Below are 57,671 nucleotides of genomic sequence, written 5' to 3' on the forward strand. Positions count from 1 at the left end.
TCATTGACTACCGCCACCTTGCCGCGGTTGGTCTCGTGAGCGTGAATTTCAAAATGGGTATCGCAACAGATCGCTTCTTGAATTGTCTCTTCGGCCACCAACACAGTGTTATCGGTGCAACCATCACAGGCAATGATCACTTTGAACTTTTTCTTTGGATAATCTAAAGATGCGAGATTACGGATCTTGTCGGCGATCCACTGTTCTTCGTTGTACGCGGGAATCAAAATGGTCACGGTTGCGCATTCTTGATCCGCATTCTGCGTTTTGAAACCACGTGCTTGATGGCGTAGTGCCTTCAGTGGGTGGCTTTTCGAATACCAAGCAAGAATCACGGGGTAGCCCACGTGGTGGTAGACGATCAACAACGCACCAACAGAAAAAATAAGCATTAAAATTGTATCGCTCATGCGCGTTTCTCCTCAGTTAATGCGTTGTAGGCGTGAACCATTTGGCGGATATCATTGTTTGAATGCACAAACGTTCTAGGGCGGGCGATTATGGAGGTTTTTAGTGCCGATTCGATAGCATTCGCGAGAGAGCTGGGATCTTCGCTATCGACCAAAATACCCGATTCAGGGTCTAGGGTTTCGTCTGTCGCACCCACATCGGTGGCCACTGTGATAATGCCGCAAGACTGAGCCTCTAGTGTTGAGAGCGGAAAACCTTCAGAGCGAGAGGGTAAGCAAAACACATCTAGAGCTTGATAAAAGCGGGGCATATCATCGACTAAGCCGAGGAAGGTGACTCGATTTTCCACTCCTAGCGCGCGAGCTTGTTCCTCTAGCGTTTCCCGCTGGCTGCCGTGCCCAGCGATGACTAAATGGATGGAACTCGGCATGTGAGAAAACGCCTCAATCAGTACGTCATGACCTTTGACTGGCTCCAGTCTTCCCGCAGAGCCAATGATCTTGGCGTGTACTGGCAATCCTAGCGATTGGCGAGCGAGCAGCTTAGCACCCGGTTTGAAGCGTTCGCAGTCAACGCCGTTTTTGATGACCGAGAGATCGTTGTAAGCGAAATATTGATGAATTTGATCGCGCACGCGTTTAGCGTCTGCCACTACTTTCGGCTTGGCAATTTTCAACGCTAGACTTTGTAGGAAACGGTGTTTGAACGCCTGCAAGTGCCACGCGTCGTGCTCGGTATGAATTCGAGTATGAACACCAGCCAGCCTTGCGGCTACCGCGCCATAAAGTAATGGACCAATATGGTGGGTATGAACGCAGTGTGGTTTGATCAAGCGAAACAAGGTATGGAGTTGACGAAAAACCTGCCCACTTCGGCCTGCGGGCTTGTCTAGAAACATGAGCTGGTTTTGGTAGCGTGCCAATTTTGGCCAGTGGGCGATGGCCTCTGCTTTGTTTCCTTCTAGGCTTACAATCATAACGCGCTGACTAGGGTTCGAAAATGCCAACATGTTTAGCGCAAGCGCTTCTAAGCCCCCGGGGGCGAGGTGTTGCACGACATGGATAATGAGTTTTTGTTGGATTGCCATTGTGTGACCTCTCTTAAAGCGGGTAGTCAATACCCCAATTTCTCTTATGTCTTTCTAAATAGATGATTTGCATAGGTCGTGCCAACTAAAAATTCTTATATAAACAATGGTTTGTGATTGTTTTTCATATTCCTTTTTCAAATTGGTCAAAATGAAATGCGAAATGATTGGAACTATTTCATTTTGGGTAGGTAGGTCAGCACCGGTGCTTTGGTGATGGTTTCGATCTCTTCGATTCGTCGAATGGAGGAGTTGAAAAGCTCAATAAAGGTCGCAACACCGCCCCCCAAACCTATCCCTGCGACTAAACCAGCAAGGATGAACACAATCACAGGTAAATTAGACGGGTGGCTAGGTGTATAAGGTAAGTCGATGATCTTAACTCGCTTGCTTTGCTCGAATACGCCGAGTGAGCCAGTAAGCTGCGCCATTTCATAGCGTTGAACCAGTTCATCATACAGCTGTCTCTTGAGGTTAACTTCTCGATCAAGTTGATAGAGCGTTCTTGCGCGGTCACCAAATTGATTGGCTGACGTTTCTAGCTCTTCAATCATGGATCTTAGGCTTTTGGTTTCTTCAGTAAGCGATTCATAGCGGCTACGTACGAGTTGTAAATTGTGCAACTGTGTCACCAGTAAGGGTTGGACTTCGCCAAGTTCGGACAAACGTCCGCTGCTTGCGATATCCCACAATTGGTTACTGTCAACGCTGGGTTGCTCAAGATTAATCAGTTGGCTTCTCTCGCTTTCGAGGCGGCGAAGTTCGCGTTCTTTACCTTGAACCGCACTGTGGCTATTGGTGTACTTTGCTTTCAGCAAGGTGAGTGCGCTGCGCGTTTCGATGATCTGCTCCTCGATTTTACCGACAACGGGGTTTGTGCGGGAGAGCTGTTGATCCAAGGAGCCCAAACTGCGTTTCACCCCCGCGAGCTCTGCCTCTTTCTCTGCCAAGCTCTGCTTCAATGAGGCAAGGCGAGAAAGGCTCTGACTTTGCATTTCAGGCGTGACGGATGAAAACTCGTTTTTGAAATTTGCCAGTTTGACCTCAGCGTTTTCCAACGCGGTTTTACGTTCTTCAATGTGGATGGCAAGAAATTCAGCCGAGTCTTTAATCGATGAACGTTCCGGAGCCAGAAGCTGCTCTATAAAGTGATCGCTGATTGACTCCAACAATCCTTTCATACCGTCTGGTCGTGGCGCGGTTAGAGTGATTTTCAAAAAGTCTTTGCCAGGCTGAGTCACGTTCAAACTGGCGGCAAGGCGGTTGATCACGCGATCTTTTTCAAGCGGCGACATGGCGTCATTGATGAGTTGGTGCTCAATGGCCACCGCGGTTAGCACATGGCGACTTTTCAGCAGGGTGCTCAAGGCGTTGAGTCGCTCTTTAAGCATGGTTGAGACGGCAATATCTTCCAGAAACGGGTTCATTTTTGCGGTTTCTTGAATCAACATACTGGTGTGTGACACATAATTGGCGGGCGCCATTTTGCCAATAAAGTAGCCCGCAAAAGGAAAGATCAAGATGGGCAACACAATGATGTATCGCTGTCTCCACGCTGCATTCAGTAACACGATCAGTCGTAGTTTAAGCTCGGTCATATGGCCTCCAACAAGCGAGATAACTCGATACTTCGGCTGTCCCAACTTTCGTCAATGAAATGCATGTGGGTTTGCTTACTGGTTTGCTTCTGGACACGGTCGAGTGCAGCGCTGAACTCGTTGACAGTTTGGGCAAACTGCAGCTGGTTTTGGTATGGATATGCAGCTGGAAAAGGCGATGAAATGACCGCCGAGCCTGCTGCGAGATACTCTTTGAGTTTTAACGGGCTGCAAGCGCGAATTTGATCGTTGAGTAGAAACGGCAGTAAACCGACTGTCCAATGCTGGCTATATTGTGGAAGCTCGTGATGCGCTTTCACGCCCAGATAATGCACATTGGGTAATCTTGGTAGTGGGTTATGCGATAGCTCTAATGGGCCGATAAAAACAAACTCCCAATCAGTACGTTGCTTACATAGTTGATCGAGCATCTTGTAGTCGAGCCAGTTCGATAAGCTGCCATAAAACCCCGCGATAGGCTTTCCGTTGCTGGGCAAATCTAGGGCGCGAGGGTGTGGCTGGGTAAACAAAGAGACATCAACGCCATGGGGCAGAAAATGGGTTTTGGCACGCGGAAACTTGAGGCATAGCTTGTCACTTGCCGCGAGCACAAGATTGGCGTGAGAGACTAAGTCCAGTTCATGTTTGCGAACGACATCATGATCAACACCCGCTAAAGAAGTAAAATCATCGCCGCAGTAGTAGACCACCGCTGACTCGTTGAGGTGGCCACACACATCAGCGGCTGTCGGTAACGAGGTCCAAAGGATCGGCTCTTTAAGCTGCAGCATTTTGATGATGGGTTTTAGTTGGCTGACCATCAGATGTTTCGCTATGGCTCTCGCAAAGGCCGATGAAGGCGCTGGTATGGTTTTAATATTGGCAACATGGATGTTGGGATGCTGCTGCGAAGAGGTTTGGTATCCTTGCTTCGCTTTACCAAGCAATTTATTCCAAGCTCTCCCGATGTCATTTTTGCTCAATCGTGGCTGACGCAAACCAATCGAGTTGACCCAGAGTACGCGGCGGTCATGGGCCAAACGTGTGATGAGGTGTTGGGTGCTAGAAGGCAGTCCGCCAAAGTCTTCACCAAAAACAATAAGATCACGCATCTTAAACCTCCGACTTATCCAGTGAACGAACGACTTTTGCAGGGTTACCGACTGCAACCACAAAGGGCGGTATGTCCTTTGTCACAACACTTCCCGTGCCGATGATGGAACCTTGACCAATGGTGACGTTGGGGCAGATGGTGACGTTGGTGCCGATCCACACGTCTTTCTCCAGGACGATGTCACCAATATCTTGTTCCAAATCGCCATCGCCTTTCGCTCGCAATACAGCATCCATCGAGTGACCGGAATAGCCAAAGAAAAAAGCGCGACCCGCTATGCGAACGTTGTCCTGAATTTCAATTTTCCGGCCAACGGCGAACGTGCTTTGCCAGCCGATATCCACATTGCTGCCAACGATCAATTGAGGACGATGAGTCTGTGGGCGACCGCTGAAGGTGGTTTGTCCGGAAATGCGGCAATCGTCACCGATCGAAATTTCGAGAGGACCAGACACAAAAGGAACGCCCCCAAATAGATACAAACCTCGGCCATACTGGCTAAGGCGCCCTTTAAACGCAGGCGTATGGATCAGTACTCGCAAGACGCTGGCTATGACGCTTTTAAACAGGCTATACATCGCAGCTATCAGAGTGTTGAACCACTTTGGGGTGGGTAGATCACACGCTCTGACCGCTTTCAAAATGAGAAACACTTTGCGAGAGGTTGGGTTGTCACTCTCTTTAAGCCAAATTTTTAATCCGTTGAGTTGTTGCGTTAGCATAAGCCCATCCTCAATTTACGAGTTATGGGTTAGCTATTACACAGAGCGTGCCAGAAAATAACCTGAACAATTACAAATAGTTAAACTGACTTAACTGTCGCTTTCAGCGGTTTTCTCATTTTGAGTTGAATTTTGAGTGATGCGAGAGATAGCAATGCACAGCGCGGCCAAGATATAAATCGGCCAAGTGAAGCCTTGCGTGAGGAAAGTGCCAGAGACAATGGTACCGACAATGCCAGCATAAACCGCCATAGAAGTCGCAACGAAGAGTGGGGAGAAAAGCGCAGGGTTTGAGTCCAGGCTTTTCATGGTTTGCCGACTGGTTTTGAGTAAGCCAATGATTAACCAGATAAACACGAGCAATCCCAAAAAACCCGTTTCCGCTAAGACACCAAACCAAGTGCTGTGTACAGCGTGATTCAATCCGTCCCAATGTGGGCTGTAGAAGAAGTAGTTGACGTAAAAGTTATCGAGTCCAACGCCAGTCAGCGGGTTGCTGACCGCCATTTTGAAAGCTGCTTCCCATGCGTATAAACGCCCCATAGCTGACGCATCAATCCCTTCTTCGGCAGCGCCGCCTGATTGTCTGTCAGAAATACCCGCCGCCAAGAAAAGCGCGGATGCCGCGACAACCCCTAGTGTTATGAGCAACGTTTTCGACTTTATCAATCTAAGCCCGAACATACCAAAGACCGCCAATGAACCGAGCAACCCGCCACGACTTTGAGTAGCCAGTACTGCCCAAATGGCGAGAAGCACCCCAACAATCCCTAATAGCCTAGCCATGCCGATGTTCTTGGTGGTGGCAAAAGAGATGGCAAAGGCCAAAGGGAACATCAACACCAATGAGAGATCATTTGGATCGCCGAGCATAGATCCTAAATGACGGCCTATCGTAACACGCGTTCCTTCGACCAATCCAATACCGTTCAGGGAGTTAAAAATCGCGACCCCAGAAATGAGAACGCCCGAAATGATGATGAGTGTAGCGATTCTTTTCACCGCATCTTCCGTGTCCACCAACCAAGCGATCGCTAGGGTCATTACGATGATCTTCCAGTAGATATTTTTAAAAAATGCAATCGAAATACCCGGGTTGGACGCAAAAACAATCCCAATAATGACAAGCAACCAAAAGGCAGCAAGTTGGGTTAAGTTTGGATGCCAGTAGATTTTTACCTGACGGCTAATAATGGTATGCCACATGAGCGCAGACAACGCTCCGAGTGAGAGCAGCAAAGGGATTTTCAAAGAGTACAGCGCGGGGAAGGCTTCGTGAATTCTGAAAAAAGAGAACAGAACAAACAGGCTGACCAGCCAAAAGGTTTGGTTGAGCACGAACAAGATTCCAAAGGGCACTAAGCAAAGAACGGCAATGAGAGCAGGGTGAGGCGCCAAACTCCAAATGCCAATAAGGAGAAAGCACAGCACTGTCATGCCAATGATAGCGGTTCTTTGCTTATGTGCAGTCACCATTTGAGTGTTCTCCCTACTTTTCACCCGCCGTAGCGGTGGTCGAGAACTGTTTACGGACCTGCTTGATATCAATCAAGTTGACGCGCTGCGCGTAGGCAATCAGTGCTAACGGTTGAAGAACGAACATCAATAGGGTCACGGATTGGGGCTGTTCGAAACTGCCACTGATGACCAACAGCGAGCTCAAAGCGATCAGACCTAGTGTGGCACCAGTATGATAAGGAAGTGGCAACAAACGCTGACTCATGATGAGCGCAAACAGGAATCGGCTGACTTGGCCACACAATAGCGCAACCAAAATGGCGTAGACCCCATATTCAATGGTAAGCACACCGACGATAAACGCTATGACGATAGCAACGAGATTAATCGACAATAACTTAGTGGTTTGCTTGGCATGGAGAATACCAATATTGATCATTTCAGTAAGCTCTTTGAACACCATAACCATAATAGTAATCGCGACCAATTGTGCTGCTTGATGATAGTTTGCTGGCAGCGCTAGCGTGATAAACAACTGGCTCGCCCAAGATAAAGCCACAGCAACCACACAAAGCAACAGCGCGCCCTGTTGAATGGTTTTTGCGACCGCCAAATTGCCTTGAGTTTGTTGTACCTGAAATCGTCTTGGCATCCACCACATGTGAAAGGGTTGAATCATGATGCCCACGCCTAGAGCAAACTTTGCGGCGATGGCGTAAATGCCAAGTGTTTCTAGATCTGTATAGCCCGCGATAAACCAACGTTCTGCGCCGCTTAGTGCAAACGCGACCATTGCTGACAGCATTAAAGGAGAGGAATAGCGCAGATAACTTTGCAGTTGTTCTCGGCTTGGGAGGCGAATGCTAAATGGCAAGTAGACATGCAAAAACAAAAACTGCCCCAGTGTGCAAATGACGTTTGCAGCGAAAATAAGTGTCACGTCTGGGCGATAGAACAAAATCATAACCAGTAAAGCCACTTGCACAATAACGGTGGTGATGCACAGTTTGAAAAACAGCATGGCTTGATTGTGAAGGCGCAACCAAGCAAGCCCAATCGCGAGCGGCGCTTCATAGCAAAGCACAATACCGATTAAAAATGACTGGCTTTCACTGATGCTCTCAATAGGCGCACCGATAAGGTTGTAAAGGGTGAAACACGCTATCCCAAGGCCAGATGAGATCAGCAGCGTTGCGGTATAGAGCTCACTCGCTTTGCGTTTTTGGGTGTCATGGCAATCAATGGTTCCAATGAAACGATAGAGATTCTCATGCATGGCTAAGCCAATGACCATTGAAAAAAAGACCGCTGTTATGCCGATAAACTCAAGCTGACCGAGTTGAGCAGGAGAGAGGTAATGCGCCATTAATGGAAGGGTAAACAGCGAGATGCCTTTCATCAAAAAGAGGCTAACCGCATAAAGGCTCATGTTTTTAAGAGGATTGCTCGCCATGTCCGCCTCCTTAAGCGTGCTGTTCGACAGTTGCCGAATGACGGCATAGGTAACGCGCGAAGGTGTCGTAACGTACCGACGCCTTGTATTGCTGTGCAATATCGAGACCATTTTGGCAACAGCGTTGCATTGCTTGCTTATCATTGAACACGTACAAGAGAGCATCGCACAGTGAGTCAACATCGTTAGGCTGGTATTTGACGCAATTTTCGTTATGAGTCAGGACTTGATCCCAATAAGCATTGTCACTAGGGATAAGCACGCACATCCCAGCCGCAAGAGCTTCAAGAATCGATAAACCAAACGGCTCATTATGGCTGGTCGAGACAAAAATGTTGGACTGGCGACGAATCTCGTCTAGGTCGGTAGGGTCTTGATGCCATTGGGTATGGGGCAGTTCAACAGGCGCGTTTGAGACAGGCATATTGGTGCTTTGTGGTTGAATGTAGCAAATATTGAACGGCAGCGGATGCAGAGTGTGAGCCAATTTTACCGCGTCGATTAAGGTATCGACGCCTTTCCACGTCAATAGCGACGCAGCCCAGAACCCAACAGGAATGTCACGCTGGCATGGAGTGGGCCAGCGTGATTCAGTGATGCCGTTAACCGTCTCAAAATAGTTCTCAGATTGAATGAAAAGCTCAGACAATGCACCTACGTCACCGTTATTCAAGCTAGACCAGAAGTATTGTTCGATGGCGTTTTGAATGCTTCTCTTGGTTGATGGCAAGAAAAAGACCGCATCAGCATTGACGAGGCAGTAACCGATCGAGCGAGAAAGCCCAACATTACCGTGAACCCATTGAATCACGCGTTTGCCGGTCAGCTTCTTGATAAGATAAAGGGGCATGTCGATCCCCGGACCTGAAGCGCCAAGCAGTTGCGAGGTTTGGTAAAACCGCACCATAAAAAAAAGAACAACAACGGTCGCGATCAGTTGTTCAAACCAATAGAGCAACCCGTTGTGATGTTGAGAGGTCCATTTACACAGAGGCAGCGAGCAGATTTTTGCATCATGCAGCTGGTGAAATTCACTTTTTTGCCAGTATTGTTTATCTGCGGTTAACACGATAAACCGCTGCGTTTGAGGGTTACATTGCGCAAGCGCATCACTGGTGGCGACTTTAGAGCCGCCTTTGAACATGATGGGATCATAAATGAGAGTTACAGGGCGCTTATCCATGTTGACCTCCTAATAGACTAAAACGTCTTGCCATCACTGCTTTCAGTGGCTGAAAGGTACCCAAAACACCGATTGAGCGAACAGGTTTGTTTTGCCATAGGTTTAGGTAGACTTTCTCGATCGCGCGACAAGTCACTTCAAGGCCGTGATGAGCGATAATGTGTTCATAGCCTTTGGTCGCCAAGTAGGCGCTCAGTTTCGGATTTGCCATCACGAGGCGCATCGCTTTAGTCATGCTCCGGATGCCCACATTTTTGTACAGAAGCCCTGTTTCACCATGGCGAACAAATTCTGGAATGCCTCCTTCATACGGGGCTATCACAGGAATGTTGGCCAGTGATGCTTCCGCGATCACCAAGCCAAACGCTTCATTGCGGGCTCCGCTGATGAATGCATTACAACCTTTTAGCCATCCGACCACATTGCTCTGTTCCCCGACAAAGTGAATGCAATGAGCGAGTCTAAGTAGCTCTGCTTGGTTCTCTAGGTTACTACGCAGTGGGCCATCGCCAATGACAACTAGGTGGGCATTTGGGTATTCCAACGTTAGATGTCTCAGCGCGGTCATGATTCTGTCAACGCCCTTGCGGTGAATCAAAGAGCCAACGGTGGCGAACACAAAGTCATCGTCAGGGATATTAAGTTGTTGACGGACATCGACCTTGGGTTGGTCAATGAGCGCTTGGGTGTCGATACCGTTATGCACGACGGATAGGTTGGATTTCGGATAGCCATCATCGAGTAACGATTGCGCGGCATGTTTACTGACCGCGATAATATGTGGGCTGGCATTGATGCCAAGCGTCAATCTGTCTCGCGCGATGTAGCTGCAATGCAGTTGCGTAACAAGCGGTATGTGCTTGATCTTGGCAGCGGCTACCATCCATTGGCATGGAGCGGCGCTGTTGACATGAACAAGGTCGATGGACTCTCTTTCAATGATCTTGCAGCCGTATTCGATCAGATTAAGCCAATTTACAGCATCAAAACGAGGGGCTTTCCATCCAAGTAGTAACGGAAACTGATTAACCTCGTTGTCGATGTTCATGATGTCGAGTTGTCGAGACAGGGCTTGATTATTGGTCCAAATAAATGGGTGGTACTGGCGATCGTCGAGATATTTCACCAGATCTAGCAAGCAACGTTCGCTACCACGAATCCAATTATCACCATAATGCACAAACAGTATTTTCTTCGCCATAACGTGTCCTTCCTGTTCCAAATTTGAACGTTACAGAGAATGAGCAAGTTAGGTGCCAAGTTGTACGTTGATTTAAGTTGATGATTAATAATGAATTATCGTTTCCTTGATGACCCATTTTCAAAATGAAAATCAGATTGATAGCACTTAACTTTGGTAGGTGTCTAAAAGTTGCGGGATGACCGCTTGTTGAGAGAAAGCGTCTTGAACGGTTTGTTTGGCATTTTGGCGAATGGATTCGCTATCTTGGTAGGGGAGTTCAATCCAGTGGTGATAAAACTCGGACAATTGGTCAAAGTCATCAAACAGGTAGCCGTTTTGCTGATGATTGAGCAGAGTATCCAAACTGCCAACGTTCACTGCCATGACAATGATTCCTCGCGCCATTGCTTCTAGTGCGGTCATTGGTAATCCTTCAAATCGAGAACAGATAATGAGGACATCAATCTGCTCCCAAACGGCGTTCATATTGGTTTGGTGCCCATGGAACGTGAGGTTCGGCGGCGCGATTTGTTGCAGCTTGCTTTCGTCAGGGCCAGTGCCATAAATATCAAATTGGCGCTGAGGTAGAGACTGAGCAAGCCTGACAAAGCGATCGGCGGCTTTTTCATGACTTAGTCGACCAACAAACGCGGTCTGCGCTCCTAAAGAGGGGTTGACTGGACCATTATCAATGAAGTTGTTAAATCGCTTTGCGGTAACAGGAAGCTTATCACTGATTGGCGAACTGACGGCAATGGAGGTCGATGACATCATTGCAGAGTATCGGTCGAGAAGGTCGTAGAGTTTTACCCAACCAGTTGGCGTTTCCCCTGCATGATAAGTGGAGATTTGGCGGATTCCAGTGAACAGTTTAGTGAGTTTACACAGTAAGCTCGCTTTGTAGCCGTGAGCATGGAGAGCGCTAGGGCGATGACGTTTAACCAGCTTCAATAGGTTCGCGAACGCTTCCCCCTTTTGATTGGCTAAATAGTCACATGGAATATCGAGCGCTACCAGTTTGTCATACAAAGGTGAGGGGCGCTGGTATGCGCGGACTAACCAAACTTTGACGTCGACACCGAAATGTTTCAACCCTTTGGCGAGCTCGATAACGTGACTCTCGATCCCGCCAAAGGTTAAGCTGTCGATGACCAACCAAACACTAGTCGGTGTATTGTTGCTCATCTTCTGCTTCCCATGCTTGCTTCTTGCGGTAAACCGTCGATGGGCTTAACTCCAAAAGAACTGCTGCATTGAGAACATTGCCATCGCAATAATCAATGGCTTGTTGAATGGCTTCTCGTTCAATCTGCCACATTGGACGAATATGCGTTGGCGGATTGTCTGCAACTTGCGATGGGGTATACGTGCTCTCTATTTCATCTATGATCGGTTCAGCAGGGGGCGCTTCAACAGACAATGGCGTCGGTGGCGGCGCAGTTCTGTTATTTTTAGCCGTTGTGGATTGGCGAACCTGCTCTGGCAAATGATCAACCGTGAGCTTAGTATCATCATTTAATACCACAATATTGCGGATGATGTTTTGCAGCTGCCTAACATTGCCCGGCCAGCGGTATCGTTTGAGTAAGGTTTCCGCATCGCGATTGATTGTTCTAAATTGTTTGCCATCTTCTTTGGCGTACAGCTTCAAGAAATGGTTAGCGAGCGTGACAATGTCGTTACCGCGTTCGCGCAGTGGCGGCATGTCGACAGGGACGACATGGACACGGTAATAGAGGTCTTCACGAAAGCGTCCTTCTTCGACTTCAACTAGGGGCTCTCGGTTGGTGGCGCAAATGATGCGGACATCCACTTTGACCTCTCGGCTACCACCGAGTGGTGTAAACGTCCCAGTTTGAAGAAAACGCAGTAACTTCTTCTGCATCTCCAAGTCCATTTCGCAAAGCTCGTCTAAAAATAACGTACCGCCGTGGGCTTGTGATGCCGCGCCTTTTCGGTCTGTCGTTGCGCCCGTGAATGCGCCTTTTACATGGCCGAAAATTTCACTTTCCATCAGATCTTTAGGGATCGCCCCGCAGTTAATCGCAACAAAGGGTTTGTCTGAACGTTTGCTCTCTTTGTGAATGGCTTCCGCGCACACCTCTTTACCCGTGCCACTTTCACCAACGATGAAAACACTCGCGGTGGTCGGTGCGACCGAGTCAATAATTTTGTAAACGCCTTGCATTGGCAAGCTGGAACCGATAAAGCCGTGGAAACGGTTTCGATCAAATTTCGTTTCTATATCTTCCACCAAGTGCTCGAGTTTCACTTGTTGCAAATGAAGGTTGATGGAAGTCTTCAGGCGGTCTGCATTGATGGGTTTTTCAAGGAAGTCTTTCGCCCCTTTTTGCACTAGGCTAACGGCGACATTTACTGAGCCATGTGCGGTAGCGACAATCACGGAAGTGGGGATTTGCTGTTCGTTGATCCAATCCAAGATGTCTTCGCCATCCATATCTGGCAGCTTAAGATCGAGAATAACGAGCTGAGGAACATTTCGTTCAATAAAGGCGATGGCTTCGCGACCCGTTTCAACATGGAACAGGTCATAGGGTTCATCTTTGATGTACTGCTTGTACAAAATAGCGAGCGACGTTGAGTCTTCAATGAGTAATACTTTTGGTTTCATGGTTAAATCCTTCGCCACCTTATTTCGTGGATTCAGTGAATCCTTTCTTTTTTCGTTGTTCTAGGGCTTCGAGTGAGTCATTGGCCACTTGCTGCAGTTCCTCTTTTAGCTCGAAAGCAAGTTGGCACTGCCCATCTAAGCATTGGTGCTCAATTTTCCGTGCGAGATTCGACAGCGTTCTATTACCGAGCGCAAGCGAAGAACTGCCTAGTGTGTGCGCTTCGAACTCGAGCGTTTCTTTGTCTTTGTTGTCCATCGCAAGGTAGATTTTTTCGAGACGCTGGTGGGACTCTTCCAAATAGTGGTCGATCAGAAGAGGAATGACATCCGCACTGGTGTCTTCAATCATCTGCTGGAGTATTGCTTCGTCGACGAGTTCCAAATTGATAGTGTCCTTCTCGATAGGATGAGTATCTATGTTTGGCATTGATGTTTCATCCGTTAGTGTTACGTCCTGTTGCATATTTACTATAGACGTATCTTCGCTAGCTTGCGTAGCCTTTGTGATCGATTTATTGGTAAATAGATCAATTTTTTCAACAAGTTGTGACAAGCGAAGGGGTTTAGAAATGTAATCGTCCATGCCACATGCCAAGAATTTTTCTTTGTCGCCCGCGAGGGAGTGCGCTGTCAGGGCGATGATCGGTGTACTGGCACTGCGAGCATCTGACATGGCTCGAATGGCTTGGCAAGCTTGTATACCATCCATTTCGGGCATGGAGATGTCCATGAAAATCAAATCATAGTTGTATTGTTTCACTTGGTTGACGGCTTGGCGCCCATTTTCGGCAATGTCTATCTTTAGGCTCAACCGTTTGAACATCTCTTTAATTACCAGTTGGTTGGCCTTGTTGTCTTCTGCAACCAAGATGGCAAGATCATCTCGTACCGCCGTTTTAGTATTCTCGTTACTTTTTCTGGTGTTGGGCTCCTCGTTGGCGAGCTCTAATTGGATGGTGAAAGCGAAGGTACTGCCGACATCGGGTTCGCTCTGTACGTTGACGTCCCCATCCATCAGATTACAGAGTCTTTTACATATCGCTAAGCCAAGCCCTGATCCTTCTTTGCTTCGAGAGTAGCTCTGGTCAACCATGGTGAACTCATCGAAGAGATAATCTATGGCGTTTTTGCTGATGCCGATTCCAGTATCAGAAATTTCACACTTGATGGTGGCATGGCTGCCTTCGCTAGCGATGCTGCTTACATGGATGCGAATACTGCCTTCATGGGTAAATTTGACGGCGTTTCCAATTAGGTTGAGTAAGATCTGTTTTACTCGGTTTTTGTCTCCGAGCACCATCACGGGGACGGACGGTTCAATGTAGCAGTGCAGCACCAATCCTTGAGCTCGCGCTGTCGGGTAGAAACTGTCTGTAACACTGGTAATGCAGCGATGTAAGTCAAAAGGGCGGTTTTCGAGGATCAGCGTATTAGACTCCATGCGGGTGAAGTCGAGAATATCGTTAATGACAGAGAGCAAAAAGTGGCCAGACTCGGTGGCCGTGTTGACGAGCTTCTGCTGTTCTTTGGTCAGGTTTGTCTCTTCGAGGATATTGAGAATGCCAAGCACGCCATTCATGGGCGTACGAATTTCATGGGACATTGAAGCGAGAAAACGACTTTTTGAGCTGCTCGCTTGTTCCGCGTCAGCTCTGGCGGTGTTGAGATCGATGTAGTCTTTCTCGAGTTTGGCGGACATGCTATCAAAAGCGCGTGCTACATCACCCAGTTCGTCAGGGCGTTGATCGTTTATTTGGAAACCCGGTCCACTTTGGCCAAGTTTGTGGGCAGCCGTTGCTAAGCGGGTCAAACTGCGTGTTAAGTAGGTACCTAAAACAAATGAAAATAGTGCCACGAGCACCACTTCTATCGATGCAATGGCGATGATGGCTTGTTTGGCCTCGCTCAACATGGCACTAATTGGCGCAGTCTCAAAGCCGATGTCGACCGTCGCGAACTCCGTTGTTCCAACACTGATGGGGACTCGAACATCAAAAATTCCGTCCGACACGCCACTCAAAGTGCTGTCTTCAACCATCTGGCGCGCCAGCAGATCTTTGTCGCCAGCGCACGCCATTTCTGCACCATTTCGCAGCACTCTGACATAAGCCACATCTTCAAGTTGAATAAATTCATCAATGAGATCATTAAGCGTCGCTAGGTCAGTGGACAATACTGCATTTTTTGCGGCATGGCTGAACATAGTCGCCGCCCCATTTGCGCGCTGTATCAACTGTTTTTCGTTTGATTGCGACAAGAAACTCATGGCGTAGAAGGTAAGGACCATAAGAAGCGCAATTTCAATCGCTGCAATGCCGAGGATGGTTTTGGTGCGTAAAGACATAACGACCACCTATTGAGATAACAGATTGATGTTTAAGCGTCGAACGTCGTCCCAGTCTTGGTCTTGCGCCGGGACAAAACCCTTAATATTGAGCGCAGAGAGTTGTTCAAGGGTTACTGGGTCATTCTCGAGCATGTAGAGTGCTTGGCTCACTTCTTGGCGTGTTTTCTCTGAGACTCTAGGGTGTACAGCGATAGCATGAGGCGTATAACCCTCAGTGACATAAATGGGGGTCAGTTGATCGCGTGTCTCTACAGGCAAGGAGTCGAATGTGCGGAAAATACCGCCGCCGGCTGGGTAGAACCCCTTAGCGACCGACAGATAAACAGAATCATGCGAAGAGACGTACTCGGGCTTGAATGGAATATCAGATTGAGCAAGAGCGCCACGGGTGAGGATGGAAGCTGCAAACGCTGCAGGGGAAGGAAACGCAAGAGTGGTGTTAGCCAGTTGTTCGATTGACGTGATCCCGCTGTCTTTTCTTACAACGATGATCCCTTTAATGAGTTTGTCTTTGGCTTTAGCGATGGCAAGATACCCAGTTTGCTCACTGTAGACACTGTAATGATAGGGATTCATGTAGGCGAAGTCGTAGTCGCCTTGCTCCAGTCTCTGCTCGAAGGTTGGAATATCAGAAGCGGTACTAAAGACGATTTTGTGGCCGGTTTGCGCGCTGATGTGGTCTAAAATTGGCCCCCATTGCTGCGCCAATCGACTGGCCGATTGTTGTGGCACAATGCCAAAAGTGTACACTTTGGCGTAGCTATGCACGCTGATTAAGCCTGCCAGTATGACTAGAATTATCCGTTTCATCGTCGCTCCTAAGCCGAGTGTGCGAGTAAATCGTTGGCCAAAATTCGATTGCATAACTTTTCTCTCCAGCGCTTGGGCAAAAATGTCAGGCGGTTGAGTTCTCTAACCATTTCTTGACCTAACGTCGCTTGATGTTGGAGATTAAGGACGGAACCAAGCAATTGAATCGATGAGTGAGAAAGCAGCTCCGTTGCTTTGGAGAGTTGCCCCGAGGTGGTTTTCCCTCCCATGACCACCAAGATGGTATGGTCGCAGGCATTTGCCACGACTTGCGCTGGGATATTGCTGCGATTGATCTGCAGCAGTGGCGAGGTATCGCAGATGACCCGATCAAAATCATTGAGCCAACTTTCAACATTGACAGAGAGTTGAGCAGGGTCTCGATAGCTTAATAACTCCGCTTGCTGGCTAGGAACCGGAAGCCCTGTAAAGAGTTGGTGAGACTCTTTATGCTCAAGTAGTACGCCACATTGCGCATGGAGTGTGTTTGACATCAACCCGGCAGATTCAAACGCCGGATGAAAGGTGTTCAAATCCACTATCAAGGTTTTCAATCCTGCGAGTAAGTAGCGCTCCGCCAGTGCTGTAGCTACAGACGTGACACCGTCACCTGACTGGCAAGCCGTAATACAGAGTGAACGGCTTTGGCTCATTTCAGCCGCTAAGTAGATTTGTTCAATTTCGCTGTGCGTTGCAGGAATCATTACAATGCTCCTATCAGTACAATCGTGGTCGTCAGTCTTAGGATATCCTCGAGTCCAACACGTGCTTTTTCTAAGAAACTTTCGCCACGGTCAGGGACATAAATGGTGTCACCAGAGCGAAGTACAGGCAGTTGGTAGATATTGGCTGTTTTGCTGAACTCGATAAGATCAAAGGTACGAGCTTGACCTTGGCAGCAAGACATATTGACGATCGATATCTTCTCTAGGTAGGCGCGCTCAGCAGGGCCTCCTGCTTCTGCTAGCAAGTCTAAGATGGTCATATTGTCATCGAAGACGTAACGACCCGGTTTGTTGACGGCGCCAAGCACTCTTACGGTGGATTCTTTCGAGCGGTCGAGCCAGATCTTGTCTTTTTCAGGAATGTAGATGGTGTCTCCCATCGTCACGTTAGGTAGTAGGCTTTCGTCGCCAGTTTCAAAATAGAGCGATAGATTCAATCGGCTCACTTTCGAGTAACTCTTATCGCGATGAGTGATGCGAATGTTGTGGATGTCGGCGTCTTTGGTTGGGCCATCAGCCGCAGACAAAATATCCAAAAAGTGCATGTCTTTAGTGAAACGGTAGCGGCCTGGCGCGTTAACTTGACCAAACACATAGATTGACGCATCAGAGCTTTGGCGCACCCACTGGGATTTGTTATCCGACGGGTCTTGCGGAAGGTCGTGAATACGCACAATAGAGCCCGCTGAGATTTGAGGAAGTTCGGCAGGGCGAGCGCCGTTGAGGATAAACTCATCTAAGTTGAACACTTCCATGCGTCCGGCTTGTGTTACGACCTCGATTTTTGATGTATCAGCTCGTAGCGTTGGACCGCCAACGTGAGAGAGCAGGTCAATCAGGTTCATTTCATCAGACCATTCAATACGTCCCGGACGAACCACTTCACCCATCACACTAACAGCGCGGTCTGGCGCGATTTTTAGCCAAGATTTCTCGTTCATGTCCGTTTTCTCAGGAACAAAAATCGCATCACCCGCTTCAATTTTCGGCGGACTACGACGTGAGAGCCCTTCGGTAAAGGCCGTCAAATCAAACTTCACAACTTGGCCGTTAGCTTTGATTAAACGAATCTGGCGAGATTCTGCAAATCGAGTAGGGCCGCCCGCATTGGCTAAAATATCCATGAATGACGCATTGCGTTTGCCTTCATAAGCGCCGGGGCGGGCAACTTCACCCATGATGTAAATGACATTTGCCCCAGCTTTGATTTCGTCTTCTTGTTTAGGCACAAAGATGGTTGCACCTGGTTTCAACGTTGGCAGCAACGACACGTCACCGCTATCGAGGTAGGTTTTCAGGTTAAAAAGCTGTGGCGCATTGTTGGTGATGACGCGAATTTGCTCGACGGAAGCGTAGCGGGTCACACCTCCGGCGCGCATGAGAATATCGACCAAGTCAGTATTGGCTTTATAACTGTATGAGCCTGGCGCATTCACTTCGCCAAAAACTTTAATCGCTGTGCGTCCATCTGCGCTATCGCCTGCATCGGCCAGTTTACTCGAGTCAAATTCTTGCTCGATGTTGCCCACCAAAGGAGAAGTCGGGACGAAAATGGTATCAAGCGAGTTAAGTTGAGGAAGGATGGTTTCATCACCCGAATCGAGAAAAGATTTGTAATTGAAGGTGATCTTTTCTTTGCCGCGTTTGATTAGCAGATTGTTTAACTGCGCACCCGGACGGATCCCGCCTGCGGCATGTAAGGCCATTTGCACATCGGCACTTTTCGTTAAGGTATATTCACCCGGAGAATTCACATAGCCTTGCACAGAAATAAGAATTTGCTGCTCAGCAATGAAGACAGAAGCGGAAGAAAGGTCACGATAGACTTTTTCCAACGCATCTAACACGGTTCGCTCGAGTTGTGCTTCGGTATATCCAGCGACAAACAAGGTGCCCACTTCAGGTAGGGCAATGCGCCCGCGTTTGTCGACTGGAAATCCTTTGTTGAGCGACGCTTCTCCTGGTAAATCAACTTGGATGAGGTCACCCACTTGAACGCGCACTGTTTCTTCTGCGTGCGAGTTCGGTAACCCGATGATCACTAACAGGGCGATGAGAATGAGCTTAGTCCATGGCATGGTAACCTCCTTGAAGCGGCAGGTCTTTTTCTTGGGTATCAATAACTTCGATGCTTACTCTGCGGTTGGTCAGTTTAACGCCCTCTGAATTGCCTTCGTGCAACGGCAGCGTATCTCCAACAGAGTGAGTTGCGATTCGGGTTGGCGCTAGGCCAAATATAGAGAGGTAGCGCTTAACTTGTTGAGCTCTTTCCAACGCTAGCTTTTCGTTGTACGCCACGTCGCCTACGGAGTCAGCATGGCCGGTCACTTTTAAATTCAAGCTTGGGTGCTCCGCGAGCATATTCGCCGCTTTAGCCAAATGCCCCATGTATTTCGGGTTCACTTCAGAGGAGTTAAATGCGAACTGATTGTCGACGTTGAGTAGATTAAACAGCTCATCAATCACCGCTAAACGTTGGTGGAACGCACCTTCGTCCATCGGAGGGACACACTTGGTTTGCGATGTGACGTAATCAAGCTGAAGCTCGAGTTCGTTGAGACGCTTTCTTTGAATAACGATATCGTTGGCAGCATCAAGAAGAAGCCCTCCCTCTAGTTCGCGAGCGATGCGGTTTTGCTTTTCGATTGCTTGCACGACCGCAGCAGGGAAGCACCAGCGAGCACCTTCTCGGATCAGAGAGTCAAGATGAAGTTTAGTGAGTTGCCAGTCAAAGCGTAGACCGTGTTCAGGGCCTAGCGGCTCGTCTGGCATCACAGGAGTGAACTTCGATTGAATGTAATTTTCTGCGAGACCGCCCTGGCTTTGTTGTGGGTAACTGGTACACCCGACAACGCTCGCAATCGATACAGCTAGGGCTATGTATTTGATGTAAGAAACCATGCCAACTTCCTTTGTTTTATTCTTTTAGTGTTTGCTTGAGTTCACTGGAATCGCTTGATCGATTCTCAGTAAGTTCATAATTTCAAGTGGTTGACCGGAAACGTTCTCCAAACGCATGCCACGTTGGCGTTCGATCAATCGTTTGTATAAGTAAACAATGGCACCGACTCCCGAAGAGTCCAGAAATTGCACTTGGCTAAAGTCGATTTCGATCTCGCGATCACTTTTGTCTGCAATGATTTCATCGATATGGGGCTGGGCACTGCGGCTACCGGCAGCATCTAAATTCCCGTTGATGACAAGAGTAAGAACAGTGTCGCTTGCTTCAATTTTACGTAGTTCCATGATGCTATCTCCTTGTTGGGTTGATATCTAAAGAGCAGAATGCGTGCCAAAAATTAAAGCATTAAAATTCAATGGTTTAACTCTATTGACTGGTGGGTTCTCAAATTGAGAACGGCGTTTTTCTCAATTTGATAGCCAGTTTTTTGAATAGGAAAATGTGTAATTGATAGAGAACGTTTTATTTAACTAACTAGATCTAGCTCGTAATGATGAAAGGGACAGATTGAAGCGCAGTAAACAGGCAACGCAAAATAGCCCGGTCACAATCAACGAGCGTTACTCATGAACTATCAACTCACGAGCCTTGCTGCTTCAGTCCTTCTCGCCTTGTCTATGTCAGCGAATGCTGCAAATGTCGATGACTTTCTTGTCGCGGTACCGTTAGCACACAGTTACGATCAAAAAATCGAGGTGTCAGAATATTGGAAAAGCGAGAAGCTTGATGGCATAAGAGCGATTTGGACGGGTGCGCGCCTCGTTACACGCAACGGGAACTCAATACATGCGCCCGACTGGTTTGTAGAACCGCTTCCTCCATATCCTCTTGAGGGAGAACTCTGGGCAGGAAGAGGTAACTTTCATCTGGTTCAACAAACCGTGTTAGACACTAAACCAACGGACGCGGCGTGGCGTAAAATCGATTACATGTTGTTTGATATGCCGGAGGCCGCCGGAGATTACCAGAAGCGATACCACAACGTGATCTACTTTACCCGAGCCAGCAAGCGAGACCACATTAAGTATATTGAGCATACTCCGATCAAAAGTGAAACCGAGTTGTTCGGCTATTTAGATACTATCGATAGTGCAAAGGGAGAGGGGGTGATGCTGCGGAAAATCACCAGTCGGTATCAAGCAGGCCGAAGCAACGATCTTTTGAAGTTAAAGAAGCACCAAGATGCAGAAGCTCGAGTGGTTGGATACAAAGTTGGCCGAGGCAAGTACCATGGGCTGATGGGCGCTTTGCTCGTTCAACTGGACTCGGGGATCAAATTCTACATTGGCAGCGGCTTTAGTGACATTCAAAGAAAAGATCCCCCTGAGTTGGGTTCGGTGATTACCTTTCGCTACAACGGCTATACGCAAAATGGTGTCCCCAAGTTTGCTCGGTTTGTACGAGAGCGCGTCGAATAACCGCTAGTTGCGCGTTGGTGATGCGCCACAGCGTTTAAAAAGCGTTTTCCAGTAATTGACATGATCGGCGATGGCCTGCCTAAACTTTGTATGCAGTGTATCAATAGGGTAGATGTAATCAGCGTTGGCATTTCGAGCAAAATCGAGTTGCGGTGAAACTTGAAGGTATAGACGATCGAGTTTGGCGAAGTAGGGCTGCAACTGATCAACGTAGTAAAGCTGAAAGACATTTCGCAGTGTTTTGAACCTTGTGTCATTTCTTCCGACGCCACACACTATGGCAGCGTCATACTGTTCGAGTTGTTGCGTAATCGCTGCTAGTTTGGACGAGGCATTTTGCATCGAATAACTCAAAGAGCCGACCAGCGGTTGTTTTTCTATCACTTCTTGATAGTCGGTTAGTACAGTGTCGCTGCTTTCAACTTGGGAACGTGAGATCGCTTCGTGTGTTTTTGAAACCGCTTGTAGCCCTTGTTTTAACTCAGCAGAAAGTGATGACATGTCTGTCGCTACCCAGTTGCTGCCATTAAGTTGCGCGCGCATTTCTTGGCTGACAAAAACAAGATTATTGAAATGAGCTGGCAGTTGACGCTGTTTTGCATCAAGTACCACTTTTAGCTCTGCTTTCATTTCTTTAGAAATCTCAGGTGAAGCCAGACAACGCGAGAGGCCAGCGATGAGCTGAGTTTGGTAGTCGAGATTACGAAAAGCGTCTTGTACTTTCCCCAATATGGAGTTTTTCTCCGCGATCAAGTTGAAGAGATCGCATTTCCTTAACTCATAGCTGTCTAAAAATCCGAATGGAATATCTGGGGCCTCGAGCATCAATTGGCGCTTCTCGGGTAAGGCTACGAGAGCACTGTCAGGCAGTGTGATGTCAGGCGATTGCTGCACGTTTGAGATACGACTGGTATAGGTTGAGAAACTCGCGTCAACAGGGTGTTGATTCCACCAACATCCAGAAATAAAGACGGTGCCTAAAACAGTCACAACCCAACGCATAAAAAACCTCGATACAATTCACTTTCTCGAAATCATACGCGTACAGACAAAAAAAAGGCCAGTTTAAACTGACCTTTAAAAGCAAATTAGGGTTTATTTAGCGGACAACTCCAATTGAATCGACTCAGGCTGTTTATGCATCCAGTGGAGTCGGACTCCGAGCATAATTGCCGCAGAAGAAAGACCAATAATAAAGCCATACCAGAAACCATGTGCGCCCATTGGCTCAACAATCCAGTCTGTCATGCCCAAGATATAACCCGCAGGTAATCCCAGAATCCAATAGGCGATAAAGGTACGATTGAAAATCGCTGCCATATCTTTGTAGCCGCGCAATGCGCCGGCGGCAACGACTTGTATGGCATCGGTGACTTGATAAACCGCCGCCAGTAATAAAAGTTGTAGAGCGATCTCGATAACGGCTCGGTTGTCTGTGTATAGCAACGCAACTTGTTCACGAAATAGAACCGTTAACGCAGCGGTAATGAGCGACAGTGCAACTGCTACAATCAGACCCACACGAGAGGCGACTTTTGCACCGTCGACATTATTCTCACCCAGTCTATGACCCACGCGGATACTGGTTGCAGCGCCAATACTCATTGGCAACATAAATATCAGTGATGAGAAGTTAATAGCAACTTGGTGTGCGGCGACAACTAAAGGCCCGAGCGGCGCGACAAGAAGAGCAACAACCGCAAAGAGCGTCACTTCAAAAAACATCGCAGCGGCAACAGGGAAGCCAAGTTTGAGCAAGCGAATAAGGGGTTTGAGCTCTGGGCGATGAAACTGACCAAACACGTTCACGTGTGCGACTCGGTTTGATGTCAGTACATAAAACAGCAGCATTGCAAACATGATCCAGTAAACAATCGCTGTCGCCACACCACAGCCCACACCGCCAAGTGCTGGAGCACCAAATTTTCCGTAAACAAAAATCCAGTTCAACGGAATATTAAGCATCAGACCAATAAAGCCAATCACCATCGCAGGTTGAGTCAGAGACATACCATCAGTAAAACTGCGCAGCGCTTGGAAAAGCAAGAATGCCGGAACAGCAAACATCACCGCAGACATATAACCATTGGTTTTTTCTGCCATCAGCGTTTCGACATCCATTAAGCCTAAAATCGTTTTGGTTTGAAATAAAACGGCGATGATCGGTACTGAGATGATTAGCGCCATGGCCAGACCCTGTTGGATCTCGTAGGGAATTTTTACTTGTCGGCCAGAACCATTGAGCTGAGCGACAACGGGCACTAACGCCATGAGCAATCCGACCCCGAACAGTATCGATGGTAGCCAAATGCTGGCCGCAATGGATACCGCCGCCATGTCTGTAGCACTTACGCCACCCGCCATCACGGTGTCTACAAAACCCATACCAGTTTGTGCCACGGAAGCAATTAATACGGGGGTCGCCAATTTAACTAGGGTGTTGGCTTCTGTTTTATAACGATGCACGTAGAACTCCAAAGGAAGCAATCTTTTCAACACAATGCGGAGTGAATGCGATTGAAAAGAGAAAAGGAAATTTAGCTTTGCGCTATTGTGCCGAATGATAAAGAAATGTCACACTAAGCACCATCAAAAACTGAAGGATCTGTATATGTTTACGGGAATTGTGCAAGGCATGGCGGAAGTGGTTGCCATAGAAAAGAAAGAAGCGTTCCAAACCCACAAACTTCGATTGACTGGGGAAATGAATCATGGCTTGTCCATTGGTGCTTCAGTTGCCCACAATGGTTGCTGCCTTACCGTAACTGAAATCGAGGGCGAGATTGTTTCGTTCGATTTAATGCAAGCGACGTTGAAGCTGACAAACTTAGGTGAGCTTCAAGTGGGAGACTCCGTAAACATCGAACGAGCCGCTAAGTTTGGAGATGAGATTGGTGGCCACAGTATGTCTGGCCACATCACGTTGGTCGGGGAAATCGTCGATGTCATCGATACTCCCAACAACCGAACAATTTGGTTTGAACTACCTCAAGCGTCAATGAAATACGTATTGGCGAAAGGGTACATTGGTTTGGATGGTTGCTCTCTCACTATTGGGGAAGTAGAACAGAACCGCTTTTCTGTCCATTTAATTCCTGAGACGCTGCAACGCACGCGGTTTGGCCAGCGGAAAGTGGGAGAAAAAATCAACGTTGAGTTTGACCCACAAACACAAGCTATCGTTGATACGGTTGAACGGGTGTTAGCGAGCAAACAGCTGGGATAAAGAGCGTTAGATTCCGGCGTTGCTAGCCGGAATTATCACCCATCAACGTCCGTGTTGATGAAGGAAGAACGTTAAAAAATTTGCTCATCGTCTGCATCAACAAACAACTCAATGGAGTCCATTTGCTCGTTAACCATCATGTTGAGATGGATAGCGTGGCAACATGCAGGGCAGTCATCGTAAAAGTTTTGACTGCCGTTAGACGCATCCAATGTGATTGAAATGGAATGTCCGCAATGGGGACAAGAAACGACTTTCTCGGTGTAATTTCGCATAACTCTCTTCCTTACTTCTCGATGAGATAAATGGCTTTCAAGGTGAAACGTCCATGTAGACACTTCAATCTTAAGTCGAGAAGTTAGTATTAGATGTGAATTAAGTACAAACTTTGATTTGGCTAATAAATTTCAAAACTGGGTATAGCCAGCGTCTATTATTGCCTCTTTTTCGTTTGACAAAATTTACCATCAATACTTGTAACTAATTGTTAAATATAAGTTTTGCTAAAATTACTAGTAAGATAATATTCGATTAATCAACTTCTGTGATTGTTCTAAATAGTGTCCACCAAATTGATTGTAGTGATTCAATAGGTGATACAAGCTGTAAATATCTTTTCGTTCAGAGTATTTAAAATCAAGAGGTAAGATACTCTCGTAGCCTTGATAGAATTCTGGCTGGAACCCCTCGAATAGTTCGGTCATTGCAATATCGCACTCCCTGTCTCCCCAATAACAGGCTGGGTCATAGCAAATCGGGCCAAAAACGGAATTGGCGACGTTACCGTGCCACAAGTCACCATGCAGGAGTGACGGGGTAGGTTGATGAGTAGCTAATTGATCGTGTACGACTTGAATAAACTCGTTGATATCGACTAGATTCACGCCCTTTTCTCTGACCAACTGCAGTTGCCATCCGATACGTTGCTCAGCAAAAAAGCGCGCCCATTTGCGGTCCCATTTATTGGGTTGTAGCGTTGCGCCAATGTAATTATCGTGATCAAATCCGTACTCTTTTTGCTCTCCCCACTTGTGGAGGCGCGCAAGTTGCTGACCGAACAAAAAGCTGTTCTTGTCATCATCTAACTGCTTAGTCGGGAGGTAGTTAAGAACGATAAAAGCGTTTTGCTTTGATTTGCCCGTTAGAATGACTTCCGGCACAAAAACGGTGTTGCTCTCACGCATGATGCGGATATTCTCCGCTTCGATTTCAAACTTGGATAAGAATTGACGTGTATTTACTTTGACGAAATAACGTTGCTCTCCGTCCGAGACCATGTAGCACTCGTTAATATCACCTCCCGAGACACGGACCTTTTCTTCAATATTAAATGAAAACATCAGAGTTTCAGACAGCTGCTGAGCGATGGCTTGCCACATACTTGTTCTCCATTGAATACGCAACATACTCATTGTAGAAGATGGTTCCGCACTAAACTGGACAGGAGTGCAAAAAATTCAATCATTTAGCAAATTTTCATGCTTGATTAAGTAAACTGTGACCTGAATCGCTTCTATCTGCTGTGAATTAGAACAGTATTTCGAATTAAGCAAAATAGGTCTATTTAGTCTTATCGTGTTCAAAAGCAAAGAATTAGTGCAGATATTGGGTTTAAATACACAATATTAACGATTGTTGGGGAAATTATCGGCAACCGAATCCCCATGAGTTGTGTAAACTTATTGATATGGCATAGTATTAAAAGGTATTGTGTCGTCATAATGATAAATGGAGATGTGCTGTGGTTGTTGAAACCGATGGTTACTTGGCTTTGATCGAGCACTTAGCGTTTAATTTAGACGTGTTTGCATCTGATGATGGGGATACGGGTTCAGAAAGCGTGGAAGATGTGGTAACCGACATGGTTGCTAGTAACATCATGGCTATTTTTGAACAAAACCCTGAGCTGCACTCAAGTGTTCGTTTCCAACTGTTGAAAGAAGCTGACTCTGTTGTCGAAGATTTGGGGGAAGTATTGGCTGGTGTTTGGGCTAAGCCCGCGACTAACGGCCAGATCGAGTTTTTAGACGAATACATCGCCCTCGTAAAGAACTTGTTTGATTCTGCTGTCGCGAAATACGATTAAACCAAGTCAATTCATTTCAGGCGAGGAAATCACTCGTCTGAAATGCCAAAATTTTGAAGCCCAATATGGGTTATCTAGCCTCGAAATAATCACCCCTTTTGACGTCGAGGCGTGCATAAACTGCTTATTTCCCACATAAACACCCACATGCCTGACGTTGGGCGACGTTTTAAAAAACGCTAAATCTCCGATTTGTGCTTCTTCGTATGCGAGCTTAGCGCCGATCTTTACTTGTTGCTTTGTTGTTCTTGGTAGCGACATATTGAGCGCATCATGAAACGCAACTTGTACAAAAGCAGAGCAGTCAACACCATTTAATGAGCTGCCGCCCAGTCGGTAGGGTGCTCCTTGCCACACTTGATACACGTCCAAAAACGCTTCCTTCATCTCCATATGGAAAGGGCTACTACTCTGGTTTGCTGCCAGTTCGTTAATACTTCCATGCTCTGGTGATGACGTGCAGCCAAAGAGAGAAGTAAGGGCTATCAGTGTTAAGCAACTCGAAACTTTTTTCATGCAACATTAATGACTTATTAGTGAAATCTTTCTGTAATGACCGCTAAATAGTATTTCGCCATATAAACTTACGTATTACTTTAGGTTAGGCTTACATGGCTCAGACATCTGGCAAGCGATCCTTGTCACTTATTCAGTCACTTAGCGCAATTTTTATTACCATCACTCTACTCGTCGTGACCCTCTCTGTCACTACCGTCAAGGGGATAAACCGAGTCAGCGAACAGTTTACTGTTCTTTCGGATAACGCATTACCGCTCTCTATGACTAACGCCAAGCTTACGCAGTCTATCCTAGAGCAAGTCAAACAACTCAGTTACAGTCGGCAAGTCGAGACGCTTGGTGAACTTAGTGACATTGAGTCAACCATCACTAATTTGGGGCAGGAAAGCCAGGGATATGTCGAAGATGTTGTCGCCACCTCAAGAGACTTTTCTCAGTCAATAGAAACGGAACAACTTGAGCAGCTTGAAGTAAACCTTGATTTGCTGCGGAGCAACACAAATAGCATTCTTGATACCCAGCGTAGGCTGCTGCAGATGCAAGAAATGATCGCTTCACAGGTATCAGGGTTTCGCTACGGACTTAGCTCAATTGGTCCAGAAATGAATCGTATTAGCTCTTTTTTAACGGGAGACAACCCAGAATCAGCCGATGCAGCGAACCGCTTTATCGCCAGTGCCAGCTCTATGGAAAGCACGTTTTTGGTATTGATGATGCAAACCGATTTAGCCAAGGCATTGCCAGAATATAAAGAAATGCGTAATCGCATCGCAGGCATCCAGTTGGCGTTCGACGATTTTGCGCAGTGGCATCCAGAAGTGGAAGAGTTTGCGAGCTTAACCGCCCCTTATGAGATGGTGAATTCGGGCTTCAAAGATGATGGTGTACTGCAGCAAATCTTAGCAAAACTCGAGCTGATGCAGACACAAAGAGCGCTCAATAGTGACGTTGTGACATCGGCAAACGAAACAATTTTGTTGCTCAACGCGATCTCCAATCAAGCGGAGCAGCTAGTCCACAAAAGCCAGCAAGACGTTTCTACTACAATTGATTACATCGCGTTCATCGTGTTGGTGAGCGGCGTCGGGCTGGTGGTGTTAATCGTTGTTTCTTGGCTGGTGCTAAGAGGTTGGGTTAACCTTGGATTACGCAATATTCTTAAAAGCCTATCACGCCTAACTCAACATGATCTTACCCAACAAGCAGAACGGGTCGGCCCGTATGAGATGCAAGAGATCGCGCTTCAGCTTAACGACGTTGTGGAGTCAACCAGATCATCCATCGCTAGCGTGACAAGAAATTGTGAAACCTTATACCAAACGGCCGAGATCAGTCACGACGCCGCAGAGTCATCCAATCAAAGCTTAACCATCCAGAACCAATCTTTGGCCAGTATGGTAGAAACACTCTTAGAGTTGGAACAGTCGATATCTGAAATCACAACAGTAACCAATGAGTCTTATTCGGAGTCAAAGGTTGCGGCTCAGCATTCTAGCCACGGTGTTCAGGCCATTGAGCAGAATCAGCAACGACTTAAATCGCTAGAAGCATCGTTGAACCTAAATGATGCCTCTATGGAGGAGCTCGATAGCCGCGTTAAGCAGATTCGAGAGATGGTCGATATGATTTCAGGGATAGCAGAAAATACCAACTTATTGGCGTTGAATGCGGCGATTGAAGCAGCAAGAGCAGGGGAGCAAGGGCGAGGGTTTGCTGTGGTTGCCGACGAAGTCAGAAAACTCGCCAGCGATACCTCGCAGCAAACGTCGAACATTCGTGAGCGAATGAATGAATTGGTCGCAGCGGCAGAACACTCACGAACGGCAGTGAATCATTCTCGTCAAGAGATGTCGCACGCCCTAGAGTCGAGTGATTTAGTTAAAGTCGCCTTTGAAGATATTGAGACCGCGGTGAACCAAATTCGTTCTAGAGTAGAGAAAGTGACCATCGCCACCGAAGAGCAAAAAAGAGCGACCGCTGAAGTTAGCGAAGCGGTGGCCCTTGTTTCGGACCAAGGCGTGAAGACCAAACTTCAATTGGAATCCATGGTTGAGAGCGCTCTGCAAGTCTCCAACATTGCTGGTCAGCAGCAAACGCAATTGCACAAATACCGACTCGATTAGCCTAGATTAATGATGGCGAAAAGGCTGGGTGAGCATCTTGTCCAGCCGCTGCTCTTCACGGCGTTGAAATAGCGGAATACCAATTTCAACCTTGTCATGCCCGAGCTCAGGCTGGGCGCGATAGGTGCCGAACCATTGATCCCAAACAGACAAGAAAAAGCCGAAATTAGAGTGGGTCTCTTTGACAATGACTGAATGGTGCACTCGGTGCATATCTGGCGTCACAATCACACGGCGCAACCATCGGTCGATATTGAGGGGCAACTTTGCATTACTGTGATTAAACATCGCACTGGCATTAAGCACGATTTCAAACACCACAATCGCGATTGGCGAAACACCCAGAATGAAGATAAACGCGACTTTAATCCACATCGACATCAAAATTTCGATAGGGTGGAACCGAGTGCCAGTGGTGACATCAATATCTTGATCGGCGTGGTGCATTCTGTGTAAGCGCCATAGCCAAGGAACGCGATGAAACACCAGGTGCTGAAGGTATATCACCAGATCGAGCAGGATTACACTCACTAAAAGTTCGACGCCCCAAGGCAATTCCAGCGCGTTGAACAAACCGTAGTGGTGTTGCGCTGCTTGCGTTGCGGCTTCAAAGGCCAAAATAGGCATAAATAAGCTGAGACAAATCGAGTTAAATGCGATTAGCCCAAGATTGTTTGCCCAACGGTAGAGTTTGTTCTGAGCCAGTGCCTTTCTTGGCGTCAACCACTCCCATAAAGCGCAGGCCGCTAGTACGGAGAGAAATACAGTCAAACGAATCATTTCCGGGTTTTGCATAGGATGAGTTCCATACTTTATCTTGCAACTTGAAGCCTGACGGGTACACTTTGCACCCTTTGTCATTATTACCAAAAACCTATGAGAGTCCACGCTTTTCACCATCTATATCAACGCAGATTGGCGCAATCGACCAAGCCGTTCAATGCTCGTGGCTGCAAGGTTAAGCGCTGCCAATATTGTCAGGTGTCAGAGCAATATTGTATTTGCGAACATCAACCCAAGATAAAGTCCGATGTCGCAGTGATGCTGTTGCTGTCTGAAAACGAAGTTTTTAAACCAAGCAATACAGGGCGACTGATCTTAGATACGGTGGAAGAGGGCTATGCGTATCAATGGAGTCGAACTGAACCAGATGCAGAGATGTTGGCGCTGCTGGCAAACGAAGCGTATCAGCCAATCATCATTTTCCCAGACGAGTATGTTGAGGAGCGCACTCGGTTAATTGAGATTAACCCCCGAGAGTACTGTGGTGAGAAAAAACCGCTATTGATCTTTCTAGATGGCAGTTGGCGTGAAGCGCGGCGTATTTTCCGTAAATCGCCTTATCTCAACTCATTGCCCGTTCTGTCGATTCAGCCAGAGTCACTGTCGCAGTATTTGATGCGTCGCTCAGACAACGAACAACATTTGGCAACAGCAGAAGTTGCAACCATCGTACTCAAGCAGCTAGGCGAAGTGCATGCATCTAAAGTTCTAGCTGAGTGGTTTGACGCCTTTAGAGAAAGCTACCTGTTAAGTAAAACTCGAATGAAGACCGATGAACGCCGTCTTGCGTTGAAACATTACATGCAGGAGCGGGAAAACGAGAAACCTGTCTAAAAGTTGAGGCCTAGTTGGCGATAGTCTGCGCATTTAATACGAGCTGGCAATTAAATCGGTCATAGGTCACGGATTGTAGGCTTAGCTATATGGATAATAAATCAGTTTTTGATTTTATATTTTGGTATTTATGGGAGAGAGCCAATGTATTACGGCTTTGACGTTGGTGGCACTAAAATTGAATTTGGTGCATTTAATGACAAACTAGAGCGTGTAGCGACAGAGCGTGTACCAACGCCGACGGATGATTATGCACTACTGATCGACACCATTGCAGGTTTGGTTGAAAAGTATGACCAAGAATTTGGCTGCGAAGGCAAAATTGGCTTGGGTTTACCGGGTATGGAAGATGCAGACGACGCAACCGTACTTACCGTCAACGTGCCAGCTGCGAAAGGCAAGCCACTGCGCGCTGATCTTGAAGCGAAAATCGGTCGCACCGTTAAAATTGAAAACGACGCAAACTGTTTTGCGTTATCCGAAGCTTGGGATGAAGAGCTTCAAGACGCACCATCCGTTATGGGTCTTATCTTAGGCACCGGTTTTGGTGGCGGTTTGATCTATGAAGGTAAGGTGTTCTCAGGTCGCAATAACGTAGCTGGAGAGCTGGGTCATATGCGTTTACCTATTGATGCGTGGTTCCATTTGGGCGACAACGCGCCGCTGCTTGGTTGTGGTTGTGGCAAAAAAGGCTGCCTTGACAGCTACCTTTCTGGACGCGGCTTTGAGTTGATCTACGAGCATTACTTTGGTGAGAAGAAGAAAGCTATCGAGATCATTAAAGCGCATGCGGAAGGTGAAGAAAAAGCCGTAGAGCACGTAGAACGCTTCATGGAGCTATTGGCTATCTGTTTTGCAAATATCTTCACAGGGAATGATCCTCATGTTGTTGCTTTGGGTGGCGGGCTATCCAACTTCGAACTGATCTACGAAGAAATGCCTAAGCGTATTCCTAAATATCTACTCTCTGTCGCTAAGTGCCCTAAGATCGTTAAAGCGAAGCACGGCGATTCAGGCGGTGTACGTGGCGCAGCGTTCCTAAACATCAAATAGTCTTGATTTAAATGACTAAATTTGAGAGCTTGCTTTGGCAAGCTCTTTTTTATTGCAGTAAGGAAGCCGCAATGACGCTAGAACCGTTTTCACCCTCCCACGTCCGGTATCTTATTGATTGGATTGATTCTGCCAAACTAAGTTATTTGTGGGGTGGCCCCGCTTTTGAATATCCCCTCACCCAAGAAGCGATCCTGACTCATACCGCCAAACCTGAAGTGAGTGCGTTTTTGCTTAATGATCAGGCTGCGCCTGCGGGTTACATTGAGCTTGTTGAACAAAGCACAGTATGCGCCCGCGTAAGTCGAGTGTTTGTCGCTGAGCCCTACCGGGGAAAAGGAACTGCGCAGCAAATGATGCAGGCTCTGTTTGAAGTAGCCAAAGGGCGAGGTTATCTCCAATTAGATTTGTGCGTGTTTGTTAGCAACACAAAAGCTATCAATTGCTATCAGACGCTAGGGTTTAGTGAAGTGAAACGGGAACAGGGAGTCCGCGAGTTTGAAGGGGAGTCTTGGGAACTGATCTATATGAGCAAACCCCTTTAACTTCAACGAAACAGTAGAAGAACGAACGAGAAATGATACGAAACTACCACCCCGACGATGCCTACGAGCTTTGGCTAATCTACTTCAATACTATTCGAAAAGTGAACATTCGAGATTACACTGACGATCAAGTCCGTGTCTGGGCAAAAGAGGATCTCTCTCAGCAGTTATGGGCTGAGAAGATGAATTCGCTGTCACCTTTTGTTTGTGTCAGAGATGGCGTGATCGTTGGTTACTCCGACCTTCAAACCGATGGGCTGATCGACCACTTTTTTTGCCATTACGAATATCAAGGTGTGGGTGTTGGCTCGGAATTAATGGAGAAGATTCATCAGACGGCGAAAGAGAAGGGGATTCGTCAGCTCTATTCAAATGTGAGTATCACAGCGAGGCCCTTTTATGAGCGCTTTGGATTTGTCGCTGTGAAAGAGCAACACAACGAAAAAGAGGGGCAGATTCTAATCAACTTTCGTATGGAAAAATCGTTATAAAGCAGAGCGTACGGCTCTGCTTTCAAACATGTTAACGCTTACTTGGTTTTCTTGCCGACCCCAAGGTTTTCTTTTTGTTGCAGCGTTAGCTTTTCAAAACCGAGTTTTCTGAAGTGATTGTCGCGGTAGTTTCGTACTGCTTTTGTATCGGAAACCGCCTCGATTTGCTGTTCCATTTTTAGGTACTGAGAAATATCGATCCCTTCTGCTTCAGCGACGGCTTCATGAATGTTGCGGTGCTTTTCATAAGAAAAGGTCAGGGTCTTGTCTTCACCTTTGTAGGTGTAAAGGATGGTACGAGCCATAAAGATCTCTCAAATAGTCAAAAAGTTTAAGGCCGACAAAGCGGCCTTAAGTTCATGGGGCTAGATTCTGCCTTGAAGCGGGATGATTGTCACGCTTTCACCGACTTTCACTGTATCGACGGAGGGAGAAATCTCAATTAAGCAGTTGGCTTCACTCATGGAACGCAGTATCCCTGAGCCTTGTTTGCCAGTGGTTCTTACGGTTAGCTGGCCTGAGTGGTCAAGTTGGTAAATACCTCGGCTAAACTCTGTGCGACCTTGACGAGAGCGAAGGTTTTCAGAAGCCATCGCATTCACCTTGAGCGGCGTCCAATTGTGTTCGCCCTGCATTTTGCGAAGTGCGGGTTCAACAAAGTTGATGAATGAGACCATAACGGCAACAGGGTTTCCTGGCAGACCGAAGAATGGTTTTTGATTGATGTGGCCAAAAGCGAGAGGGCGTCCTGGTCGCATGTTGATACGCCAAAAGTCAATTTTCCCAAGCTTATCGAGCGCAAGTTTGATGTAATCTGCATCGCCAACAGAGACGCCGCCTGAGGTAATCACGACGTCTGCTTGCTCGGCTGCCTTTTCCAATGCGTCGATCATTAACGCTTCATTGTCTTCTAAAATACCAAAGTCAATGATGTCACAGCCCAACTTCTCTAATAGACCCATAATCGTGAAGCGGTTTGAGTCATAGATGGTGTTTTCTTGCTGCTTGCTTCCCGGCGCTTGCACTTCATCACCCGTTGAGAAAACGGCGACTTTCAGTTTACGAAAGACCGAGCACTCACCGAATCCGAGAGAGGCGATCATGCCCATCTCTGCTGACGCGATGCGCTGGCCTTGATTAAACACATTGGCGCCGAGTGGTAAATCTTCCCCTGCTTGACGAACATTCTGCCCACGCTTAATGGATGCACCATTGAATGTGACATTGTCACCGATTTCGGTCGCTTGCTCACGCATTACTACCGTGTCCGCGAACTCAGGAGTTGGTGCGCCCGTCATGATTTTTACCGCTTGGCCTTTTTCCAAAGCATGAGGATAAGCGTGACCTGCAAGGACTTCCGCCACCACGTGATATTGGGCTTGGTCTAAATCGTCGCCGCGAATTGCATAACCATCCATCGCAGAGTTAGTGTATTGAGGCACGTTGACCGGTGATTGAACATCGTTTGCCAATACTCGGCCGTAACTTTGTTCAATAGAGCAAGTTTGAGTCTCGGTAAGGGCATCGACCAGTGACAGGATCTTCTCTTGCCCTTGTGTTACTGAAAGAAACGCAGGAGATAGAGTGTCACAACATGCGGATTCGGTTTTCGCTGCCGAAGGCTGCTTCGAAGCACGAGCATAATCCACTACAAATTTGGCAATCGCTTCAAGGTCGTTGATCGACATTTGTGGCAGTAATGTATCTGCTACCACTTCATCGGCTGCAATGGCGATAATGTTGCTATCGTTCGGGTAAAGCCAAGGTTTTCCCACTTCTTCACGATGCAGCTCTATCTTAGGGAAGGCGATATTCTTGCACCCCTCAACAAGGATGATGTCGAGTTTTTCGGTATCAAATCGGCTGAGCAGGTAATCAAACTCTGACTCTGACTCCGGTGTTTCGGTCATGAGAGCGAAACGGTTTCGGGAGGAAATCAACATTTGTGATGCGCCAGCTTTTCGTAAGCGGTAGCTGTCTTTGCCTTCCTTATCGACGTCAAAGTTGTGGTGGGCATGCTTCAACATGCCGATGCGTAAACCTGCATCAGTCAATTTAGGCAGTAGCGCTTCAAGTAAAGTTGTCTTGCCCGTGCCAGAGTAGGCTGCAAAGCCAAGAATCGGAATTGGGAGAGATTTAATCATGCGGATAGCGTTCCAAATTGAGCCAGTTCTTCCGGTGTGTTTAAGTTAACGAAGCAATCGGGAGAATCACTAAAATCGACGTAAGCGGTGTTACATTCTTTGTACAGCAAGATGATTTTTCTGTCGCCGCGTTCTAGAAATGCGGTGAGCTTAGGGAGCACACGTTTGTGATAGAGCGTGAAGACAGGTTGCTTAAACTCACCGTCGTGAGCGACCAGAATGTCGGTATCTTTGTTTACCGCGTGACAGAAGCGCTCAACCAAATCGTGGTTGATTTGTGGGCTGTCACAAGGCACAAATCCTACCCAGTCGGTTGTTGCGTGAACCAGCCCAGCGTGAATCCCACCCATAGGGCCAGGAAAGTGGGCAAATTGGTCACTAAACACCTGTCCAAACTGAGCGTAGGCATCATGGTTACGATTGGCGTTGATCAATATATTTGGAGTTTGAGGAGAGAGTCGCTCAATAACATGTTGTATCAGCGGTTTATGGTTTAACTCTATTAAACCTTTGTCTTTTCCGCCCATACGGCTGGCTTGACCACCAGCCAAAATAACCCAACTAGTTTGCGTTGGAAGAAGCATAGCTGTTCTCTTGTTTTGCATCAGTAATCACTTGTAACAGCGGAGACTCTATCAAAGTTGTGTCTTTTATCCACCATTGCTTGCGACATAAATCCGTTAACGCGTTCTTTTGGTGGCTGGTGATCACGATACTTGACCCTCGTTGAAGCAAGTCTTTTGCCATCACAACCAAGCGTTCGATCGACTCTTGATCCAATGACGCACTGGGCTCATCCATTAAAAGGATTGAGGGTTTGAGGATCCAAGCTCGCGCCATTGCCACACGCTGTTTTTCACCGCCAGACAACACCGAGATGTGTTCATCTGCGAGTGTTTCCAAGCCTACCATTCTCAATGCGGTGATGACTTGAGCTCGCTTATCTTTTTGCGACTCTTTGTGAAATCGAATGCCGTAAGCGACGTTTTGGTAAACAGTGCCATCAAAAAGGTAGGGAGATTGATGGAGATAGATAACATCTTTACGACCGGTACGGCTAAACAATCGGTGAATCCAATGATCATTGGGCGCGTTGACCGAGCCTGTGGTTGGCTTAATCAAACCAGACAAAATCTTCAGTAGGGTGGTCTTGCCTACGCCATTATCACCTTTTAAGTAGATCGCGTCATTGGGGCCGATAGAAAGATGAGGGATATGAAAAAGCACACGCTCTTTGTATCGCATGGACAGTTGCTGCGCATTGATTTTTATTGTCATACAGCGTCCTTATGTTCTTAGGTACCCTTTACCACGCATCGAGGTAAGAGCGAAGTTTAACGCGAGCGCCAGTGCTAGTAACACCATACCTAGCGCAACACCTTGAGCAAATGCGCCTTTGTGGCTTTCCATCGCGATGGCGGTCGGAATGTTGCGGGTGAGTCCCATGATATTGCCTCCGACCATGGTTGAGCAGCCCACTTCGGTCACAATTCTCGAAAAAGCTGCAATGGTTGCCGCCATCAAAGGAAATCGAGTTTCCCAAATCATGGTAGCGGCGATGCGGGTTGGTGAAGCGCCGAGGGTAATCGCAGTTTCAATGGCGCGGCGATCACTCGATTGCAGTGCGCCGTGCATCATTGAGACTAAAACCGGAAAGCCAATCAGCATTTGGCCAACGATCATCGCCTTTTGAGTGAAGAGCATTTGCCAATCTCCCATAGGGCCTGAGCGGGAGAGCAGGATATAAAGCAGCAGACCAATCACCACAGTCGGTATGGCTTGCAGAGTATTGACCAGCGATAAGAATAACCATTTCCCGCGAAATTCTGTATACGCCAGAATAAAGGAGAACAGGATAGCAGGTAAAAGCACCAAAGAAATCGCAGTCAGAGAAACACTAAAGGAGACCGCAACGATCTCCCATAGTTCTCGATCCAAACTCACCAATAAGGCAAGGGCATCAAGGGTAGTTTGCCAAAGGCTCATAGAGGCTATTTCTCGTTCGCGTTCGCGACAAACAACTGCTTACCGCTCAACTTGAACTCGTTGATCAATTGCTGACCTTTAGGGTTTACAAGCCAGTCACTGAATACTTTCGCACCTTGGTAGTTGATGGTTGGGTAGCGCTCAGGGTTAACCAAAATCACTTGGTAAGGGTTGAATAGGTTTTTGTCACCTTGGAACAAAATTTTAAGATCGAGCTTATTGTTGTACGCAAGCCAAGTACCGCGGTCGGTCATGGTGTAGCCTTGCATCTCATTCGCCATGTTGAGTGTTGGCCCCATGCCTTGGCCCACGCTGCGGTAGCCGCCAAAGTTTGGTTCAATCTCGCTTTGCTGCCAAATGCCTTTCTCTTTTTTGTGAGTGCCAGAATCGTCGCCGCGTGAGACAAACGTCATGTTCATGTTGGCGATCTTTTTGAATGCTTGAGCAACGTCTGCTGATTCAGCGATCTTCGCAGGATCTTTTTCTGGGCCAACGATAACGAAGTCGTTATACATCAGTTTACGCGGTAAGACACCGTAACCTTTTTCAACAAAATTCGCTTCTGCTTTTGGTGCGTGAGTCATCACCAAATCCACATCGCCGTTTTCGCCCATTTTTAGGGATTTACCGGTGCCCGCTGCAATCACGTCGACTTTGTAGCCTGTATCTTTTTCGAATTCAGGAAGTAGGTAGTCGAGTAAGCCTGAGTGGTAGGTGCTTGTAGTGGTCGCTAAACGGACGTGAGGCTGTTCATCTGCCGATGACGCTGAATAGCTAACGAGGGCCAAGGACGCTGTTGCAAGAGTTAAAGTCATTGTTTTCATTATATTATCATTCCATGTGATGGTATTGACTTGCCAAAATAATCTTCTAAGTTGAGATAACGTAGCGCTCTCTACTTTATCGATAGACACGCATTTAAAGCAATCTTAATGCCAATAATTGGGATGATATAAATCACGAAATATCAATGATTTATCAATGCAAAATTTGATGTGAGACAAAATGTCGCAGATTAGTTTATTCCCTTGGCTTAAACCTTGGTACACTCTGTCCCAACCTCTATTTAATTGAACGAGTCATTATGTCCCCAACGTTTGATCCCAATAAAACCTCCCAATATCAGGCTTTTTCCGTATTAGTGGTGGATGATGAAACCGGTATGCAGGCCATATTGAATAAGGCGCTGAGCAAATGGTTTTCTCGTGTTGATACCGCTGGCTCTATTGAACAAGCTGAGACAATGCGGGTCGCCAATCATTACGATTTGATCATATTGGACATCAATTTGCCGGGGCGCTCGGGGATAGAATGGAAAGAGGCGTTTACGGATGAAGATCGCAAGGCTGACGTTATTTTTATGACAGGCTACGCCGATCTAGAAACCGCGATTTCAGCGCTTAAATTGGGAGCTTCAGACTTTATCTTGAAGCCGTTTAACCTTGAGCAAATGCTGCAAGCCGTCCAGCGCTGTATGGATAAACGCTTGGCCGAGCGACACCAGTACGCGCTAAGCCACGACTTTAAGCGTCACATTAAAACGGAAATCGTTGGTGGGTCAGAGCGCACCAAACAACTTAAACAATTGATCAGTCAATTTGCTCCGTCTCGAGCTTCTGTTTTAATCGAAGGTGAGTCAGGAACGGGCAAAGAGCTGGTGGCGCGAGGTGTGCATGAAGCAAGCCAACGTAAAGGGCCTTTTGTTCCCATTAACTGTGGGGCAATCGCTCCTGAGCTACTAGAAAGTGAACTGTTCGGCCATACTTCCGGCGCGTTTACGGGAGCAAAGAAAAACCGTGAAGGCATGTTCCGCGTTGCCAGCGGTGGCACATTATTTTTAGACGAAATCGGGGAAATGCCACTCTCTATGCAGTCGGCATTGTTGCGCGTATTAGAGCAACGCACTATTCGTCCGGTAGGTAGCGAAAAAGAGATCACCATTGATGTTCGTGTGGTTGCTGCGACGAACCGAAACTTGCAAGAAGAAGTCGATAAAGGAAACTTTCGTCGCGACTTATTCTACCGACTCAACGTATTGAAGATTGACGTTGCTCCACTGAGAGACCGAAAAGCGGACTTAATCGAGTTGGTACCATTCTTCACTCGTATGCTGTCTGCCGAGTTAGGCGTGACCGATCCTAAGTGGGCCCATGAAGACATTATCGCCATGAATGACTATGACTGGCCCGGTAACATCCGTGAGCTAAAAAACTTGATTGAACGATGTATCTTACTTGGTAAGCCTCCTGCTCATTACTGGCGTGAAGTGAATGGCGTACCACCGCAGCAAAATGTCTCTGTGACGGTATCAAGTGGCTGCGAAATGATTGACCTACCTCAAGCCAATGATGTTCAAGGCTATCCGAGCAGTTGGACCCTGAAAGAAGTCGAGAAAGCGCATATCCAGCAATTAGTTGACTTGCATGACGGCAACAAATCGGCCGCCGCAAGAGAACTTGGCGTAGCGCGCAAGACACTAGAGCGCAAATACAAAGAGTGGGATGCGGAGGAGTCTAATTATGCCGAATAACGGCAACTTGTGGACAAAGTGGCGCTATCGCTTCAAAACCATGGTGCGCTATCGTCTGATGATTCTGACGTCTGCACCGATATTTTTGACCTTGGTTGCCTTGATAGGGATCACCATCTATTGGTCGATTCATTACACATGGCAAAGCGCGCTGCTTGATGTTTCTGAGCGCTTGGGCGTTGCGGATAACAGCATCGAGTTAATTCAAGAGAAGCAAGCCAATCACGTTAAGGCGTTTTCTGAATCGTTCGATTTTGTTTACGCGATCAACAATCAAAGCGAGTTTGATGACTTTAGCGGCTGGGTTTCAGAGCAAAAGCATCGCTACAACCTCGATTTCCTCCGTTTTCATCGAGTAGAGAGACCAGAAGACAAGTTTCGCTTCCTAGATTTAACGCTCAAAGAGTCTTTTTTTGATGTGTTAGACGAGCATGAGCTGGATGAACTTGATAAAGAACTCGTTAAACGGGCGCAAATTCCGATTTTAAACAGCCAAAAACTTGAAAAACGCGGGCTGGTGAGTCGCACTGTCGTCCCTATCTATGATCAAAAAAACAATATCATCGGTTTTTTAGACGGGGGACTGCTGCTCAACAACAGCACGGTGTTGGTCGATCAAATCCGCGATCTTATCTATCCGTCTAAACATGACAGCTTGAGACCTGTAGGGACGTTAACCGTCTTTCTTGATGATCTCCGTGTCAGTACCAATGTGCCTCTGGATAGCAGTGATCGAGTCGGACGCGCCATTGGTACGCGCGTTTCTTCAGAGGTCAATCGCGCCGTATTGCACGAAGGGAGAGAGTGGGTCAACCGCGCATTTGTGTATGATGCTTGGTACATCACCGCATACCAACCGATACGCGACCAATATGACAATGTTATCGGAATGCTCTACACCGGTTATTTGCTGTGGCCGTTTGTCAAAGCGTACATGACCAACATCGCTGAAATCTCGGTAACGACATTGCTGTTGCTGTTGGTGTCTGGCCTGATTGTTTACCGCGGTTCACGAGATTTGTTCAACCCAATTGAGCATATTCATCGCGTAGTCAAAATGATTCAAATGGGTAAAGAGACCCGAATTGGCACCTTGGGTTTAGACGAAAACCATGAACTCGCCCAACTTGCTCGCCAATTTGACAACATGCTTGATTTGCTCAAACAGCGGAAAAACGAATTGAAAGCTGCGGCCATCGAACTTGAAGCCAAGGTAGAAGAGCGTACCGCTAGCTTGATGGAAAAAACCGAAGATCTTGAACTTCATATTCAACTGCTGAATCAAACTCGCGATAAGTTGGTTGTGAACGAAAAACTTGCCGCACTTGGTGAGCTGACTGCTGGGATCGCGCATGAGATCAACAACCCAAGCGCGGTAATACTGGGCAACGTGGAGTTGATTCAATTTGAACTTGGTGATGATGCCGAGAGAGTAAAAGAAGAGATAGACGCAATCCACGCGCAAATTGACCGCATTCGTAATATCACACGCAGTTTGCTTCAATACAGCCGTCAAGGTGGCGTGCAAGACGAAATTACTTGGCAGCATGTCAATCCCGTTATCGATGAGAGCATTACGTTGGTGAAAACGGGCACCAAGAAACGCGATGTTGAGTTTGTTACTAAGCTCAATGCCAAAAGCTCTGTCGAGGTGAATCGTCACCAACTGTTGCAGATCTTGGTCAATTTGCAAATGAACGGCATCCATGCAATGGATGGAAAGGGCAAACTGACGATAACCACCGAGGATTGGTTGGAAGGCGATCGTTGTGTTGGCGCTATCATCCACGTAACGGATCAAGGATGCGGAATTAAGCCTGAAAATCTGAAACGCATTTTCTCACCTTTCTATACCACCAAACGTGAAGGCACTGGGCTTGGGCTGTCTGTCTCCCAGAGTATTCTTAGTCAAACGGGTGGGGAGCTTAAGGTGGAGTCACAATGGGGCAAGGGGACAACCTTTAGTATCTATCTCCCTCAACGAGCGGAAACCGACTTTAAAATCACCAACCTATGACATCTAACGCGGAGCCAAAGTGCTCCGCTTCTTCTATCTGACATCTTGCTTTGGGGAAAGTGAACCTAAATCACACTTTGCCTGTCAGGAAACAAAGTTAAAACAACACTTGAAGTTATTCGCGGTAAACAGTAGTGTGGCGCGGTTTTTCATCATTTAAAGGTAAACACATTGATTTCCACTAATAACATTACGCAGCAATTTGGTGCTAAGCCGCTGTTTGAGAATATTTCGGTAAAATTCGGTGAAGGTAACCGCTACGGTCTTATTGGTGCAAATGGTTGTGGTAAATCAACCTTTATGAAGATCCTAAGCGGTGAGCTTGAGCCAACAGGTGGTAACGTAAGCTATGACCCAAATGAGCGCGTTGCAAAGCTTAATCAGGATCAGTTCGCATACGAAGAATTCACTGTCATCGATACGGTGATTATGGGCTACAAAGAGCTTTGGGAAGTGAAGAAAGAGCGTGACCGCATTTACTCTCTGCCAGAAATGACAGAAGAAGAAGGCATGCTGGTTGCGGATCTTGAAGTTCAGTTCGCAGAGATGGATGGCTACATGGCGGACGCGAAAGCCGGCGAGCTTTTGCTAGCGGTGGGTATCCCAGAAGAGCAACATTACGGTCTGATGAGCGAGGTTGCGCCAGGTTGGAAACTTCGTGTTCTTCTTGCACAGGTTCTTTTCGCTGACCCGCACATCATGCTGCTTGACGAACCAACCAACAACTTGGATATGGACACCATTCGCTGGCTAGAAGAAACACTTAACCAGCGTAACTGCACAATGATCATCATCTCGCACGACCGCCACTTCCTAAACTCTGTGTGTACGCACATGGCCGATTTGGATTACGGTGAACTGCGTATTTACCACGGTAACTACGATGAGTACATGACGGCAGCGACTCAAGCTCGTGAACGTCTATTGTCGGACAACGCGAAGAAGAAGGCGCAAATTGCAGAGCTGCAAACTTTCGTGGCGCGTTTCTCGGCAAACGCTTCAAAAGCGAAGCAAGCGACGTCCCGTGCTAAACAGATTGATAAGATTCAATTGGATGAAGTTAAGGCATCAAGCCGTCAAAACCCGTTCATTCGTTTTGAGCAATCTAAAGAGCTATTCCGCAACGCTCTGATCGTTGAGAACCTAAGCCAAGGTTTTGAAGACGATCTGTTCAGCAATTTTGATGCGATTTTTGAAGTGGGTGAACGTGTTGCCATCATTGGTGAGAACGGCGTGGGTAAAACAACGCTGCTTAATACACTGGCGGGCGTACTCGAGCCACGCACAGGCGAATACAAGTGGTCAGAAAACTCGAACATTGGCTACTACGCTCAAGATCATGCGCATGACTTTGAAGAAGACATGAACTTGATGGATTGGATGGGCCAATGGCGTCAAGAGGGCGACGACGAACAAGTTCTGCGTAGCTTCCTTGGACGCATGCTGTTCTCGCAAGATGACATCAAGAAGTCTGTAAAAGTGCTATCGGGTGGTGAGCAAGGTCGTATGCTGCTAGGTAAACTGCAAATGCATAAGCCAAACATGCTGTTGATGGACGAACCTACGAACCACATGGATATGGAATCTATCGAATCACTTAACAACGCACTTGAGCAATACAAGGGCACACTGTTCTTCGTTTCTCATGACCGTGTATTTGTTGACTCACTGGCAACCCGTATCCTAGAGATCAAAGATGGTCAGATTCACGATTTCCGCGGTACTTACGCAGAGTTCCTTAAAGCGCGTGGTATTGACGGCTAATTGTTTGAAAAGATGGTTAAAAGAGCCTCACTATTGAGGCTCTTTTTGTATCTGACTTTCTATCAAACAGACCTGTTTTCTAATATTTAAACTGTGCGACAATCCCTTCGAGTTTGTGGCTAACGCCTGATACCTGTTCACTGCATTTCACAGAACTAGAGACAATTTGATAGGTGTTGCCCGCAAGGTGAGCAATCTCTGTGATATTGCGATCGATTTCCGCAGAGACAGCGGACTGCTCTTCAGAGGCAGTTGCGATTTGCGTATTCATATCAAACATTTCACTGATTTGAGTGCTGATACTCTCAATCGCCGTCACCACTTGATGAGTATGGGTGTTGGTGGTTCTTGCTTGCTCAGCGCTGGACGCCATTTTCGACACCGTTTGCGAGATACCATTGGTTAATCCTTGGATGGTTGATTCAATCTGGTGGGTCGAATCGTTGGTCATCACCGACAATTGGCGAACTTCATCTGCGACCACAGCAAAGCCTCGTCCACTTTCACCGGCGCGGGCAGCTTCAATTGCGGCGTTTAGCGCAAGTAAATTAGTCTGTTCTGCGATGCTTTGAATGGTCGAGACGACCTGATTAATCTCTCTACTTTGTTCTTCAAGCGCCATGATTTGCGCTTGCGACTGCTCAATGCTTTCTGCTAATTCATCAATTCGATCACCAGTATTATGAGTCATATCGAGGGCGTTTTGCGCTTCACTTTTTACACGCTCAGCATTTTGCGCAGCTGATTCAATGTTGGCGGTAATCTCGTTGGTGGTCATGACCAGCTCATTAACCGCCGTGGCTACCGATTCTGATTCCAGTTTTTGCTGCTCCGCATTCTTCATGCTTTGAATCGCGGCATGTTCGGAGCTACACGAACTTTCGCTAAGAACACTCATCACACCTGCTAGATCTTTGATGTGGCCGTGAAGGCTGGCAATAAACAGGTCAAACGAATTGGCCAGACTCGCCAGTTCATCATTGCCTTTCGCATTCATTCTCACGGTTAAATCACCGTTACCGCTCGCGATTTGCATCATGAGTGTATTGATCGCTTTAATTCTGCTCAGAATGCTTCGGCCGATTAAAAACAGGAGTGTGGACAACAACACAACGAGCCCTAAGCCAATCGAATGAAGTTGGCTTTTAATTGCCTCGCTTTTGGTGACAATCGCTGCGTTGATTTCAGATTGGAGACCTGCAATCGCATCCTCTGTCGTATGGACGTTATCTCTCAGCGCTCCTCGCAACCCTTCATTCGCGCTCAAACCCAATACCACGGTCTGGTCGATATGGGTTAATAAGTTTTCTTTGTACTGTTCAAACGCATTAAAAACATCTGACGGCATCAGTGAAAACTGAGCAAAACGAGCCATTGCTTGGTTGACCATTTCAATGCTTTCTCTGGACGGAGCGGCGAGATAACTCAGATCAGACTCAATGAGTTCGAGCAAAGCAACTTTAAGCAAAAAGTCCTCATGTGTAGACACGGTCTTTTTCAGGCGCTCTCGGTCACCTGCAACTTGCAAAGACAAACTCTGCTGACCATTTTGGGCATCAAGCTCATTGACTTGCGCTGCCAATTGATGAAATTGACGCTGATACTGGTTTAGCGTGGAGACGATTTGTGCGCCTTGTTGATTGAGGTTGAGTTGGTGCTCGTTTAGCGACGTTTGAAGAGCGGAGATACGGCGAGATAGTTGTTCAAATGTGGAGTCAAACCGAGTGACATATTTGCTGTCTTTGCGAGCCAGAAAATCTTTCTCGTGTCGACGAAGCATGAGCAAATCCACAGAGCTACTCAAGTTGTCACTGGCTGCCCGTTCCAGCGAGGCGAGGTCAGCCAAACTTTTTTGTTCGTAGTAGGCGTAGACAACAACACCTAAAAGTAGAGTTAGATTAATTAAGACCAGTTTTGTTCTGATCGACAGCGAGAGCGTAAAGCCCTGACGTTTCGGTGTACCAACCATGGACACCTCCCCTTATTAGACCAATGACGTTGCACAACCACTGATGATGAAGTTTTTGTGACATTTTTGTTTCAGTGGTTATACAACTAATAGCTTAAAGGGGGTGGTTTGCAAGCTAGGTCAAAGGTTATTGATTTCCTTTTACATCAAATTCTATCTTTTCTGCTCCGGTAAAGACTTGAAACCTCAAACCTTTTGCCCGTGCAATGGTAGTAATGCCAAATTTTTTCGCCAAGTCGAGTCCCATTTGCGTAACACCCGAGCGGGAGAGCAAAACAGGAATACCCATTTGGGCAACTTTGATCACCATTTCTGAGGTGAGTCTTCCTGTGGTGTAGAAGATTTTGTCGTCACCAATCTCTTGATTGAGCCACATTTCGCCTGCGAGTGTATCAACGGCATTGTGACGACCAACATCCTCGACAAATGACAGAACTTCATCAGTTTTGCATACCGCGCAACCGTGTACAGCGCCAGCTTTTTTGTAGGTATCGTTGTAGTGGGTTAACACCTCAAGCGCGGAGTAGATATCGGATTGCTTGATTTTGATTTGCGGCACTTGGTAGTTTTCAAGTTGCTTCATGACGTTGCCATACATGGTCCCTTGACCGCAGCCAGAGGTGACGGTTTTCTTTTTAAGTGCGCCCTCTACTTCTTTTGTATCTTCTTTCGTTACAACCGCGGCTGTGTGCGTTTCCCAATCAATAATCACTGACTCTAACGCATCAGGATCAGAGATAAAGCTCTGGTTCTTAAGATAGCCAAGGACGAGCGATTCAGGTCTAGAGCCCAACGTCATGAGCGTGACCACTTCTTTCCAGTTGAGCATCACAGTCAAAGGACGTTCACAGGCAATTTGCTTGGTAAGCTTTTCGCCATACTCGTCGAACACTTCTACTTCGATGGTTTGTAGGGGATTTTCACTGGTTTTAATAATGTTCGCTTTCACCACATGAGGTCCTATTGATAACGTTGGTTATTATTATTGAAACAGCTTACTTGCAAATAACATTCCCAAGTTTGTCTGTGTCGTGTTTTTGAACTTGTCCATTACCTTACCACAAGATATCGAACTACATTTTCAATCAGCGTAGGTACAAATATTGCTTATGACAAAAGTAACAACAACTCGGGGTAGGTAAACAATGTCAAAACAACCGTCGACTCAAGCCACATTAACAAAAACAGAAGAGTTATGGCCGATACAATGTGAGCTTATTTCTCATGAGATCTCTACAGGTATCTGGGTAACCACTCAATGGCAGCTATCGGGTTTTGAACTCGCACCTAATGACGCTAGCCAAAACGTTGCGCTTCTTCAGCTTCATCGAGACGAGAGAACCGACTATCGTTTCAATCTCAGTTCCCAGCAGCCTAAACTCTTTCTTGTACTTGATTCGGTTGATAATGACGACGAGCCTAATATCGTCGCGCTGACAGCTTCTCAAAGCGTTGCTGGGCAATATATGGATGGAGATTATCTCGTCCTTTCTAAAGAGATGCCACTTCCGGTACAAGCATGGATGGAAGCCTATATTGGCCGACATGGTGAACTGCTCGAGCAAAGAAGAAAGAAACGTAAGGGAGCAGGGCGCGCTAGTGGCAACTAATTTTCTAAGTCGTTGGTCTCAACGCAAACTGGATGTCGGTTCCGATAAGGCAGAAGAAAGCGTTCAAACCAACGAATCAGCGCGAATCAGTGAGGCTGAAAGCCACGTCGAAAAGCCGCATGAGACTCCAACGGATGACGCTCAAAATCTTTCTGATGGAAGTGATGATCAGAGCGTGGCGACACTGCTTGCGTCACAAGTTGAGAGTAGCGTTAAGAAAGCCGTACTTCGGAAGTTGTTTTTATCAGGTGAGTTTAGTGAAGTAGACCGCCTCAATGACTATGATCATGATTATCAATCGGTTAAGTCACTGTCGAGTGAGGTCGCCAGTAAACTGAGAGATTGGGTCAATGATGAAAGCGAAGATAAAGACATGGAGGCACACTCTTCCGCTAGTGAGCATGAACCCTCGACTGAGCCAGCCGATGCCAAATTGGCTGCGGATTCACAAAACGCCATTAACATAGAAGGCGAAGATTCGACTTTAGATGATGGCAGTGAACTGGTGGGACAAAATATACCACACAAACAATAGGTACATTTTGACTAAATACTAACTAAAGCGGATGGGACATTTTGTCTCGCCCGCTTTTCATTTCTCGTTATCTCACTGCACTTTCTCCTAAGTTATTGATAAATTTGTATTAAAAAGTTGGTACAGCAATTGCTATTACTCAGCAGAGTGAATATTCATGTTCTTACTGGAATAGAACTGGAAGTGAGCAATGCTTAAACAACTACTACAAGAATCAACGTCAACCAACGGAAAGGCACGTTTATACGCTTTCGAAAATACCGTTGAACTGACGAATCTCATTCCACCTACAGTCAGCTATGAAAGCGGTGGCCACACTTTGATCGTTGGCCCTACGGCGATTATCGAAAGCGCGGCCGAGCAGCTGGCTCAAATGAAAAGCCTGACACTTCTCTCCACTGACGGGGAAATGGGTCAACACGCTAATCTTTACTTTGCAAACAGCGTTCAAGTCTCCGGCTTTCTCGGTACGTTTGAGGTTGTTATCGAAAACAAAGGCACTTCGAGCAATCTTGCGAAAGTTGCTATCAACCATGACTGCTTTGATATCGTGCTCGATCTGTGTCTTGAAAGCTGCATGAAAGAGGAAGTGCCGGTTCCTGGTTATTACCCAGTTGGACGCGGCTATCCAAAATTGGCGGAAGCGTTAGAAGAGATTCCAACCTTGATGGGCACCTTTGATAAGCCTAAGTATTTTCGCCTAGATACTGATTTGTGTGCACACAGTTCACGCGGTGTTAAAGGATGTGAGCGCTGTGTCGACGCTTGTCCTGCGGGGGCGTTATCGAGTGAAGGTTCAGATAAGACGGGTCACCGTATCGAGATTAACCCGTATTTGTGTCAAGGCGTAGGCACATGTGCGACTGCTTGCCCGACAGAAGCGATTCACTATGCGCTGCCGAATCCGCAAGAGACGCAGAAATTCGTTGAGCGCACATTGGCAAACTACGAACAAGCCGGTGGTGTCGACCCCATTGTCCTAATCTGCAGTTCTCGTCATGAACAATACAATGTCATGGCATTGAAAGCCCTCCCAGATAACGTTGTTCCTATTGTTGTAGAAGAGCTGCCTTCCGTGGGAATAGACAGTTGGTTAGCGGCATTGGTGAACGGGGCCACACAGGTTCTTTTTGCGGCAAGTCGCTTTATGCCACCAACCATCATTCGAGTGCTCAATAATGAAGTCTCTATTGCTCAAGAGTTATTAAGTCAGCTTGGGATCGCGAAAGAGACTATCGATATTTTGTATTTGGAATCTCTACGCGAAGGTCAACCAACACTTTGCACGGATTCGTTTGATTTAGCGCTGGGCGATCTTGAAGGCAATAAACGCGCTCGTCTATTTACGGCGCTTGATGCGCTCGCTAAAGCGCGTATCCCTGTTGAAAATGTCGTGGGTCTTCCAGCCAACGCGCCATTTGGTTCTGTTTCATGCGAAAGCAAAGATTGTACTTTATGTATGAGCTGTGTAGCGGTTTGTCCGACACGCGCACTTCACACGGATGGCACCTCGCCATCTCTTCAATTTGTTGAACAAGACTGTGTTCAATGTGGGCTATGTGAAAAAGCGTGCCCTGAGAATGCGCTTAGTTTGACGCCTAGAATGAACTGGGACAGTCAAACGCGTCAGAATGCGGTGGTGCTGCATGAAGAGAAAGCGGCGGAATGTATTCGCTGCCATAAACCGTTCGCGCCGCAATCAATGATTGACATGCTACAAGATAAGTTACGCGGTCATTCTCATTTCTCTGATGAAGCGGCGATCAACCGTATCGCCATGTGTGAAGACTGCCGAGTGGTAGACATGTTTGAGTCAATGGCTCAAGACCCGATGCAACAACTCAAATACTAGGAGCGGTGTGTGAGTATCGAACAACAAACATTACGTACAGAGATTTACTTGTTGCTTTCAGCACTGCTGCGCAATTCGCCTTCAATAGAGATGCTAGCGTTCCTTTCTCAACTCGAGGCGGAATCAGAACAAAGTGACATGCAAAAAGCGTGGCAGGGCATTTCTACTGCGGCTGCCAAAGCAAACATTGGTGCACTGGAAGACGAATACCAAGAGCTGTTTATCGGCATTGGCCGTGGAGAAGTTGTGCCATTTGCTTCTTGGCATCGCACAGGTTCTTTAATGGAAAAACCACTGGCTGAGATCCGTAACGATCTTGATCAGATGGGGTTTGAACGCGAAGAGCAGGTGAAAGAGCCAGAAGACCATATTGCGGCATTGTGTGAAGTGATGGCGATGATCACTCAAGAGGATGAAGCGCTTCAGCAAGCGTTTTTCAATAAGCACATGGCACCTTGGTTTGGCTCACTCGTTAATCAAATTAGTGAGGCAAAGAGCGCTGACTTTTATCTGAACGTTGCCGCATTGCTCAATGCATTCCTTTCACTAGAGCAGGTGCGCTTTAGCGAGAAAACGAAAAGCAGCAAAACACAATTAAAAATTGATGTGAAAAACGTCACTGAGTACGACCAAGCTCAGCAGTAACGAGTTCGCGTCGATAAGAGAGACGCTGAGTCTCCAAGTACCGTAAAGGTAAGGAAGCAAAATGAAAGATAATAAAGAAATAAACACAAGCCGTAGGGATCTTCTTAAAGGCTTGACCACAGCTGCCGTTGCAGGTGCCGTTGTTACAGGTACCGCAACTGTGGCAAACGCATCGGAGACGGTCGCAGTGGATAAAGAGTCAAAGAAGACAGGTTATCGCGAAACGCAACATATCCGTGATTATTACGAAACCCTATAGGAGCTAAGCAATGAAACTCGTTAAACGCTCCGATAGTGTGAGCAAAGAACAAAATCAATTGGGTATTTCACGCCGCGCATTCATGAAAAACAGCTCATTGGCTGCTGGTGGTGCGGTTGCAGGTGCGTGCCTATTTACACCGGGCATGATCAAGAAAGCAGAAGCAAAGTCTGTTGATCCAAGTGCTAAAACCGACGTCAAACGTACGATCTGTTCTCACTGTTCTGTGGGCTGCGGTATCTATGCTGAAGTGCAAAACGGTGTTTGGACAGGGCAAGAGCCTGCGTTTGACCATCCTTTCAACGCTGGTGGCCACTGTGCTAAAGGGGCTGCACTGCGTGAGCATGGACATGGTGAGCGTCGCTTGAAATACCCAATGAAACTAGAAGGCGGTAAGTGGAAAAAGCTTTCGTGGGATCAAGCGATCGAAGAGATCGGCAATAAAGTGCTCGATATTCGTAAAGAATCGGGTCCTGACTCAGTGTATTGGCTTGGTAGCGCGAAGCACAATAACGAGCAAGCGTACATGTTCCGCAAAATGGCGTCACTGTGGGGCACCAATAACGTCGATCACCAAGCGCGTATCTGTCACTCAACAACCGTAGCGGGTGTAGCCAACACTTGGGGCTACGGCGCGATGACTAACTCGTTCAATGACATGCACAACTGTAAGTCGATGCTGTTCATTGGATCAAACCCAGCTGAGGCACACCCAGTTGCCATGCAGCACATCTTGATCGCCAAAGAGAAAAACAACTGTAAGATCGTTGTTGCTGACCCGCGTCGCACACGTACCGCTGCAAAATCAGATCACTACGTATCGCTGCGTCCAGGCTCTGATGTAGCCTTCATTTGGGGTATCTTATGGCATGTCTTTGCTAACCAGTGGGAAGACAAAGAATTCATTCGCCAACGCGTATTCGGCATGGATGAGATCCGTGAAGAAGTTGCTAAATGGAACCCCGCAGAAGTTGAGCGTGTAACGGGTGTGGCTGAAGCTGACGTTTACAAAACCGCGAAACTGCTTTCTGAAAACCGCCCAGGTTGTGTGGTTTGGTGTATGGGTGGTACTCAACATACAACTGGTAACAACAACACACGTGCATACTGTGTACTTGAGCTTGCGCTAGGTAACATGGGCAAATCTGGTGGCGGTGCGAACATCTTCCGTGGTCACGATAACGTACAGGGCGCAACTGACCTTGGCGTACTTTCGCACACACTTCCTGGTTACTACGGTCTGTCAGATGGTGCTTGGAAACACTGGTCTAAGGTTTGGGATCTAGACCATGAGTGGGTACAAAACCGCTTCGACCAAAACGAGTACCGCGGCAAAAAGCCAATGAACAACATGGGTATTCCTGTGTCTCGTTGGATTGATGGTGTTCTAGAAAACAAAGATAACATCGAACAAAACGACAACATTCGCGCTATGTTCTATTGGGGGCACGCGGTTAACTCCCAGACTCGCGGCGTAGAAATGCGTAAAGCGATGCAAAAGCTAGATATGATGGTTATCGTCGACCCATACCCAACCGTCGCGGCGGTAATGAACGATCGTACCGATGGGGTTTATCTTCTACCTGCTACTACTCAGTTTGAAACTTACGGCAGTGTGACGGCGTCTAACCGCTCTATCCAGTGGCGTGATAAAGTCGTTGAGCCTCTTTTCGACTCAAAGCCTGACCACGAAATCATGTACCTGCTGACCAAGAAGCTAGGCTTTGCTGAGCAGCTGTTCAAGAACGTGAAAGTGGAAAACAACCAACCTGTTATCGAAGACATTACTCGTGAATTTAATAAGGGTATGTGGACGATTGGTTATACAGGTCAAAGCCCAGAGCGTTTAAAAGCGCACCAACAAAACTGGCATACCTTCCACAAAACCACGCTGGAAGCAGAAGGCGGTGTAGCTCACGGTGAAACCTATGGTCTGCCTTGGCCATGTTGGGGTACGCCTGAGATGAAACACCCAGGCACGCATATCCTTTACGATACATCTAAACCCGTTGCTCAGGGCGGCGGTAACTTCCGTGCTCGATTTGGTGTGGAATTTGAAGGCACCAATATTCTTGCTGAAGACAGCTACTCAAAAGGTTGTGAGATTGAAGATGGCTATCCAGAGTTCAGTGACAAATTGCTGAAATCTTTGGGTTGGTGGGACGACCTTACAGCAGAAGAGAAAGCAGCAGCAGAAGGCAAAAACTGGAAGACCGACTTATCTGGCGGTATTCAGCGTGTAGCAATCAAGCACGGCTGTATTCCTTTTGGTAACGCGAAAGCGCGCGCGGTAGTTTGGACCTTCCCAGATCGCGTGCCACTGCACCGTGAACCGCTTTACACACCACGTCGTGACCTAGTCGCGGATTACCCAACGTGGGACGACAGCGAGTCTATCTATCGTCTGCCAACCATGTACAAGTCAATTCAAGACAAAGATGTATCCGGTGAATACCCAATCATCCTAACCTCAGGACGTTTGGTTGAGTACGAAGGTGGTGGTGAAGAGACTCGTTCAAACCCATGGCTTGCTGAGCTTCAACAAGAAATGTTTGTTGAGGTGAACCCGAAAGATGCCAATGATCTTGGCTTCAAAGATGGCGAAATGGTTTGGGTTGAAGGTGCAGAGAAAGGTCGAATCCACGTGAAAGCGATGGTGACTCGACGCGTGAAGCCGGGCATGGCATTTATTCCATTCCACTTCGGCGGTAAGTTCCAAGGCGAAGACCTTCGCGGCAAGTACCCTGAAGGGACAGACCCATACGTGATTGGTGAATCTGCCAATATTGCAACGACTTACGGTTATGACCCTGTTACGCAAATGCAGGAAACCAAAGTCACCCTATGTAACATTCGCAAAGCTTAAGGAGTCAACAAATGGCTAGAATGAAATTCCTTTGTGACACCAAGCGCTGTATCGAATGTAACGGCTGTGTCACTGCATGTAAGAACGAAAATGACGACGCGTTAGAGTGGGGCATTCAGCGCCGCCGCGTTGTTACCTTGAACGATGGTGAACCGGGTGAGAACTCGATATCGGTTGCTTGTATGCACTGTACTGATGCGCCTTGTATGGCGGTGTGTCCGGCAGACTGTTTCGAGCACACAGAAGATGGCATCGTGCTGCATAACAAAGACCTTTGTATCGGTTGTGGGTACTGTCTGTTTGCTTGTCCGTTTGGTGCGCCTCAGTTCCCTAAACAGGAAGCGTTTGGCGAGCGCGGTAAGATGGACAAATGTACCTTCTGTGCAGGTGGTCCTGAAACAGAGCCAGGTTCAGTAGAAGAACGTCAGAAGTACGGGGCGAACCGTATTGCTGAAGGTAAACTACCGATGTGTGCTTCACTATGTTCAACTAAAGCGCTGTTGGCGGGTGATGCAGAGAAAGTCTCTGATATCTTCCGTCAACGTGTGGTTGAGCGCGGTGCGAAAGGCGCGGGTTGGACGAATGGTAACGACTTGTCTTACGACGCAACGAAAAGTTAAGGGTGGAGAGATTCATGTTTTCAATGTTTAAACGTGCATCTCTTGTAATGCTGTCAATGATGGCAGCATTACTCTTTGCTTTATCGCTGCCTGCGCATGCTGAGCAAAAAGAGTCTGAAGTTGCACAACGTGAAATGACCCAATTGGCTGGCGCCGATTTTTGGCGTCAAGTTCGTCAAGGCGAAGAGGGCTACACGACGTCTCAGTTCCCAGAGCATGGAATGCTGATCAGTACCCCAGGGCAAACCTGGTACATTTTGAAAGAGAAATGGATGTCACCAGCGGGAGCTGTGGCGATTTTCGGTAGTATCGCTTTCGTTACTCTCATGTACATTGTCATTGGCCCACTTATGTTAAGTGCGCCAAGAACAGGTAAGAAGATCAAGCGTTGGTCTCGATTGGATCGCGCTCTTCACTGGAGCATTGCATTCACTTTCTTAACCTTAGCGTTTAGTGGGCTAATGCTGGTTTATGGTAAACATTTCCTTAAGCCGTACATTCCGTCTGAGCTATGGGGCTTCATCATCATGTTGGCGAAGCAATACCATAACTACATTGGTCCAATCTTCTACGTGTTGCTGCTGTGTGTGCTGATTAAGTGGTGGCGAAAGTCGATCTTCAAGAAAGTCGATCTTGCTTGGTTTATGAAGCTTGGTGGCATGGTAGGTAAACATAAAGGCTCGCATCCATCAGCAGAGTTCTCTAACGCTGGTGAAAAAGCGCTGTTCTGGTTACTCATTGTTGTGGGAACGGTCGTTGCGCTCAGCGGCTTGGTTTTGGATTTCCCAATCTTTGGTCAGACACGACGTGATATGGAGCTTTCTAACCTTGTCCATATGTTAGCGGCTCTGATTCTAATCTGTGGTTTCGTGTTCCACATCTATATCGGTTTATTCGGAATGGAAGGAGCACTTGAAGGCATGGTAACGGGCGAGGTTGATGAAACTTGGGCCAAAGAGCATCATGACCTTTGGTATGAAGAGATGATGGCTAAAGAGCGAGAAGAGCAGGGTGGAAATGCAAACACTGCGATCTCTGACCACGAAGTAAAAGGAGCGCAGACAAATGAACAAACCTCATAATGGTATTTGGGTTGCGTACATCTTAAGTTGTTTTACTCCGTTTACCTGCTTAATTTCAGGCGTGATTGCGATTGTTTACGCGGGTTACCGTTTAGACCGAGGTGAAGATGGCGAAATAATCGATTCTCACTATTACGGCTTGATTCGAACTTTCTTCCTGAACTTAACCTACTTTGTCGTATTGATCATCACGGTAGCGACGTCAAATGGTGTCCTGAAAGGGGTCAATGATTACTGGTATCAAAGTCATATCATCGACGAGGTTGCTTATTACATCCCATACGTAGGAATGTTATTTGGTGCAATTGCGATAGTGATTTGGTTTATCCGCATGTTCCAAGGCATGAGCAAACTCAAAGACAACCAACCATTTAGCTTTTCAAAAGGCCCAAACCTGTAAAAAGCCTCATACTACGCGAGCCCTGATTTCTTCAGGGCTCTTTTTTATGCACCAAAAGATTGCGCCTCTATCTGGTGCAACTATCCCTTTCATGGTGCATCTCCTCACCAAGTTTGCACATTCAAATCGTCACTCTCAATTTGAATCCTTTAATTATTTTAATAAATTCAATCACTAAGATGTTGGTTATAAAATCATAGTTTAGTGGCATGTAACTTGCCGTATCAGGGCTTCAAGCAATATCACCAATGTGGTGAGCGATGTTATATGACGCACAGGAAAAGTGCGCGACAAACAAAAATGGAGACTTATACGGATGAGCGTAACAGCCAGTCAGGTTCATGGAGCCGTTCAAACCCTGACTCAAAGTTCGGACACACTTTTTCTTCTTCTTGGTGCCATTATGGTGTTCTTAATGCACGCTGGATTCGCATTTCTCGAAGTCGGAACGGTCAGACATAAAAACCAAGTGAATGCTCTGGTTAAAATTCTTGCAGACTTCGGCATTTCAGCGCTTGCCTATTTCTTCATCGGCTATTGGGTCGCTTATGGAGCAAACTTCTTCGCTGACGCACAAACTCTTTCCCAAGGAAATGGGTATGAGCTGGTCAAGTTCTTCTTCTTACTAACCTTTGCCGCTGCGATTCCTGCCATCGTTTCTGGCGGGATTGCTGAACGAGCCCGCTTTTATCCTATTCTTGTGGCGACCTTCTTTACGGTTGGATTGGTCTACCCAGTGTTTGAAGGCATGATCTGGAATGGCAACTTTGGTTTGCAGGCTTGGTTCGAATCACAATTTGGCTATGGGTTCCATGATTTCGCAGGCTCCGTTGTTGTGCATGGTGTCGGAGGTTGGATTGCGTTGGTTGCGGTTCTCTTTCTCGGTATGCGTAAAGGGCGAATCAGAGCAGGAAAGCACACCAACTTTGCGCCATCGAATATCCCGTTTTTAGCGCTCGGCGCATGGATTCTGTGTGTTGGCTGGTTTGGGTTTAACGTGATGTCAGCGCAAACGCTTAATGGCATCAGCGGACTCGTCGCGATGAACTCATTGATGGCGATGGTAGGTGGAATTGTTGCTGCTTTAATCGCAGGCAAAAACGACCCAGGTTTTATTCACAATGGTCCTTTAGCAGGTCTGGTCGCCATTTGTGCCGGATCTGACTTAATGCATCCCATCGGCTCTTTGATCACGGGTGCTGTCGCGGGGGCGTTATTTGTCTATCTATTTACCTACCTTCAAAACAAAACCAAAATCGATGATGTTCTTGGAGTTTGGCCGCTTCACGGAGTTTGCGGTGCGTGGGGTGGCATTGCTGCGGGCATTTTCGGCCAGACTGCGTTAGGTGGTCTCGGAGGCGTGAGCTTTGTGGTTCAGTTGCTCGGCACGTTAGTCGGCATTGGGATTGCCGTTGGGGGCGCTTTGGTTGTTTACGGCATCATTAACAAAGTATCGGGCTTACGCTTATCGGAAGAAGATGAGTTCAATGGCGCAGACTTGGCGATTCATAAAATCTCTGCCACGAGTGACGATTAAACAATCGGTTGAGATAGGGCGGCTTCGGTCGCCTTTTTTGTTTTAGTTCACATTACGTTGTATAACTCGTTTGATTTCGACTATGGTCTAATCCGCATAACTTCTGATGTTATTAGCGAAGTGCTAAGCTACATCTAAAGGAAAAATATAAGGATGTGGTATGAAGTTTCCGTATCGTAATGTCGTAATTCTCACTGGAGCAGGGATCTCAGCTGAATCAGGTATTCAAACTTTTCGAGCGCAAGATGGCTTGTGGGAAGATCACCGCATAGAAGATGTCGCGACCCCTGAAGGATTTGCCCGCGACCCTGATCTTGTTCAAGATTTCTATAATAAACGCCGCATCATGCTACAAGAACCGCATATTGAACCCAATGCAGCTCACATCGCCTTAGGGCAACTGGAAGCCGAGCTAGACGGGACGGTTACCGTGATTACACAAAACATCGATAACCTACATGAGCGAGGTGGCAGCTCGAACGTCATTCACATGCATGGCGAACTCCTAAAAGCACGTTGCAGCGTATCGAATCAAGTGGTTGAAGAGTTGGGTGAAATCAAAACGGGCGATCTTTGTCATTGCTGTCAAATGCCGTCTCAAATGCGACCTCATGTTGTTTGGTTTGGCGAAATGCCATTACGAATGGGCGAGATTTATCAATCCCTAGAAGATGCAGATCTGTTCATTTCGATTGGTACGTCAGGGGTTGTTTTCCCCGCTGCAGGCTTTGTTCACGATGCGAAAATGCATGGCGCCCATACAATAGAAATTAATTTAGAGCCAAGTGCTGTTGAGAGCGAGTTTGAAGAGAAGCGTTATGGAAAAGCCAGTGTGGAAGTCCCGAAACTGGTTGAGGAAATCCTAGCTTTGCAGAAACCTCAAGCAAAGCACGCATAAACGTTGCGCTTTGAATAGATGCTCAGCGCTTGCCTCGCTGAGCTTTTTTCATTTCATACATGGCTTTATCTGTATTGATTAACGCTTGATGGAACTGAGTCTTGGTTGTTGAATCAATACCATAGCTAAACTTGATGTCTTCACCTTCTAGATGAGCGTTGATCTTGTGAATGAACGCGAGTCCTGCCCCTGGC

At 47.1% G+C, this 57,671-nt stretch carries 54 protein-coding genes (2 of these 54 cut by a window edge); 22 read left to right on the plus strand and 32 right to left on the minus strand.

Annotated features, from left to right (window positions below):
* The 17 genes from OH458_RS13465 to OH458_RS13545 all read right to left on the minus strand — a co-directional run.
* On the minus strand, positions 1-410 hold the start of the coding sequence (locus tag OH458_RS13465; RefSeq protein ID WP_269978701.1) for a glycosyltransferase family 2 protein. The gene continues 778 nt to the left of window position 1, outside the view; only the first 410 of its 1,188 coding nucleotides appear in the window; the start codon lies at positions 408-410; its stop codon lies beyond the left edge, outside the window.
* Positions 407-1,498, minus strand: coding sequence for a glycosyltransferase (locus OH458_RS13470; protein WP_269978702.1), 1,092 nt, complete (start codon positions 1,496-1,498; stop codon positions 407-409). Before OH458_RS13470 ends, OH458_RS13465 begins: the two co-directional genes overlap by 4 nt.
* A 173-nt stretch (positions 1,499-1,671) precedes the next feature.
* On the minus strand, positions 1,672-3,096 hold the full coding sequence (locus tag OH458_RS13475; RefSeq protein ID WP_269978703.1) for a GumC family protein: 1,425 nt from the start codon (positions 3,094-3,096) through the stop codon (positions 1,672-1,674).
* Complete coding sequence (locus OH458_RS13480; protein WP_269978704.1) at positions 3,093-4,208, minus strand: glycosyltransferase; 1,116 nt, start codon at positions 4,206-4,208, stop codon at positions 3,093-3,095. Before OH458_RS13480 ends, OH458_RS13475 begins: the two co-directional genes overlap by 4 nt.
* Position 4,209: 1 nt before the next feature.
* Complete coding sequence (locus tag OH458_RS13485) at positions 4,210-4,932, minus strand: acyltransferase (protein ID WP_269978705.1); 723 nt, start codon at positions 4,930-4,932, stop codon at positions 4,210-4,212.
* 90 nt (positions 4,933-5,022) lie between these two features.
* Positions 5,023-6,408, minus strand: coding sequence for an O-antigen ligase family protein (locus OH458_RS13490; protein WP_269978706.1), 1,386 nt, complete (start codon positions 6,406-6,408; stop codon positions 5,023-5,025).
* Between the two features lie 13 nt (positions 6,409-6,421).
* The gene (locus tag OH458_RS13495) at positions 6,422-7,843 is read right to left on the minus strand and encodes a lipopolysaccharide biosynthesis protein (protein WP_269978707.1); all 1,422 of its coding nucleotides are present in this window, start codon (positions 7,841-7,843) and stop codon (positions 6,422-6,424) included.
* 10 nt (positions 7,844-7,853) lie between these two features.
* Positions 7,854-9,026: a glycosyltransferase family 4 protein gene (locus tag OH458_RS13500; protein WP_269978708.1), complete on the minus strand. Its 1,173-nt coding sequence runs from the start codon at positions 9,024-9,026 to the stop codon at positions 7,854-7,856.
* Positions 9,019-10,227, minus strand: a complete 1,209-nt coding sequence (locus tag OH458_RS13505) for a glycosyltransferase (RefSeq protein WP_269978709.1) — start codon at positions 10,225-10,227, stop codon at positions 9,019-9,021. The genes OH458_RS13500 and OH458_RS13505 overlap by 8 nt, the downstream gene beginning before the upstream one ends.
* 147 nt (positions 10,228-10,374) lie before the next feature.
* Complete coding sequence (locus tag OH458_RS13510; protein WP_269978710.1) at positions 10,375-11,394, minus strand: glycosyltransferase family 4 protein; 1,020 nt, start codon at positions 11,392-11,394, stop codon at positions 10,375-10,377.
* Complete coding sequence (locus OH458_RS13515) at positions 11,372-12,841, minus strand: sigma-54-dependent transcriptional regulator (RefSeq protein ID WP_269978711.1); 1,470 nt, start codon at positions 12,839-12,841, stop codon at positions 11,372-11,374. Before OH458_RS13515 ends, OH458_RS13510 begins: the two co-directional genes overlap by 23 nt.
* Positions 12,842-12,860: 19 nt before the next feature.
* Positions 12,861-15,185, minus strand: a complete 2,325-nt coding sequence (locus tag OH458_RS13520; RefSeq protein ID WP_269978712.1) for a HAMP domain-containing hybrid sensor histidine kinase/response regulator — start codon at positions 15,183-15,185, stop codon at positions 12,861-12,863.
* Positions 15,186-15,194: 9 nt separating this feature from the next.
* The gene (locus tag OH458_RS13525) at positions 15,195-15,998 is read right to left on the minus strand and encodes a phosphate/phosphite/phosphonate ABC transporter substrate-binding protein (RefSeq protein WP_269978713.1); all 804 of its coding nucleotides are present in this window, start codon (positions 15,996-15,998) and stop codon (positions 15,195-15,197) included.
* A gap of 8 nt (positions 15,999-16,006) precedes the next feature.
* Positions 16,007-16,702: a chromosome partitioning protein ParA gene (locus tag OH458_RS13530; RefSeq protein ID WP_269978714.1), complete on the minus strand. Its 696-nt coding sequence runs from the start codon at positions 16,700-16,702 to the stop codon at positions 16,007-16,009.
* A complete protein-coding gene (locus OH458_RS13535; RefSeq protein WP_269978715.1) occupies positions 16,702-18,801 on the minus strand; it encodes an SLBB domain-containing protein in 2,100 nt (699 codons plus the stop codon). Before OH458_RS13535 ends, OH458_RS13530 begins: the two co-directional genes overlap by 1 nt.
* Complete coding sequence (locus tag OH458_RS13540) at positions 18,788-19,624, minus strand: OmpA family protein (RefSeq protein WP_005473812.1); 837 nt, start codon at positions 19,622-19,624, stop codon at positions 18,788-18,790. The genes OH458_RS13535 and OH458_RS13540 overlap by 14 nt, the downstream gene beginning before the upstream one ends.
* Positions 19,625-19,648: 24 nt before the next feature.
* Positions 19,649-19,969: an STAS domain-containing protein gene (locus OH458_RS13545; RefSeq protein ID WP_005473746.1), complete on the minus strand. Its 321-nt coding sequence runs from the start codon at positions 19,967-19,969 to the stop codon at positions 19,649-19,651.
* Positions 19,970-20,251: 282 nt separating this feature from the next.
* Between OH458_RS13545 and OH458_RS13550 the strand changes: the two genes are divergently transcribed.
* Positions 20,252-21,103 (plus strand): DNA ligase, encoded by an 852-nt coding sequence (locus OH458_RS13550; RefSeq protein WP_269978716.1) that lies wholly within the window; start codon positions 20,252-20,254, stop codon positions 21,101-21,103.
* Positions 21,104-21,106: 3 nt separating this feature from the next.
* Here the strand turns inward: OH458_RS13550 and OH458_RS13555 are convergent, their stop codons facing one another.
* Positions 21,107-22,105 carry a DUF3080 family protein gene (locus OH458_RS13555; RefSeq protein ID WP_269978717.1) on the minus strand — a complete coding sequence of 333 codons (999 nt, stop codon included), beginning with the start codon at positions 22,103-22,105 and terminating at the stop codon, positions 21,107-21,109.
* A 93-nt stretch (positions 22,106-22,198) separates the two neighbouring features.
* Positions 22,199-23,569 (minus strand): MATE family efflux transporter, encoded by a 1,371-nt coding sequence (locus tag OH458_RS13560; RefSeq protein ID WP_269978718.1) that lies wholly within the window; start codon positions 23,567-23,569, stop codon positions 22,199-22,201.
* A 145-nt stretch (positions 23,570-23,714) separates the two neighbouring features.
* On the opposite strand from OH458_RS13560, the gene OH458_RS13565 reads away from it, so the two are divergent.
* Entirely contained in the window at positions 23,715-24,329 is a 615-nt protein-coding gene (locus OH458_RS13565; RefSeq protein WP_269978719.1) for a riboflavin synthase subunit alpha, read from the plus strand.
* Between the two features lie 71 nt (positions 24,330-24,400).
* Here the strand turns inward: OH458_RS13565 and OH458_RS13570 are convergent, their stop codons facing one another.
* Positions 24,401-24,604, minus strand: a complete 204-nt coding sequence (locus tag OH458_RS13570) for a CPXCG motif-containing cysteine-rich protein (RefSeq protein ID WP_038134565.1) — start codon at positions 24,602-24,604, stop codon at positions 24,401-24,403.
* A 237-nt stretch (positions 24,605-24,841) separates the two neighbouring features.
* The gene (locus OH458_RS13575; RefSeq protein WP_269978720.1) at positions 24,842-25,708 is read right to left on the minus strand and encodes a fructosamine kinase family protein; all 867 of its coding nucleotides are present in this window, start codon (positions 25,706-25,708) and stop codon (positions 24,842-24,844) included.
* 362 nt (positions 25,709-26,070) lie between these two features.
* Here OH458_RS13575 and OH458_RS13580 point away from each other — a divergent pair, with 362 nt between their 5' ends.
* Positions 26,071-26,415 carry a DUF3802 family protein gene (locus OH458_RS13580; RefSeq protein ID WP_038134570.1) on the plus strand — a complete coding sequence of 115 codons (345 nt, stop codon included), beginning with the start codon at positions 26,071-26,073 and terminating at the stop codon, positions 26,413-26,415.
* Positions 26,416-26,421: 6 nt separating this feature from the next.
* Here OH458_RS13580 and OH458_RS13585 read toward each other — a convergent pair whose 3' ends face one another.
* Positions 26,422-26,931, minus strand: a complete 510-nt coding sequence (locus OH458_RS13585) for a C40 family peptidase (RefSeq protein WP_269978721.1) — start codon at positions 26,929-26,931, stop codon at positions 26,422-26,424.
* Between the two features lie 95 nt (positions 26,932-27,026).
* On the opposite strand from OH458_RS13585, the gene OH458_RS13590 reads away from it, so the two are divergent.
* Positions 27,027-29,057, plus strand: a complete 2,031-nt coding sequence (locus tag OH458_RS13590) for a methyl-accepting chemotaxis protein (RefSeq protein WP_269978722.1) — start codon at positions 27,027-27,029, stop codon at positions 29,055-29,057.
* A 6-nt stretch (positions 29,058-29,063) separates the two neighbouring features.
* On the opposite strand, the gene OH458_RS13595 is transcribed toward OH458_RS13590, so the two are convergent.
* On the minus strand, positions 29,064-29,852 hold the full coding sequence (locus OH458_RS13595) for a sterol desaturase family protein (protein WP_269978723.1): 789 nt from the start codon (positions 29,850-29,852) through the stop codon (positions 29,064-29,066).
* An 81-nt stretch (positions 29,853-29,933) separates the two neighbouring features.
* On the opposite strand from OH458_RS13595, the gene OH458_RS13600 reads away from it, so the two are divergent.
* The 4 genes from OH458_RS13600 (at position 29,934) to OH458_RS13615 (ending at position 32,763) form a co-directional block, all read left to right on the plus strand.
* On the plus strand, positions 29,934-30,674 hold the full coding sequence (locus tag OH458_RS13600; protein ID WP_269978724.1) for a tRNA-uridine aminocarboxypropyltransferase: 741 nt from the start codon (positions 29,934-29,936) through the stop codon (positions 30,672-30,674).
* 144 nt (positions 30,675-30,818) lie between these two features.
* Positions 30,819-31,727, plus strand: a complete 909-nt coding sequence (gene nagK, locus OH458_RS13605) for an N-acetylglucosamine kinase (RefSeq protein WP_269978725.1) — start codon at positions 30,819-30,821, stop codon at positions 31,725-31,727.
* Between the two features lie 71 nt (positions 31,728-31,798).
* Positions 31,799-32,272 carry a GNAT family N-acetyltransferase gene (locus OH458_RS13610; RefSeq protein WP_269978726.1) on the plus strand — a complete coding sequence of 158 codons (474 nt, stop codon included), beginning with the start codon at positions 31,799-31,801 and terminating at the stop codon, positions 32,270-32,272.
* A 32-nt stretch (positions 32,273-32,304) separates the two neighbouring features.
* Positions 32,305-32,763 (plus strand): GNAT family N-acetyltransferase, encoded by a 459-nt coding sequence (locus OH458_RS13615; protein ID WP_269978727.1) that lies wholly within the window; start codon positions 32,305-32,307, stop codon positions 32,761-32,763.
* 38 nt (positions 32,764-32,801) lie between these two features.
* Here OH458_RS13615 and OH458_RS13620 read toward each other — a convergent pair whose 3' ends face one another.
* From OH458_RS13620 to OH458_RS13645, 6 genes are read right to left on the minus strand one after another with little or no spacing between them, the layout of a single operon-like run.
* A complete protein-coding gene (locus OH458_RS13620) occupies positions 32,802-33,068 on the minus strand; it encodes a DUF2960 family protein (protein WP_005475809.1) in 267 nt (88 codons plus the stop codon).
* A gap of 60 nt (positions 33,069-33,128) precedes the next feature.
* On the minus strand, positions 33,129-34,907 hold the full coding sequence (locus OH458_RS13625; protein ID WP_269978728.1) for a bifunctional molybdopterin-guanine dinucleotide biosynthesis adaptor protein MobB/molybdopterin molybdotransferase MoeA: 1,779 nt from the start codon (positions 34,905-34,907) through the stop codon (positions 33,129-33,131).
* On the minus strand, positions 34,904-35,491 hold the full coding sequence (gene mobA / locus OH458_RS13630; protein ID WP_269978729.1) for a molybdenum cofactor guanylyltransferase MobA: 588 nt from the start codon (positions 35,489-35,491) through the stop codon (positions 34,904-34,906). Before mobA ends, OH458_RS13625 begins: the two co-directional genes overlap by 4 nt.
* Positions 35,469-36,185: an energy-coupling factor ABC transporter ATP-binding protein gene (locus tag OH458_RS13635; protein WP_005475784.1), complete on the minus strand. Its 717-nt coding sequence runs from the start codon at positions 36,183-36,185 to the stop codon at positions 35,469-35,471. Before OH458_RS13635 ends, mobA begins: the two co-directional genes overlap by 23 nt.
* A 9-nt stretch (positions 36,186-36,194) precedes the next feature.
* Positions 36,195-36,893 carry an ABC transporter permease gene (locus OH458_RS13640; RefSeq protein WP_038186927.1) on the minus strand — a complete coding sequence of 233 codons (699 nt, stop codon included), beginning with the start codon at positions 36,891-36,893 and terminating at the stop codon, positions 36,195-36,197.
* Positions 36,894-36,898: 5 nt separating this feature from the next.
* Entirely contained in the window at positions 36,899-37,717 is an 819-nt protein-coding gene (locus OH458_RS13645) for a substrate-binding domain-containing protein (RefSeq protein WP_038134597.1), read from the minus strand.
* Between the two features lie 260 nt (positions 37,718-37,977).
* Here OH458_RS13645 and OH458_RS13650 point away from each other — a divergent pair, with 260 nt between their 5' ends.
* The 3 genes from OH458_RS13650 (at position 37,978) to OH458_RS13660 (ending at position 43,204) form a co-directional block, all read left to right on the plus strand.
* Positions 37,978-39,423 (plus strand): sigma-54-dependent transcriptional regulator, encoded by a 1,446-nt coding sequence (locus OH458_RS13650; RefSeq protein ID WP_038134599.1) that lies wholly within the window; start codon positions 37,978-37,980, stop codon positions 39,421-39,423.
* Positions 39,413-41,440, plus strand: coding sequence for a sensor histidine kinase (locus OH458_RS13655; protein ID WP_269978730.1), 2,028 nt, complete (start codon positions 39,413-39,415; stop codon positions 41,438-41,440). The genes OH458_RS13650 and OH458_RS13655 overlap by 11 nt, the downstream gene beginning before the upstream one ends.
* A 171-nt stretch (positions 41,441-41,611) precedes the next feature.
* Positions 41,612-43,204, plus strand: a complete 1,593-nt coding sequence (locus tag OH458_RS13660) for an ABC-F family ATPase (protein ID WP_269978731.1) — start codon at positions 41,612-41,614, stop codon at positions 43,202-43,204.
* Between the two features lie 79 nt (positions 43,205-43,283).
* Here OH458_RS13660 and OH458_RS13665 read toward each other — a convergent pair whose 3' ends face one another.
* Both OH458_RS13665 and fdhD read right to left on the minus strand, forming a co-directional pair.
* The gene (locus OH458_RS13665) at positions 43,284-45,173 is read right to left on the minus strand and encodes a methyl-accepting chemotaxis protein (RefSeq protein WP_269978732.1); all 1,890 of its coding nucleotides are present in this window, start codon (positions 45,171-45,173) and stop codon (positions 43,284-43,286) included.
* Positions 45,174-45,300: 127 nt separating this feature from the next.
* Positions 45,301-46,125 carry a formate dehydrogenase accessory sulfurtransferase FdhD gene (gene fdhD, locus OH458_RS13670; RefSeq protein ID WP_269978733.1) on the minus strand — a complete coding sequence of 275 codons (825 nt, stop codon included), beginning with the start codon at positions 46,123-46,125 and terminating at the stop codon, positions 45,301-45,303.
* A gap of 193 nt (positions 46,126-46,318) precedes the next feature.
* Between fdhD and OH458_RS13675 the strand changes: the two genes are divergently transcribed.
* The 11 genes from OH458_RS13675 to cobB all read left to right on the plus strand — a co-directional run bounded on the left by OH458_RS13675 (position 46,319) and on the right by cobB (position 57,477).
* Complete coding sequence (locus OH458_RS13675) at positions 46,319-46,783, plus strand: DUF3305 domain-containing protein (RefSeq protein ID WP_269978734.1); 465 nt, start codon at positions 46,319-46,321, stop codon at positions 46,781-46,783.
* Positions 46,773-47,318 (plus strand): DUF3306 domain-containing protein, encoded by a 546-nt coding sequence (locus OH458_RS13680; RefSeq protein WP_269978735.1) that lies wholly within the window; start codon positions 46,773-46,775, stop codon positions 47,316-47,318. The genes OH458_RS13675 and OH458_RS13680 overlap by 11 nt, the downstream gene beginning before the upstream one ends.
* 190 nt (positions 47,319-47,508) lie before the next feature.
* Complete coding sequence (locus tag OH458_RS13685; RefSeq protein ID WP_269978736.1) at positions 47,509-49,170, plus strand: 4Fe-4S dicluster domain-containing protein; 1,662 nt, start codon at positions 47,509-47,511, stop codon at positions 49,168-49,170.
* Between the two features lie 9 nt (positions 49,171-49,179).
* A complete protein-coding gene (locus OH458_RS13690) occupies positions 49,180-49,815 on the plus strand; it encodes a TorD/DmsD family molecular chaperone (RefSeq protein ID WP_269978737.1) in 636 nt (211 codons plus the stop codon).
* A 61-nt stretch (positions 49,816-49,876) separates the two neighbouring features.
* Positions 49,877-50,074 carry a twin-arginine translocation signal domain-containing protein gene (locus tag OH458_RS13695; protein ID WP_005475799.1) on the plus strand — a complete coding sequence of 66 codons (198 nt, stop codon included), beginning with the start codon at positions 49,877-49,879 and terminating at the stop codon, positions 50,072-50,074.
* 10 nt (positions 50,075-50,084) lie between these two features.
* Positions 50,085-52,940, plus strand: coding sequence for a formate dehydrogenase subunit alpha (locus tag OH458_RS13700; protein WP_038134621.1), 2,856 nt, complete (start codon positions 50,085-50,087; stop codon positions 52,938-52,940).
* Between the two features lie 11 nt (positions 52,941-52,951).
* Positions 52,952-53,560 (plus strand): formate dehydrogenase FDH3 subunit beta, encoded by a 609-nt coding sequence (fdh3B, locus tag OH458_RS13705; protein WP_038134624.1) that lies wholly within the window; start codon positions 52,952-52,954, stop codon positions 53,558-53,560.
* A 14-nt stretch (positions 53,561-53,574) separates the two neighbouring features.
* A complete protein-coding gene (locus OH458_RS13710; protein ID WP_269978738.1) occupies positions 53,575-54,642 on the plus strand; it encodes a formate dehydrogenase subunit gamma in 1,068 nt (355 codons plus the stop codon).
* Positions 54,626-55,042 carry a hypothetical protein gene (locus OH458_RS13715; protein ID WP_269978739.1) on the plus strand — a complete coding sequence of 139 codons (417 nt, stop codon included), beginning with the start codon at positions 54,626-54,628 and terminating at the stop codon, positions 55,040-55,042. The genes OH458_RS13710 and OH458_RS13715 overlap by 17 nt, the downstream gene beginning before the upstream one ends.
* Positions 55,043-55,358: 316 nt before the next feature.
* Entirely contained in the window at positions 55,359-56,579 is a 1,221-nt protein-coding gene (locus OH458_RS13720) for an ammonium transporter (RefSeq protein ID WP_038134632.1), read from the plus strand.
* 160 nt (positions 56,580-56,739) lie between these two features.
* Entirely contained in the window at positions 56,740-57,477 is a 738-nt protein-coding gene (gene cobB, locus OH458_RS13725) for a Sir2 family NAD+-dependent deacetylase (RefSeq protein ID WP_005475808.1), read from the plus strand.
* A 22-nt stretch (positions 57,478-57,499) separates the two neighbouring features.
* Here the strand turns inward: cobB and OH458_RS13730 are convergent, their stop codons facing one another.
* Positions 57,500-57,671: the 3' end of a GGDEF domain-containing protein gene (locus OH458_RS13730; RefSeq protein ID WP_039627979.1), read on the minus strand. The gene runs 605 nt beyond the window's last position; the window shows 172 of its 777 coding nt (coding positions 606-777); its start codon lies beyond the right edge, outside the window; the stop codon is at positions 57,500-57,502.

The organism is Vibrio sp. MarTm2, assembly GCF_027587055.1.
Lineage (GTDB): Bacteria > Pseudomonadota > Gammaproteobacteria > Enterobacterales > Vibrionaceae > Vibrio > Vibrio sinaloensis_D.

Coding starts and splice junctions, on each gene's coding strand:
- OH458_RS13470 (WP_269978702.1), bottom strand. CDS start 1,498: ATGGCAATCCAACAAAAACTCATTATCCATGTCGTGCAACACCTCGCC.
- OH458_RS13475 (WP_269978703.1), bottom strand. CDS start 3,096: ATGACCGAGCTTAAACTACGACTGATCGTGTTACTGAATGCAGCGTGG.
- OH458_RS13480 (WP_269978704.1), bottom strand. CDS start 4,208: ATGCGTGATCTTATTGTTTTTGGTGAAGACTTTGGCGGACTGCCTTCT.
- OH458_RS13485 (WP_269978705.1), bottom strand. CDS start 4,932: ATGCTAACGCAACAACTCAACGGATTAAAAATTTGGCTTAAAGAGAGT.
- OH458_RS13490 (WP_269978706.1), bottom strand. CDS start 6,408: ATGGTGACTGCACATAAGCAAAGAACCGCTATCATTGGCATGACAGTG.
- OH458_RS13495 (WP_269978707.1), bottom strand. CDS start 7,843: ATGGCGAGCAATCCTCTTAAAAACATGAGCCTTTATGCGGTTAGCCTC.
- OH458_RS13500 (WP_269978708.1), bottom strand. CDS start 9,026: ATGGATAAGCGCCCTGTAACTCTCATTTATGATCCCATCATGTTCAAA.
- OH458_RS13505 (WP_269978709.1), bottom strand. CDS start 10,227: ATGGCGAAGAAAATACTGTTTGTGCATTATGGTGATAATTGGATTCGT.
- OH458_RS13510 (WP_269978710.1), bottom strand. CDS start 11,394: ATGAGCAACAATACACCGACTAGTGTTTGGTTGGTCATCGACAGCTTA.
- OH458_RS13515 (WP_269978711.1), bottom strand. CDS start 12,841: ATGAAACCAAAAGTATTACTCATTGAAGACTCAACGTCGCTCGCTATT.
- OH458_RS13520 (WP_269978712.1), bottom strand. CDS start 15,185: ATGTCTTTACGCACCAAAACCATCCTCGGCATTGCAGCGATTGAAATT.
- OH458_RS13525 (WP_269978713.1), bottom strand. CDS start 15,998: ATGAAACGGATAATTCTAGTCATACTGGCAGGCTTAATCAGCGTGCAT.
- OH458_RS13530 (WP_269978714.1), bottom strand. CDS start 16,702: ATGATTCCTGCAACGCACAGCGAAATTGAACAAATCTACTTAGCGGCT.
- OH458_RS13535 (WP_269978715.1), bottom strand. CDS start 18,801: ATGCCATGGACTAAGCTCATTCTCATCGCCCTGTTAGTGATCATCGGG.
- OH458_RS13540 (WP_005473812.1), bottom strand. CDS start 19,624: ATGGTTTCTTACATCAAATACATAGCCCTAGCTGTATCGATTGCGAGC.
- OH458_RS13545 (WP_005473746.1), bottom strand. CDS start 19,969: ATGGAACTACGTAAAATTGAAGCAAGCGACACTGTTCTTACTCTTGTC.
- OH458_RS13550 (WP_269978716.1), top strand. CDS start 20,252: ATGAACTATCAACTCACGAGCCTTGCTGCTTCAGTCCTTCTCGCCTTG.
- OH458_RS13555 (WP_269978717.1), bottom strand. CDS start 22,105: ATGCGTTGGGTTGTGACTGTTTTAGGCACCGTCTTTATTTCTGGATGT.
- OH458_RS13565 (WP_269978719.1), top strand. CDS start 23,715: ATGTTTACGGGAATTGTGCAAGGCATGGCGGAAGTGGTTGCCATAGAA.
- OH458_RS13570 (WP_038134565.1), bottom strand. CDS start 24,604: ATGCGAAATTACACCGAGAAAGTCGTTTCTTGTCCCCATTGCGGACAT.
- OH458_RS13575 (WP_269978720.1), bottom strand. CDS start 25,708: ATGTGGCAAGCCATCGCTCAGCAGCTGTCTGAAACTCTGATGTTTTCA.
- OH458_RS13585 (WP_269978721.1), bottom strand. CDS start 26,931: ATGAAAAAAGTTTCGAGTTGCTTAACACTGATAGCCCTTACTTCTCTC.
- OH458_RS13590 (WP_269978722.1), top strand. CDS start 27,027: ATGGCTCAGACATCTGGCAAGCGATCCTTGTCACTTATTCAGTCACTT.
- OH458_RS13595 (WP_269978723.1), bottom strand. CDS start 29,852: ATGCAAAACCCGGAAATGATTCGTTTGACTGTATTTCTCTCCGTACTA.
- OH458_RS13600 (WP_269978724.1), top strand. CDS start 29,934: ATGAGAGTCCACGCTTTTCACCATCTATATCAACGCAGATTGGCGCAA.
- nagK (WP_269978725.1), top strand. CDS start 30,819: ATGTATTACGGCTTTGACGTTGGTGGCACTAAAATTGAATTTGGTGCA.
- OH458_RS13610 (WP_269978726.1), top strand. CDS start 31,799: ATGACGCTAGAACCGTTTTCACCCTCCCACGTCCGGTATCTTATTGAT.
- OH458_RS13615 (WP_269978727.1), top strand. CDS start 32,305: ATGATACGAAACTACCACCCCGACGATGCCTACGAGCTTTGGCTAATC.
- OH458_RS13620 (WP_005475809.1), bottom strand. CDS start 33,068: ATGGCTCGTACCATCCTTTACACCTACAAAGGTGAAGACAAGACCCTG.
- OH458_RS13625 (WP_269978728.1), bottom strand. CDS start 34,907: ATGATTAAATCTCTCCCAATTCCGATTCTTGGCTTTGCAGCCTACTCT.
- mobA (WP_269978729.1), bottom strand. CDS start 35,491: ATGCTTCTTCCAACGCAAACTAGTTGGGTTATTTTGGCTGGTGGTCAA.
- OH458_RS13635 (WP_005475784.1), bottom strand. CDS start 36,185: ATGACAATAAAAATCAATGCGCAGCAACTGTCCATGCGATACAAAGAG.
- OH458_RS13640 (WP_038186927.1), bottom strand. CDS start 36,893: ATGAGCCTTTGGCAAACTACCCTTGATGCCCTTGCCTTATTGGTGAGT.
- OH458_RS13645 (WP_038134597.1), bottom strand. CDS start 37,717: ATGAAAACAATGACTTTAACTCTTGCAACAGCGTCCTTGGCCCTCGTT.
- OH458_RS13650 (WP_038134599.1), top strand. CDS start 37,978: ATGTCCCCAACGTTTGATCCCAATAAAACCTCCCAATATCAGGCTTTT.
- OH458_RS13655 (WP_269978730.1), top strand. CDS start 39,413: ATGCCGAATAACGGCAACTTGTGGACAAAGTGGCGCTATCGCTTCAAA.
- OH458_RS13665 (WP_269978732.1), bottom strand. CDS start 45,173: ATGGTTGGTACACCGAAACGTCAGGGCTTTACGCTCTCGCTGTCGATC.
- OH458_RS13675 (WP_269978734.1), top strand. CDS start 46,319: ATGTCAAAACAACCGTCGACTCAAGCCACATTAACAAAAACAGAAGAG.
- OH458_RS13685 (WP_269978736.1), top strand. CDS start 47,509: ATGCTTAAACAACTACTACAAGAATCAACGTCAACCAACGGAAAGGCA.
- OH458_RS13695 (WP_005475799.1), top strand. CDS start 49,877: ATGAAAGATAATAAAGAAATAAACACAAGCCGTAGGGATCTTCTTAAA.
- OH458_RS13700 (WP_038134621.1), top strand. CDS start 50,085: ATGAAACTCGTTAAACGCTCCGATAGTGTGAGCAAAGAACAAAATCAA.
- fdh3B (WP_038134624.1), top strand. CDS start 52,952: ATGGCTAGAATGAAATTCCTTTGTGACACCAAGCGCTGTATCGAATGT.
- OH458_RS13710 (WP_269978738.1), top strand. CDS start 53,575: ATGTTTTCAATGTTTAAACGTGCATCTCTTGTAATGCTGTCAATGATG.
- OH458_RS13715 (WP_269978739.1), top strand. CDS start 54,626: ATGAACAAACCTCATAATGGTATTTGGGTTGCGTACATCTTAAGTTGT.
- OH458_RS13720 (WP_038134632.1), top strand. CDS start 55,359: ATGAGCGTAACAGCCAGTCAGGTTCATGGAGCCGTTCAAACCCTGACT.
- cobB (WP_005475808.1), top strand. CDS start 56,740: ATGAAGTTTCCGTATCGTAATGTCGTAATTCTCACTGGAGCAGGGATC.